This is a genomic window from Gemmobacter nectariphilus DSM 15620, from assembly GCF_000429765.1.
Lineage (GTDB): Bacteria > Pseudomonadota > Alphaproteobacteria > Rhodobacterales > Rhodobacteraceae > Wagnerdoeblera > Wagnerdoeblera nectariphila.
Window position 1 is genome coordinate 223,704 of the sequence record NZ_AUCM01000005.1, and the last position, 57,091, is coordinate 280,794.

47 protein-coding genes and 1 pseudogene (1 of these 48 running past the window's edge) are annotated in these 57,091 nt (G+C 67.7%); 23 read left to right on the forward strand and 25 right to left on the reverse strand.

The window, feature by feature from the left end:
• Together G481_RS0106105 and G481_RS0106110 are read left to right on the forward strand one after the other, a co-directional pair.
• A protein-coding gene (locus G481_RS0106105) for an aspartate dehydrogenase (RefSeq protein WP_028029238.1) crosses the window boundary here: on the forward strand, positions 1–418 show its 3' portion. It extends 371 nt beyond the left edge of the window; the window shows 418 of its 789 coding nt (coding positions 372–789); its start codon lies beyond the left edge, outside the window; the stop codon is at positions 416–418.
• Positions 418–1,269, forward strand: coding sequence for an alpha/beta hydrolase (locus G481_RS0106110; RefSeq protein WP_051294334.1), 852 nt, complete (start codon positions 418–420; stop codon positions 1,267–1,269). Before G481_RS0106105 ends, G481_RS0106110 begins: the two co-directional genes overlap by 1 nt.
• Position 1,270: 1 nt before the next feature.
• On the opposite strand, the gene G481_RS0106115 is transcribed toward G481_RS0106110, so the two are convergent.
• The 3 genes from G481_RS0106115 to G481_RS0106125 all read right to left on the reverse strand — a co-directional run bounded on the left by G481_RS0106115 (position 1,271) and on the right by G481_RS0106125 (position 3,783).
• Entirely contained in the window at positions 1,271–2,038 is a 768-nt protein-coding gene (locus G481_RS0106115) for a FadR/GntR family transcriptional regulator (protein ID WP_028029240.1), read from the reverse strand.
• Between the two features lie 69 nt (positions 2,039–2,107).
• A complete protein-coding gene (locus G481_RS26860) occupies positions 2,108–2,758 on the reverse strand; it encodes a YiaD family glycine zipper/OmpA-like lipoprotein (RefSeq protein ID WP_028029241.1) in 651 nt (216 codons plus the stop codon).
• A 191-nt stretch (positions 2,759–2,949) separates the two neighbouring features.
• Entirely contained in the window at positions 2,950–3,783 is an 834-nt protein-coding gene (locus G481_RS0106125; RefSeq protein ID WP_028029242.1) for a methylated-DNA--[protein]-cysteine S-methyltransferase, read from the reverse strand.
• 176 nt (positions 3,784–3,959) lie between these two features.
• Between G481_RS0106125 and nth the strand changes: the two genes are divergently transcribed.
• The gene (nth, locus tag G481_RS0106130; RefSeq protein ID WP_028029243.1) at positions 3,960–4,604 is read left to right on the forward strand and encodes an endonuclease III; all 645 of its coding nucleotides are present in this window, start codon (positions 3,960–3,962) and stop codon (positions 4,602–4,604) included.
• Positions 4,601–5,584 (forward strand): adenosine kinase, encoded by a 984-nt coding sequence (locus G481_RS0106135; protein WP_028029244.1) that lies wholly within the window; start codon positions 4,601–4,603, stop codon positions 5,582–5,584. The genes nth and G481_RS0106135 overlap by 4 nt, the downstream gene beginning before the upstream one ends.
• A gap of 204 nt (positions 5,585–5,788) precedes the next feature.
• On the opposite strand, the gene G481_RS0106140 is transcribed toward G481_RS0106135, so the two are convergent.
• From G481_RS0106140 to G481_RS0106180, 8 genes and pseudogenes are all read right to left on the reverse strand, one after another.
• Positions 5,789–6,778, reverse strand: coding sequence for an ABC transporter substrate-binding protein (locus tag G481_RS0106140; RefSeq protein WP_028029245.1), 990 nt, complete (start codon positions 6,776–6,778; stop codon positions 5,789–5,791).
• A 42-nt stretch (positions 6,779–6,820) separates the two neighbouring features.
• Positions 6,821–7,660, reverse strand: a complete 840-nt coding sequence (locus G481_RS0106145) for an ABC transporter permease (RefSeq protein ID WP_028029246.1) — start codon at positions 7,658–7,660, stop codon at positions 6,821–6,823.
• On the reverse strand, positions 7,657–8,541 hold the full coding sequence (locus tag G481_RS0106150) for an ABC transporter permease (protein ID WP_028029247.1): 885 nt from the start codon (positions 8,539–8,541) through the stop codon (positions 7,657–7,659). Before G481_RS0106150 ends, G481_RS0106145 begins: the two co-directional genes overlap by 4 nt.
• Positions 8,542–8,649: 108 nt before the next feature.
• Positions 8,650–9,436 (reverse strand): annotated as a pseudogene (locus G481_RS23000) (ABC transporter ATP-binding protein).
• The gene (locus G481_RS0106160) at positions 9,433–9,855 is read right to left on the reverse strand and encodes a VOC family protein (RefSeq protein WP_028029248.1); all 423 of its coding nucleotides are present in this window, start codon (positions 9,853–9,855) and stop codon (positions 9,433–9,435) included. The pseudogene G481_RS23000 and the gene G481_RS0106160 overlap by 4 nt, the downstream one beginning before the upstream one ends.
• Complete coding sequence (locus tag G481_RS0106165) at positions 9,855–10,550, reverse strand: SDR family oxidoreductase (protein WP_035025263.1); 696 nt, start codon at positions 10,548–10,550, stop codon at positions 9,855–9,857. The genes G481_RS0106160 and G481_RS0106165 overlap by 1 nt, the downstream gene beginning before the upstream one ends.
• 93 nt (positions 10,551–10,643) lie before the next feature.
• Complete coding sequence (gene hydA, locus G481_RS0106170; RefSeq protein ID WP_028029250.1) at positions 10,644–12,098, reverse strand: dihydropyrimidinase; 1,455 nt, start codon at positions 12,096–12,098, stop codon at positions 10,644–10,646.
• Positions 12,099–12,264: 166 nt separating this feature from the next.
• Positions 12,265–13,515: a Zn-dependent hydrolase gene (locus G481_RS0106180; protein WP_028029251.1), complete on the reverse strand. Its 1,251-nt coding sequence runs from the start codon at positions 13,513–13,515 to the stop codon at positions 12,265–12,267.
• 126 nt (positions 13,516–13,641) lie between these two features.
• Here G481_RS0106180 and G481_RS0106185 point away from each other — a divergent pair, with 126 nt between their 5' ends.
• The 9 genes from G481_RS0106185 (at position 13,642) to G481_RS0106225 (ending at position 24,066) form a co-directional block, all read left to right on the forward strand.
• Complete coding sequence (locus G481_RS0106185; protein WP_028029252.1) at positions 13,642–14,274, forward strand: TetR/AcrR family transcriptional regulator; 633 nt, start codon at positions 13,642–13,644, stop codon at positions 14,272–14,274.
• 94 nt (positions 14,275–14,368) lie between these two features.
• Positions 14,369–15,439 (forward strand): patatin-like phospholipase family protein, encoded by a 1,071-nt coding sequence (locus G481_RS0106190; RefSeq protein WP_028029253.1) that lies wholly within the window; start codon positions 14,369–14,371, stop codon positions 15,437–15,439.
• Between the two features lie 108 nt (positions 15,440–15,547).
• A complete protein-coding gene (gene maiA / locus G481_RS0106195; RefSeq protein ID WP_028029254.1) occupies positions 15,548–16,183 on the forward strand; it encodes a maleylacetoacetate isomerase in 636 nt (211 codons plus the stop codon).
• 3 nt (positions 16,184–16,186) lie between these two features.
• Positions 16,187–17,362 carry an acetyl-CoA C-acyltransferase family protein gene (locus tag G481_RS0106200; protein ID WP_028029255.1) on the forward strand — a complete coding sequence of 392 codons (1,176 nt, stop codon included), beginning with the start codon at positions 16,187–16,189 and terminating at the stop codon, positions 17,360–17,362.
• 157 nt (positions 17,363–17,519) lie between these two features.
• The gene (locus G481_RS0106205; protein WP_028029256.1) at positions 17,520–19,106 is read left to right on the forward strand and encodes a gamma-glutamyltransferase family protein; all 1,587 of its coding nucleotides are present in this window, start codon (positions 17,520–17,522) and stop codon (positions 19,104–19,106) included.
• A gap of 208 nt (positions 19,107–19,314) precedes the next feature.
• Positions 19,315–20,748 (forward strand): FAD-linked oxidase C-terminal domain-containing protein, encoded by a 1,434-nt coding sequence (locus G481_RS0106210; RefSeq protein ID WP_028029257.1) that lies wholly within the window; start codon positions 19,315–19,317, stop codon positions 20,746–20,748.
• Positions 20,749–20,823: 75 nt separating this feature from the next.
• Positions 20,824–21,891, forward strand: coding sequence for an FAD-binding protein (locus G481_RS0106215; protein WP_028029258.1), 1,068 nt, complete (start codon positions 20,824–20,826; stop codon positions 21,889–21,891).
• A gap of 4 nt (positions 21,892–21,895) precedes the next feature.
• Positions 21,896–23,188 carry a glycolate oxidase subunit GlcF gene (gene glcF, locus G481_RS0106220; protein WP_028029259.1) on the forward strand — a complete coding sequence of 431 codons (1,293 nt, stop codon included), beginning with the start codon at positions 21,896–21,898 and terminating at the stop codon, positions 23,186–23,188.
• A 59-nt stretch (positions 23,189–23,247) separates the two neighbouring features.
• Positions 23,248–24,066, forward strand: coding sequence for a trypsin-like serine peptidase (locus tag G481_RS0106225; protein WP_245594933.1), 819 nt, complete (start codon positions 23,248–23,250; stop codon positions 24,064–24,066).
• A gap of 114 nt (positions 24,067–24,180) precedes the next feature.
• Here G481_RS0106225 and G481_RS0106230 read toward each other — a convergent pair whose 3' ends face one another.
• The 5 genes from G481_RS0106230 to G481_RS25015 form a co-directional block, all read right to left on the reverse strand.
• Positions 24,181–24,558 (reverse strand): hypothetical protein, encoded by a 378-nt coding sequence (locus tag G481_RS0106230; protein ID WP_028029261.1) that lies wholly within the window; start codon positions 24,556–24,558, stop codon positions 24,181–24,183.
• A gap of 10 nt (positions 24,559–24,568) precedes the next feature.
• Positions 24,569–25,342: a DUF6478 family protein gene (locus tag G481_RS0106235; RefSeq protein ID WP_028029262.1), complete on the reverse strand. Its 774-nt coding sequence runs from the start codon at positions 25,340–25,342 to the stop codon at positions 24,569–24,571.
• A gap of 92 nt (positions 25,343–25,434) precedes the next feature.
• Positions 25,435–26,106 carry a cation transport ATPase gene (locus G481_RS23005; RefSeq protein ID WP_154664534.1) on the reverse strand — a complete coding sequence of 224 codons (672 nt, stop codon included), beginning with the start codon at positions 26,104–26,106 and terminating at the stop codon, positions 25,435–25,437.
• A complete protein-coding gene (gene ilvD, locus G481_RS0106245) occupies positions 26,087–27,823 on the reverse strand; it encodes a dihydroxy-acid dehydratase (RefSeq protein ID WP_028029263.1) in 1,737 nt (578 codons plus the stop codon). The genes G481_RS23005 and ilvD overlap by 20 nt, the downstream gene beginning before the upstream one ends.
• Positions 27,824–27,907: 84 nt before the next feature.
• The gene (locus G481_RS25015) at positions 27,908–28,636 is read right to left on the reverse strand and encodes a hypothetical protein (protein WP_051294336.1); all 729 of its coding nucleotides are present in this window, start codon (positions 28,634–28,636) and stop codon (positions 27,908–27,910) included.
• Positions 28,637–28,760: 124 nt separating this feature from the next.
• Between G481_RS25015 and G481_RS23015 the strand changes: the two genes are divergently transcribed.
• Positions 28,761–29,624, forward strand: coding sequence for a peptidoglycan DD-metalloendopeptidase family protein (locus G481_RS23015; protein WP_051294337.1), 864 nt, complete (start codon positions 28,761–28,763; stop codon positions 29,622–29,624).
• A 91-nt stretch (positions 29,625–29,715) separates the two neighbouring features.
• Here the strand turns inward: G481_RS23015 and G481_RS0106265 are convergent, their stop codons facing one another.
• The 4 genes from G481_RS0106265 to G481_RS0106280 are packed head-to-tail and all read right to left on the reverse strand — an operon-like array spanning position 29,716 to position 36,402.
• On the reverse strand, positions 29,716–31,785 hold the full coding sequence (locus G481_RS0106265; RefSeq protein WP_028029265.1) for a membrane protein: 2,070 nt from the start codon (positions 31,783–31,785) through the stop codon (positions 29,716–29,718).
• Positions 31,782–34,535: a DUF4159 domain-containing protein gene (locus G481_RS0106270; protein ID WP_028029266.1), complete on the reverse strand. Its 2,754-nt coding sequence runs from the start codon at positions 34,533–34,535 to the stop codon at positions 31,782–31,784. Before G481_RS0106270 ends, G481_RS0106265 begins: the two co-directional genes overlap by 4 nt.
• Complete coding sequence (locus G481_RS0106275) at positions 34,535–35,404, reverse strand: DUF58 domain-containing protein (protein ID WP_028029267.1); 870 nt, start codon at positions 35,402–35,404, stop codon at positions 34,535–34,537. The genes G481_RS0106270 and G481_RS0106275 overlap by 1 nt, the downstream gene beginning before the upstream one ends.
• Positions 35,401–36,402, reverse strand: coding sequence for an AAA family ATPase (locus G481_RS0106280; RefSeq protein ID WP_028029268.1), 1,002 nt, complete (start codon positions 36,400–36,402; stop codon positions 35,401–35,403). The genes G481_RS0106275 and G481_RS0106280 overlap by 4 nt, the downstream gene beginning before the upstream one ends.
• 70 nt (positions 36,403–36,472) lie before the next feature.
• Between G481_RS0106280 and G481_RS0106285 the strand changes: the two genes are divergently transcribed.
• Both G481_RS0106285 and G481_RS0106290 read left to right on the forward strand, forming a co-directional pair.
• Complete coding sequence (locus G481_RS0106285; protein ID WP_028029269.1) at positions 36,473–37,060, forward strand: DUF1285 domain-containing protein; 588 nt, start codon at positions 36,473–36,475, stop codon at positions 37,058–37,060.
• Positions 37,061–37,359: 299 nt separating this feature from the next.
• Positions 37,360–37,587: a DUF2798 domain-containing protein gene (locus G481_RS0106290; RefSeq protein ID WP_028029270.1), complete on the forward strand. Its 228-nt coding sequence runs from the start codon at positions 37,360–37,362 to the stop codon at positions 37,585–37,587.
• A 4-nt stretch (positions 37,588–37,591) separates the two neighbouring features.
• Here the strand turns inward: G481_RS0106290 and G481_RS25020 are convergent, their stop codons facing one another.
• From G481_RS25020 to G481_RS0106305, 3 genes are all read right to left on the reverse strand, one after another.
• Positions 37,592–37,984: a cupredoxin domain-containing protein gene (locus tag G481_RS25020; protein WP_051294338.1), complete on the reverse strand. Its 393-nt coding sequence runs from the start codon at positions 37,982–37,984 to the stop codon at positions 37,592–37,594.
• A gap of 67 nt (positions 37,985–38,051) precedes the next feature.
• The gene (locus tag G481_RS0106300; RefSeq protein ID WP_028029272.1) at positions 38,052–38,705 is read right to left on the reverse strand and encodes a YggS family pyridoxal phosphate-dependent enzyme; all 654 of its coding nucleotides are present in this window, start codon (positions 38,703–38,705) and stop codon (positions 38,052–38,054) included.
• Positions 38,706–38,786: 81 nt separating this feature from the next.
• Complete coding sequence (locus G481_RS0106305) at positions 38,787–39,743, reverse strand: porin (RefSeq protein ID WP_028029273.1); 957 nt, start codon at positions 39,741–39,743, stop codon at positions 38,787–38,789.
• Positions 39,744–40,015: 272 nt separating this feature from the next.
• On the opposite strand from G481_RS0106305, the gene G481_RS0106310 reads away from it, so the two are divergent.
• From G481_RS0106310 to G481_RS0106330, 5 genes are all read left to right on the forward strand, one after another.
• Entirely contained in the window at positions 40,016–40,582 is a 567-nt protein-coding gene (locus tag G481_RS0106310) for a DUF3576 domain-containing protein (RefSeq protein WP_028029274.1), read from the forward strand.
• Positions 40,583–40,664: 82 nt separating this feature from the next.
• Positions 40,665–43,220, forward strand: coding sequence for a leucine--tRNA ligase (gene leuS / locus G481_RS0106315; RefSeq protein ID WP_028029275.1), 2,556 nt, complete (start codon positions 40,665–40,667; stop codon positions 43,218–43,220).
• Positions 43,207–43,692, forward strand: coding sequence for an LPS assembly lipoprotein LptE (gene lptE / locus G481_RS0106320; RefSeq protein WP_028029276.1), 486 nt, complete (start codon positions 43,207–43,209; stop codon positions 43,690–43,692). Before leuS ends, lptE begins: the two co-directional genes overlap by 14 nt.
• Positions 43,689–44,717 (forward strand): DNA polymerase III subunit delta, encoded by a 1,029-nt coding sequence (locus tag G481_RS0106325; protein WP_028029277.1) that lies wholly within the window; start codon positions 43,689–43,691, stop codon positions 44,715–44,717. Before lptE ends, G481_RS0106325 begins: the two co-directional genes overlap by 4 nt.
• A gap of 65 nt (positions 44,718–44,782) precedes the next feature.
• The gene (locus G481_RS0106330) at positions 44,783–45,370 is read left to right on the forward strand and encodes a glutathione S-transferase family protein (RefSeq protein WP_028029278.1); all 588 of its coding nucleotides are present in this window, start codon (positions 44,783–44,785) and stop codon (positions 45,368–45,370) included.
• Between the two features lie 327 nt (positions 45,371–45,697).
• Here G481_RS0106330 and G481_RS0106335 read toward each other — a convergent pair whose 3' ends face one another.
• Positions 45,698–48,250: a hybrid sensor histidine kinase/response regulator gene (locus tag G481_RS0106335; protein WP_028029279.1), complete on the reverse strand. Its 2,553-nt coding sequence runs from the start codon at positions 48,248–48,250 to the stop codon at positions 45,698–45,700.
• 137 nt (positions 48,251–48,387) lie between these two features.
• Between G481_RS0106335 and G481_RS0106340 the strand changes: the two genes are divergently transcribed.
• Both G481_RS0106340 and pbpC read left to right on the forward strand, forming a co-directional pair.
• A complete protein-coding gene (locus G481_RS0106340) occupies positions 48,388–53,811 on the forward strand; it encodes an alpha-2-macroglobulin family protein (RefSeq protein ID WP_028029280.1) in 5,424 nt (1,807 codons plus the stop codon).
• A complete protein-coding gene (gene pbpC, locus G481_RS0106345) occupies positions 53,808–55,841 on the forward strand; it encodes a penicillin-binding protein 1C (protein ID WP_028029281.1) in 2,034 nt (677 codons plus the stop codon). The genes G481_RS0106340 and pbpC overlap by 4 nt, the downstream gene beginning before the upstream one ends.
• A gap of 233 nt (positions 55,842–56,074) precedes the next feature.
• Here pbpC and trhO read toward each other — a convergent pair whose 3' ends face one another.
• Positions 56,075–56,995, reverse strand: a complete 921-nt coding sequence (gene trhO, locus G481_RS0106350; RefSeq protein ID WP_028029282.1) for an oxygen-dependent tRNA uridine(34) hydroxylase TrhO — start codon at positions 56,993–56,995, stop codon at positions 56,075–56,077.
• Positions 56,996–57,091: the final 96 nt, after the last annotated feature.

A 57,091-nucleotide genomic window follows, 5' to 3' on the forward strand; every position in this document is an offset into this window, starting at 1 on the left:
CGCGCTGGCCGCGGCTGCGGTTCTGGGGCTGAGCGAGGTGCGGCACGAGATCGTCAAGCCGCCTGCCGCCTGGAAGGGGACCGAGGCGGAGAGCCTGTGCGATCTGTTCCACCTGACCGCGCCGGCCGTGTTCTTTGAGGGCAGCGCGGATCAGGCGGCGGCGCGGTTTCCGCAAAATGCCAATGTGGCGGCGATCACCGCGCTGGCCGGCATGGGCATGGCGCGCACCACTGTCGCGCTGGTCGCCGATCCGGGCGCTGCGCGCAATGCGCATCGCGTCACCGCCTCAGGCGATTTCGGTCGCATGGCCATTCAACTGGAAAACCGCCCGATGGCGAGCAACCCCAAGACGTCGGAACTGACGGCGCTGTCGCTGGTGCGGCTGCTGGCAAACCGCGTCAACCCCATGGTGATCTGATGGATATTGCGACCGAAGCCACCTGGCCCCGCGACCGGCTGGATGCCGACTATACCGCCCGTCTGACCTGTTCCGCCGAGGACTTCGCCCGGATCACCGAGGATTATGCCCGTCTGTCGCAGGCGGCGCTGGATCTGCCCGGCGCGCGCACCGGCATTGCCTATGACGATGCCAGCGCCGAGACCTATGACCTGTTCGGTACCGCACCGGGCGCGGCGCGGCCCTGTTTCGTCTTCATCCATGGCGGATACTGGCGGGCGCTGAGCAAGGGGCATTCGGCCTTCATGGCGCCCATGCTGGCGGCGCGCGGCATTGCCTGTGCGGTGCCCGACTATACCCTGGCCCCGACTGTCAACCTGACCGAGATCGTGCGCCAGTGCCGCGCGATGCTGGCGCATCTTTGGCACAATGCCGAGGCGCTGGGGATCGACCGCACGCGGATCGTGGTGGGCGGATCGTCCGCAGGCGGGCATCTGACATCAGCCGTCGCGGCGGGGGGATGGCAAGCGGCCGCAGGCCTGCCCAGTCAGCCGCTGAAGGGGCAATTGCCCGTCTCGGGCCTGTTCGACCTGGCGCCGCTGGCCGCAAGCCATGTCAACGACTGGATGCAGTTCACCCCCGAGGAGGTGCAGGCCCTGAGCCCCCTGCGCAATCTGCCGGCCGCCCCCCTGCCCGCCGTGGTCGCATCGGCCGAGCGCGAGACGCCCGGTTTCCACCGCCAGAGCGCGGCCTATGGCCAGGCTGTGGGCGCCCCGGTGCTGACGGTGCCGGACCGCAACCATTTCGATGTGGTGCTGGATCTGACAGACCCTGAAACCGCACTGTCCAGGGCGTTGCTGGGGTTGTTCTGACCTAGCGCTGGGTTTCGCTTTCCAGCCTTTGGCGGGCCACGGCCTCGTACCGTTCGGCCTGCCGCTCGTTCGCCAGCAGACGGCGGACGTAATCGAGATGCCCCTCGACCGCCGCGCGCGCGGCCGTGCCATCGCGGGCCTGAAGCGCGGCATTGATCGTGCGGTGCTGGTCCAGCAGTTCATCGCGCGTGGCGCGCTGACGGAACATGGCCTGGCGGTTGTAGAACACGCCTTCGCGCAGCAGTTCATACATCGACCGCATCATGTGAAGCATGACCACATTGTGCCCCGCCTCGATGATCGCCATGTGGAAATCGGCATCCAGAGCCGCCTCGTCTGCGGGGTCGCGCTTGCTATGGGCGGCTTCCATCTTGGCCAGGATCGCCGCGATCACCATAAGATCGGTGTCCGAGCCCATGAGCGCCGCCCGCTCGGCCGCCAGCCCCTCCATGTCGCGGCGAAAATCGACGTAGTCGAAAAACGCATCGTCATGGGCGCGGAACAGGCTGACCAGTGCCGGCGAAAAGGCCGAGCCCAGATCGTCGGAAACAAAAATCCCTGCCCCGGCGCGGGTGACCAGCAGCCCCCGTTCCTGCAACTCGGCCACTGCCTCGCGCAGACTGGGGCGCGAGACGCCCAGGCGGTCGGACAGCTCGCGTTCGCCGGGCAGGCGTTCTCCCGGGCGCAGGACACCGTGCAGGATCAGACTTTCGATCTGCCGCACCACCGCCCGGGACAGTTTTTCTGACTGGATCTTCTCGAAGGGCATCGCCGGCTCCGCTAGGTCTGGTCAAGTCATATGACCAGCTGTGCAGCCCTGCAACGCCCTTCGGCCCGATCAGCGGTTCGGGCGAATGATGATTTCCACCCGGCGGTTCTGGGCGCGGCCTTCGGGCGTCAGGTTGCTGGCAATCGGCGCATCCTCGCCCCGGCCCACGGTAACGATCCGCGACGAGGGCACACCCGCGCCGATCAGCACCGAAGCCACCGAACCGGCACGCCGCGCCGAAAGGCTGCGGTTATAGGCAGCATCGCCCGTGCTGTCGGTGTGGCCGATCACCTCGATCCGGCTGTCGGGATATTGCAGCAGGTTGCCCGCAACAGCGCGCAAATCGGCCTGAAGGTCGGGACGCACGGCCGAGCTGTCGGTCGAGAACAAGAGATCCTGCGGCATGGTCACGACCAGATAGTCGCCCGCATTCACCACGCCCACATTGCCCGAGGTCTGGGCCCGCAGATCGGCGGCCTGCCGGTCAAGCGACTGGCCGATGGCGCCGCCAATGGCCGCGCCGACCGCAGCGCCCGCGACAGTTGCCAGCGGCCTGGTGCTGCTGTTCGACGTCGCCCCGATGGCGCCGCCAATCAGCGCGCCGGTCAGCGCCCCGGTGCGGGTGCGGGTGTTGTTGGGATCGCCCTGGGGATAGGGGTCGCAGGCGGCAAGCCCGATCAGGGCCACACAACCGATCAGAACAGGGGTTTTGAATTTCATGTCTGTCTCTCGCTCCGATGGCCCAAACCGGCGGCCATTGTCCTATGCTACCATCCGGCACGCAGGCCCTTGAACCCCCGTCGCCGCAGTGTGCAGATTTCCGCCCATCACCCTTGCGTGTCCGCAGGGATGCGCCGGACGGGCCGCACGCTCTGTCAAGGCAACGCACCGGCAGGCAATCGGTTCCCGGCTCAGACCGCCTCGGCGCGTGCGGCCTCCCAGGCCAGCATGGCGCGCTTGACCGGCAGCCCCCAGTGATAGCCGCCAAGCCCGCCCGACATGCGCAGCGCGCGGTGACAGGGGATCAGGAAGCTGACCGGATTCTTGCCAACCGCCGTGCCCACGGCCCGCACCGCGGCCGGCTTGCCGATGGCCCTGGCGATTTCCGAATAGGTCGTGACCTGACCTGACGGGATGCGCAGCAAGGCCTCCCACACCTTGATCTGGAACGGCGCGCCGATCAGATGCAGCCGCGCGCCCTGCCCGCCAAAGGCCGCATCGACCAGCGGCACGACATGGGCGGCATCTTCCACGAACTCTGCCTCGGGCCAGCGGGCACGCAGATCGGCCATGGTGGCGGCGCGGCCCATCTCTTCGGCAAAGCCCAGGCCGCACAGCCCGCGCGAGGTCGCCATCGCCAAAGCCTCGCCAAAAGGAGTATCGAGCCAGGCCCAGCGGATCTCCAGCCCGGCCCCGCCCCGCGCATAATCGCCCGGCGCCATCGCCTCCCAGCGCAGGAACAGATCGTGCAGCCGGCCGGTGCCCGACAGGCCCACCTCTTGCGCGGTGTCCAGCAACGTCATGCGCTCCCGCAGCAAGGCGCGCGCATGATCCAGCACCAGATACTGCTGATACCGCTTGGGGCTGACCCCGACCCAGGCCGAAAACAGCCGCTGAAAATGCGCCACGCTCATGCCCATCCGGCCAGCCAGCTCCTCCAGCGTCAGCCCCGGCCCCGCCGCATCCAGCTCGCGCAGCGCCCTGGCCATGACGCGGTAATGATAGGCCCCTTCCTGATCGTCCATCTGCTTTGCCTTTTCCGAAATACCCTCGGGGGTTTCTCAAGGGGGTGGAAAACCCCCTTGAGCGGGGGTCGGGGGGCTGGCCCCCCGCATCCCTTCAATCTACCCGCACCGCCCTGCCCCCGCGACCCGGATTTTGCGCATTGCCGCACCTGCATCACGCGGCTAGAACCGCCGATATGGCCGCACAGCTTCCCTATGCCACGATGCATGACATCTTCACCCGGTTCCACGCCGCCGAGCCGGAACCGAAAGGAGAGCTGCATCATACCAACGCCTTCACCTTGCTGGTCGCCGTGGCGCTCTCGGCCCAGGCGACGGACAAGGGCGTCAACCGGGCGACCGCCGGCCTCTTCGCCATCGCCGACACCCCGGAAAAGATGCTGGCACTTGGCGAGGAAGGTCTGATCGAACATATCAAGACCATCGGCCTTTACCGCAACAAGGCGAAGAACGTCATCCGCCTGTCCCAGATTCTGGTGCGCGATTATGGCGGTCAGGTGCCATCGTCCCGCGCCGCGCTGCAATCGCTGCCCGGCGTCGGGCGCAAGACGGCGAATGTCGTGCTGAACATGTGGTGGCACATCCCGGCCCAGGCCGTCGACACCCATATCTTCCGCATCGGCAACCGCACCGGCATCTGCCCCGGCAAGGATGTCGACACCGTCGAGCGCGCGATCGAGGACAATGTTCCCGCCGAATTCCAGCAGCACGCCCATCACTGGCTGATCCTGCATGGCCGCTATATCTGCACCGCCCGCAAACCGCGCTGCGCGGATTGCCTGATCAACGATCTTTGCCCATTCGAGGATAAAACCGCATGAAACGCTATCAGGTGGTCGGCATCGGCAACGCCATTGTCGATGTGCTGTCCCAGACCGATGAGACCTTCCTCGATCACATGGGGATCACCAAGGGCATCATGCAGCTGATCGAGCGGGAACGCGCCGAGGTGCTATATGCCGCGATGAAGGACCGCACCGAGGCGCCGGGCGGGTCGGTCGGCAACACGCTGGCGGGCTGCGGCAATCTGGGGCTCAAGACCGCTTTCATCGGCCGGGTGCGCGACGATGCGCTGGGGCGCTTCTACGCCAGGGCCCTGCAGGCCGAGGGCACCGATTTCCCGAATCCGCCGGTCGCGGGGGCCGAACTTCCCAGCTCGCGCAGCATGATCTTCGTCACCCCCGATGGCGAGCGCTCGATGAACACCTATCTGGGCATCTCGGCCGATCTGGGGCCGCAGGACGTGGCCGAGGACGTGACGGGCGACACCGAATTCCTGTTCCTCGAAGGCTATCTCTTCGACAAGGCGCCGGGCAAGGAGGCCTTCCTCAAGGCCGCCCGAACCTGCCGCGCCGCAGGTGGCAAGGCCGGGATCGCCCTGTCGGACCCGTTCTGCGTTGACCGGCACCGCAGCGATTTCCGCCGTCTGGTGACCGAGCTTGATTATGTGATCGGCAACGAACACGAATGGGCCTCGCTTTACGAGACCGATCTGGAGGCCGCGCTTGACATGGCGGCGGCCGATTGCCCGCTGGTGGTCTGCACCCGCTCGGGGTCCGATGTGGTGATCCGGGCGCGCGACCAGGTGATCAGCGTGCCGGTGCACCGCGTGGTGCCGGTGGATGCGACGGGGGCGGGCGATCAGTTCGCGGCCGGGTTCCTGTATGGCCTTGCCACGGGTCAGGATCTGCTGACAGCCGGCAAGATGGGCTGTGTCGCGGCGGCCGAGGTGATCTCGCATTTCGGGGCGCGGCCGGAAAAGGACGTCAAGGCGCTGTTCCGGGCGCAGGGGCTGGTCTGAGCGGCACTGGCTGCGTCAGCGCATGGGCCCGGCCGGGTAGGGGGCCTTCTGCCCCCTCTGCGGCTAGTGCCGCATTCACCCCCGAGGATATTTGGATCAAGGCGAAATAAGGGCGCCGCGCGCCGCCCGGGGCCGGGATCGCAACGGCCACCAGGACCAAGGTGCGCCGGGGCGGGCCGATGATGGCCCCGCCCCGGCCTTGGCTTATTTCAGCGCGATATCGGTGACCGCGTGGGTCCAGCCGCCTTCGGGCTTCTTGGTGATCGCCGGGTTTTCCGCCGATACGGCCGACAGCAGCGCCGCAACGGTGGCGTCGAAATCGGCCGGGTCCAGCGCGCCGTTGCTGCCGGCGGTCAGTTTGGCGACCTCGCTCATCATGTATTTCTGATGGTCCAGCGTTTGCAGGCCGGTCTGGTCGGCATCGACGACGATGGCGGCGGCTTCGTCCGGGTTGGCCTCGGCATATTTCCAGCCCTTCATCGAGGCGCGCACGAAGCGGGCCATCTTTTCGACGAAGGCCGGATCCTTGAGCTTGTCCTCCATGACGTAAAGGCCGTCTTCCATGACCTTCACGCCCTGGTCGGCATAGCTGAAGGTCGCCAGCTGGTCCGGCTTGTAGCCCGCATCCAGCACTTGACCGTATTCGTTATAGGTCATGACCGAGATGCACTGTGCCTCGCCCTTGAGCAGCGCCTCGACGTCGAAGGCCTGTTTCAGCACGGTGACGCCATCGGCGCTGCCATCGGTTTTCAGGCCCAGCTTGGCCATCCAGGCGTAGAACGGATATTCGTTGCCAAAGAACCAGACGCCCAGGGTCTTGCCCTTGAAATCAGCGGTCGAGCTGACGCCCAGATCCTTGCGGCAGGTGAATTCCAGCCCCTGGCTTTTGAACGGCTGGGCAATGTTGACCAGCGGAACGCCGCGTTCGCGGGCGGCAAGGCCCGCGGCCATCCAGGTGGTGATCACATCGGCGCCGCCGCCGGCGATCACCTGTTCAGGGGCGATGTCCGGGCCGCCGGGCAGGATGGTGACATCCAGGTTTTCATCGCTGTAGTAACCCTTGGCCGCCGCGACGTAATAGCCGGCGAACTGCGCCTGGGTCACCCATTTCAGCTGCAGCTTGACCGAGTCGGCCGCCGAGGCCGCCCCCGCGCCCAATGCGGCAAACATTGCCGCCAACATCAACCGCTTCATTCCCGTAACCTCCTTGTTGGTATCGTTATCGTCGTTCAGAACCTAGCGCCCCCGATGCGAGGCGTGCCAGAACGTGACCCGCCGTTCGGCAAAGGACACGATCCCGTAGAACAGCGTGCCGGCCAGCGCCGCTGCGGCAATTTCCGCCCAGACCAGCGGCAGCTGCAAGGCCCCCACTGCCGTCGAGATGCGAAACCCCATCCCGCGCGTCGGACTGCCGAAATATTCGGCAACGATAGCGCCGATCACCGCCAGGGTGGTGGCAATCTTGAGCCCGTTGAACACGAAGGGCATGGCCGCCGGCAGGCGCAGACCGAACAGCGATTGCCAGTAGCTCGCGCTCCAGGTGCGCATCAGGTCGCGCTGCATCCGGTCGGCGGTGGCAAGGCCGGCCACGGTGTTGACCAGCACCGGGAAGAACACCATGGCAAAGACCACCGCCGCCTTGGATTGCCAGCCAAAGCCGAACCACATCACCATGATCGGGGCTACCCCGACAATGGGCAGGGCGGCGACGAAATTGCCGATGGGCAGCAACCCGCGCGACAGAAAGGGCGAGCGGTCGACCAGCACCGCCACCACGGCCGCCGCCGCGCAGCCCAGCGCCCAGCCCGTCACCGCCCCCTTGAGGATCGTCTGCACGAAGTCCGACCAGATCAGCCCAAGGTTCGCGCCAATGGCCACCGCGACCGAACTGGGGGGCGGCAAGATCACCTCGGGCACGGCAAAGGCGCGCACGACCCCTTCCCACAGCGCCAGAAGGCCCAGGCCAAAGATCACCGGCGCCGCCACCCGCGCCGCGCGCCCACCGCGCGCCGCCAGCCACAGGTTCAGCCCCCAGCCCAGCAGGCAGACGGCAAGGGCGATCCACAATGCGCTCATGCCCGTGCCCCCATCATGCGGTCGGCCAGGCGTTGCACCACGCCCAGCGCGACGATCAGCACCCCCGCCAGCAATGTCGCGGCAAACAGCGAGGCCCACATCAGCAGCGGCTGGCCGAACTGGCTGGCCACCAGCATCCGCGCGCCCAAGCCTTCGACCGCGCCGGTCGGCAATTCGCCCACGATGGCCCCGACCAGCGCCGCCGCGATCGACACCTTGAGCGAGGCAAAGAAGAACGGCAGCGACGAGGGCAGGCGCAGTTTCAGGAACTCCTGCGCGCCACTGGCGCTATAGGTGCGCAGCAGATCAAGCTGCATCGGATCTGGGCTGCGCAGGCCCTTGACCATGCTGACCAGCACGGGGAAAAAGCTCAGATAGGCCGCGATCAGCGTTTTCGACACCAGCCGGTTTTCCACCCCCAGCCGGTCGCCCAGCCCCAGCGAGTTGGACAGCACCACGATCATGGGGGCCAGCGCGACAATGGGAATGGTCTGGCTGATGATCGCCCAGGGCATGACCGACAGGTCAATCACCCGGAAATAGACGATCCCCACCGCCAGCAGCACCCCGATCACCACGCCCAGACCAAAGCCGGTCATCGTGGCCTGCAAGGTGATCAGCGCATGATAGACCAGACTGCGCTTCGAGGTGATCTTTTCGCTGACGATCCCCTTCCAAAGTTCGGCCGCCACCTGATGGGGCGCCGCCAGCATCGGGCGCTTCTCGCTCATCGTGGCGGCGATGGTTTGCCCCAGCGTCAGCTCCACATTGCCCCGCCGCGCGGCATCGCGCACCTGCGGGGCGTTCATGAACACCGTCGCGGCATACCAGATGCCAAGGATCACCAGCAGCACGCTCAGCACGGGACCTGCGGTCTTCATGCCCTGCCCCCTTTGCCTTTTTCAAAATACCCTCGGGGGGTTCCAAGGGGGGCAGACAGCCCCCCTTGGCGGGGAGCGCGAGGGGCTGGCCCCTCGCCGGCGCAGGGATCAGTCATCGACATGCCCGGCCCTCAGCCCTTCGCGCACCCGGTGCGCGATCTCGATGAATTCCCGGCTGTCACGGATCTCCAGCGGCCGGTCCTTCGGCAGCGGGCTGTCGATCACATCGGTGATCCGTCCGGGGCGCGGCGACATCACCACGATCTTGGTCGACAGATAGACCGCCTCGGGGATCGAATGGGTGACGAATCCTACCGTCTTGCCGGTGGCAGCCCACAGCTTCAGCACCTCTTCATTCAGCCGGTCGCGGACAATCTCGTCCAGCGCCAAAGGGCTCGTCCATCAGCAGGATGTCGGCGTCAAAGGCCAGCGCCCGGGCGATGCTGGCGCGCTGCTGCATCCCGCCCGACAGCTGCCAGGGGTATTTCTTGCCAAAGCCCGACAGCTCGACCAGCTCCAGCACCCGCTCGACCCGGCGGTCCTGTTCGGCCTTGTCAAAACCCATGATCTCCAGCGGCAGCTTGATGTTCCCCGCGATGGTCCGCCACGGGTAAAGCCCCGCCGCCTGGAACACATAGCCATAGGCGCGCTTCTTGCGCGCCTCGTCAGGCGACATGCCATTCACCGTCAGGCTGCCGCCCGTCGCATGTTCCAGCGCCGCGACACAGCGCAGGAACGTCGTCTTGCCACAGCCCGACGGGCCGATGAACGACACGAACTCGCCCTTGCGGATCGTCAGGTCCACATCCTTCAGCGCGTGGACCGGACCATCGGCGGTCTGGAACACCAGGTTGAGGCCCCTAGCCTCGATCACTGGCGGGGCAGTCGTCGTCATTCAGGTATCTCCCACAGCCTCGGAGAGGCGAATTCCACGGAATTGCCCGCAGGATCGCGGACATAGATCGAGCGCACGCCCGAAGGCCAGCGCAGGTCGCGCTCAATGGCGATTCCCGCAGCGGTCAAATGGGCCGCCATGGCCTCCATCTGGTCCTCGGGCACCGAAAAGCAGACATGTCCGGGCCCCACCGCCCCATGGGTCGGCACCGGCAGGGCACCGGGTGGGTGGGGCACCTGCGTCGCCTCGGCCCGGAACACCAGCAGCACCCCCGGCCCGGTGCGAAAGAACACATGCCGCCCGGCCAGCGCCATGATCTCGGCCAGCCCCAGCACGCCGCCGTAGAACCCGCGCGCCGCGTCCAGATCGTCCGCGTAAAGCGCAGTTTCCAGCACGCCGGTGATCGGGGCCGCCGCCATCATACCCCCCGCATCAATCCGCCATCGACACGGATGTTCTGCCCGGTGATATAGCCCGCCCCGTCCGAGGCCAGAAAGGCCACCGTCCGCCCGATTTCCTCGGCCGTCCCATAGCGTTTCATCGGCACGGCAGCGGCGCGTTCGTCCTTTTTCGGCAGGCTGTCGATCCAGCCGGGCAGGACGTTGTTCATGCGGATGTTCTTGGCCCCATAGGTGTCGGTGAAGATCTTGGTAAAGCTGGCCAGCCCCGCCCGCGCAAAGGCCGAGGTCGGGAACATCTCGCTGGGTTCGAACGCCCAGGCGGTCGAGATGTTGATGATCGACCCGCCGCCTTGCCATTCCATCACCGGCGTGACCGCCCGCACCGCCCGCACGACATTGAGGAAATAGACCTCGACCCCCTCGTGCCAGTCGGCATCGGTCAGATCCAGCAAGGGCCCCTTGGGGCCATGGCCGGCACTGTTCACCAGGGCGTCGACGCGGCCCCAATTCTCCTGCATCGCCTCGATCAATCGCTTGATGTCGGCCTCGGATCGGTTGGTGCCGGTCATGCCGATGCCGCCCAGTTCCTCGGCCAGCGCAGCCCCCTTGCCCGAGGATGACAGGATGCCGACCGCGAACCCGTCCGCCGCCAGCGCGCGGGCCGAAGCCGCGCCCATCCCGGATCCGCCACCAATGATCAATGCCGTTTTCATGCTGCCCTCCTGGTCTTGCAGGGTATAGCATGGCATTGGTCCCGGTGGCTCGGCCAGTCTGAAACGTGGCTTGGCTGGCAGAACATCCTGGCCCTAGACTCCCGTCGCCGGAATACCGCTGCGCTGCACGGGGCGCGGGGCGGTCAGATCCTTCCATGCCGTCAGCGCACGGTTCACCGCCGGGCGCGGCGCGCGCGGGGTGAACTGGCCCCAGCCCTCTTGCGGCTTGATCGTGCCATCTTCCACGGCCACGCGGCCCCGGGTCAGGGTGTAGCGCGGCATCCCCTTCAGCTTCTGCCCCTCGAACACGTTATAGTCGATGCTGGATTGCTGGGTCTTGGCCGAAACCACGCCCTCTTTGGCCGGATCCCAAACCACCAGATCGGCATCGGCCCCGACCAGAACCGCGCCCTTCTTCGGATACATGTTCAGGATCTTGGCGATATTGGTGCTGGTGACGGCGACGAATTCGTTCGGCGTCAGCCGCCCGGTGTTCACGCCCTGCGCCCACAGCACCGGAAGCCGATCCTCCAGCCCGCCGGTCCCGTTCGGGATCTTGGAAAAATCGCCCACGCCATAGCGCTTCTGATCGGTGGTAAAGGCGCAATGGTCGGTCGCCACACAGGACAACGAGCCCGATTGCAACCCGGCCCACAGGCTATCCTGGTGCGTCTTGTTGCGGAACGGCGGGCTCATCACGCGGCGGGCAGCATGGTCCCAGTCGGTGTGGAAATATTCCGACTCGTCCAGCACCAGATGCTGGATCAGCGGCTCGCCCCAGACCCGCTTGCCGGCCTGCCGCGCACGGCGGATCGCCTCGTGGCTTTCCTCGCAGCTGGTGTGGACCACATAAAGCGGCACGCCCGCCATGTCGGCAATCATGATGGCGCGGTTGGTCGCCTCGCCCTCGACCTGCGGCGGGCGGGAATAGGCGTGACCTTCGGGGCCATTGTTGCCTTCGGCCAGCAGGCGCGCGGTCAGCTCGGCCACCACATCGCCGTTTTCGGCATGCACCATCGCCAGCCCGCCCAGATCGCCCACCCGGCGGAACGACTGGAACATCTCGTCGTCATTCACCATCAGGGCGCCCTTGTAGGCCATGAAGTGCTTGAAGCTGGTCATGCCGGCCTTGACGCTGGCCTCCATGTCTTCCCAGACCTTCTCGCCCCACCAGGTGATCGCCATGTGGAAACTATAGTCACAATGCGCGCGGGTGGATTTGTTGTGCCACATCTGCGCGGCATCCATCAGGCCCTGGCCCTGACCCGGCAGCACGAAATCCACCACCATCGTGGTCCCGCCCGCCAGCGCGGCGCGGGTGCCGGATTCGAAATCGTCCGCCGAATAGGTGCCCATGAAGGGCATTTCCAGATGGGTATGCGGGTCAATCCCGCCCGGCATGATGTAGCAGCCCGAGGCGTCGAGCACCCTGTCGCCGCTCAGCCCCTTGCCGATCTCGACGATCACGCCCCCCTCGATCTTGACGTCGGCCTCATAGGAAAGGTCCGCCGTGACAACCGTTCCGCCCTTGATGACAGTGCTGGTCATCCCATGCTCCCGATTTCTGTGTTTCGCCTTGTCGAAGTATCCCACGGGGGTCCGGGGGTGTGAAACCCCCGGCCTCTCCGTCAGTCGATGCAGTCGTGATGCTGGCTGCGCCACACCTGGCCAGCCGCAAGGTGCGACATGGCTGAATTGTCGGCCCCCAGCCAGATCACGCCACAACCCCGGCTGCATCCAGCACCGCGTGCAACAGCACATCGGTGCCCGCCGCCGCCCATTCGGGGCTGATCTTCTCGGCCTCGTTGTGGCTCAGACCATCCACGCAGGGGCACATGATCATCGTGGTCGGCGCCACCCGCGCCGCCCAGCAGGCATCATGGCCAGCGCCGGAAACGATATCCATATGGCTATAGCCCAGCTGCTCGGCCGCGCTGCGCACCTTGGCCACCAGATCGGGGGTAAAGGTCACCGGGTCGAAATGCCCCACCGCTTCGACCGCGCAGCCAACGCCCAGCTCGGCGCAGATCGCGGCGGCCTTCGATTCGATCTGGGCGCGCATGGAATCCAGCTTGGCCTGATCGACGGTGCGGATATCGACCGTGAACACCACCTTGCCCGGCAGCACGTTGCGGCTGTTGGGGGTGAATTTCATCTGCCCCACACCGCCCACGGCATTCGGCTGATGATCCATCGCCACCGCCTGCACCATTTCCAGGATCCGCGCCATGGCCAGACCCGCATTCACCCGCATCGCCATCGGGGTGGATCCGGTATGCGCCTCGCGCCCGGTCAGGGTGAATTCCAGCCACCACAGCCCCTGGCAATGGGTGACAACGCCGATGTCCTTGCCCTCGGCCTCAAGGATCGGGCCCTGTTCGATATGCAGCTCGAAATAGGCGTGCATCTTGCGCGCGCCGGGAACCTCGTCCCCGACCCAGCCGATGCGCTTCAGCTCGTCGCCAAAGCGCAGCCCCTCCATGTCGGTGCGGGCATAGGCGTAGTCCTGATCGATCGTCCCGGCGAACACGCCCGAGGCCAGCATCGCCGGGGCAAACCGCGCACCTTCCTCGTTCGTCCAGTTGACGATCACGATCGGGTGTTTCGTGCGGATGCCGGCATCGTTCATCGTGCGCACGGCTTCCAGCGCGCCAAGGACGCCCAGAACACCATCGTATTTCCCGCCGGTCGGCTGGGTATCCAGATGGCTGCCCATATAGACCGGCAGGGCATCCGGGTCTGTGCCAGGGCGGGTGAAATACATCGTGCCCATGGTATCGACGCCCATGGTCATGCCTGCTGCCTCGGCCCAGGATTTGAACAGGTGCCGCCCTTCGTTGTCGGCGTCGGTCAGGGTCTGGCGGTTGCAGCCCCCCGCGATGCCGGGGCCGACCTTGGCCATCTCTTCAAGGCTGTCCCACAGCCGCGCGGAATCGATCCGCAGGTTCTGCCCCGCTGGCGCCATCGCTTGCTCCCTGACGGCAGGGGTCTTGTGCCCCTTGCCTCGAATCTTAACCTGACCGTATGGTCAAGGTTGAGGCTACACTCCCTGACCATCCGGTCAACGATTTTCTCGACGCATGGGGGCCAGATGACCGAAACCGCACGTCCGATGCGTCGGCAAGAGATACGCGAACAGAACGAACGGCTTATTTTGCAGGCAGCCGAAAAAGTCTTTGCCGAGGCAGGCTTTGGCGGGGCCACCATGCAGCTGATCGCCGATGTGGCCGGGCTGCCCAAGGCAAATCTGCACTATTATTTTGCAACCAAGGAAGACCTCTATCGCCGCGTGGTGCAGGAGATCTTTGAAATCTGGCTGCGCGCCGCCGATGCGATGGACGATGCCGAAGGCCCGGCCCAAGGGATCGCCGCCTATATCGACGCCAAGATGGAAATCAGCCGCCGCCACCCGCACGGGTCCAAGGTCTGGGCCTCCGAGGTGATGCACGGCGCGCCGGTGATCCAGGACTATCTGGAAACCACCCTGCGCAACTGGACCGAAGGGCGCATCGCGGTGATCAACCGCTGGATCGCTGACGGACGCATGGCCCCCGTGGACCCGCGCCATCTGCTTTACATGCTGTGGGCAACCACCCAGCATTATGCCGATTTCAGCCACCAGATCGAGACGCTGAACGGCGGCGCGCCGCTGACCGATCGCCAGTGGGCCGAGGCGAAAGCCAGCGTCAAGACGATCATCCTGCGCGGGATCGGTGTGATCTGACCAAGGGTTGCGGTCGCTGCAACGCAGCGTTCCCTTGCTGCGGTTGTGGTTTTCCGTCATGCTGCGCCGCAGTATGGCCGTCCAGGAGAATGCGATGACCCCGTCTGAAACATCGCGGCCGATCAGACTTGCCTTGCAGGGGGGCGGATCGCACGGGGCATTGGCCTGGGGGGTGCTGGATCGCCTGCTGCAAGATCCCCGGCTGCACATCGACCAGATCAGCGGCACCAGCGCCGGGGCGATGAACGCCGTCGTTCTGGCCGCCGCCTACGAATCCGGTGGCCCCGAAGGCGCCCGCGCCGCGCTGGCGCGCTTTTGGGAAGCGATCAGCGAGGCTGCGCGCTTTTCCCCGATGCAGCCTGCACCCTGGGATCGGCTGCTAGGCAACGATTCGCTGGACAATTCGCCCGCCTATCTGATGCTGGATGGCCTGAGCCGCATGTTCTCGCCCTATGAGCTGAACCCGCTGGGGCTGAACCCCTTGCAGGATCTGGTCGCGGAACATGTCGATTTCGCCGCGCTGAACCGCTGCAAGGCGATCCGGGTGCATGTCACCGCCACCAGCGTGCGCACCGGCCAGGCGCGCACCTTTTCCACGGGCGAGCTGTCCGCCGATGCCGTCATGGCCTCGGCCTGCCTGCCGCAGATGTACAAGGCCGTCGAAATCGACGGCGAGGCCTATTGGGACGGCGGCTTTTCCGCCAATCCGGCGATCTTTCCGCTGGTGGGCGACGGAGGCAGCAACGATGTGCTGATCGTGCAGCTGAACCCGATGATCCGCGACGAAATCCCCCGCACCGCGCGCGAGATCATCAACCGGATGAACGAGATCAGCTTCAACACCAGCCTTCTCAAGGAGTTGCGTACGCTCGATCTGCTGCGGCAGCTGTCCGAACAGGGCCGCGTCGATCTGCGCGGCGAGGTGCGGCTGCACATGATCCACTGCGGCGAGGATCTGCGCGAGCTGGCAGCCTCGAGCAAGATGAACGCCGACTGGGCCTATCTGCAAAAGCTGTTCGAGCGCGGCCGCGCCTGGGCGGATGACTGGCTGGAACGCCATTTCGCCGATGTCGGACAGCGGTCCTCGTTCAGCCTCGAGCGGCTGTTCAGCCCGCATCATCGGCCGGGCGGTCTCGCCCCGCTGACGCCGCGCGACCTGGCCTGACACCCGGCCGGGCAAGAAAGTTGCGTAACGTCGCGCCCAAATGACGCATTGCAGCACTTGACGCCACGGTAGCAGGTGCCAATGATCCCGCCCGAGCGAGGGGGAGCCATGCAGACGGTACTTTATGACTACTGGCGGTCATCGGCCAGCTACCGTGTGCGTATTGCGCTGGGGCTTGCCGGGCTGGACTGGCGGGCCGTCTCGGTCGATCTGCTGACGGGGGAAAACCGCGGGGCCGACAATCTGGCGCGCAACCCGCAAGGGCTTGTTCCGACGCTGGAGATTGACGGGCTGCGCCTGACGCAATCGCTGGCGATCATTGAATATCTGGATGAAACGCGCGGCCTTGGCCTGCTGCCGGCCGATGCGGCCGGCAAGGCGCGGGTGCGCGCGCTTGCTTATGCCATTGCCATGGAAATCCACCCGGTCTGCAACCTGTCGGTTGCGCGCCATGCCGTTCAGGCCTCGGGCGGTGCGATCACCATGGAAAGCTGGATGGCCCGGTTCATCGGCCCCGGCCTTGCCGCCTTTGACCAGATGCTCGACAGCCCCGCCACCGGCCGGTTCTGCCATGGCGACAGACCGACGCTGGCCGACCTGTGCCTTGTGCCGCAGATGTATAATGCCGCCCGCTGGGGGATCGACACCGCGGGCCTGACCCGCATCGGCGCCATCATGGCCGCCATGAACGACATTCCGGCCGTCCAGGCGGCCCATCCCGACCACTTCAAACCAGAAAGCTGACACATGTCCGATATCGTCATCCTCTCCGGCGCGCGCACCGCCATTGGCACCTTCGGGGGTAGCCTGTCGTCGCTGCCGCCGACCGAAACCGCCACCATCGTCACCAAGGCGGCGATGGAGCGGGCCGGGATCGACCCCGCGCAGATCGGCCATGTGGTCTTTGGCCATGTCATCAACACCGAACCGCGCGACATGTATCTGTCGCGCGTCGCCGCCATTCAGGCCGGCATCCCCGAGGCAACGCCGGCGATGAACGTCAACCGCCTGTGCGGGTCGGGCGCGCAGGCCATCGTGTCGGCGGCGCAGGCCCTGATGCTGGGCGATGCCGATTTCGCCCTGGCCGGCGGCGCCGAGGCGATGAGCCGCGCGCCCTATTCGATGCCCGCCGTCCGCTTTGGCCAGAAGATGGGCGACACCAAGGCGGTGGACATGCTGACCGCGACCCTGTCCTGCCCCTTTGGCACCGGCCACATGGGCGTGACGGCGGAAAACGTCGCCGCGGATACCGGCATCACCCGCGCCGATCAGGATGCCTTTGCGCTGGAAAGCCAGAAGCGTGCGGCTGCGGCCATCGCGGCGGGCTATTTCGCCGACCAGATCGTTCCGGTCGAGCTGAAGACCCGCAAGGGCGTTGAAGAGTTCAAGGTCGACGAACACCCCAAGGCCACCAGCCCCGAGGCGCTGGCCGGTCTCAAGGCCGTGTTCCAGAAGGATGGCACCGTGACCGCCGGCAATGCCAGCGGCATCAATGACGGTGCTGCCGCGCTGGTGCTGGCCCGCGCCGATGCCGCCGAAAAGGCTGGCCTCAAGCCGCGCGCGCGGATCATCGGCTATGCCCATGCCGGGGTTGCCCCGCGCGTGATGGGCATCGGCCCGATCCCGGCGGTGCAGAACCTGCTGGCGCGCACCGGCCTGACGGTTGCCGATTTCGACGTGATCGAATCGAACGAGGCCTTTGCGGCCCAGGCCATTGCGGTCAACCGCGCGCTGGGGCTGGATGCGGCCAAGGTCAACCCGAACGGCGGCGCCATCGCGCTTGGCCACCCGGTCGGCGCCACCGGCGCGATCATCACCATCAAGGCGCTGCATGAGCTGGAGCGCACCGGCGGCAAGCGCGCGCTGATCACCATGTGCATCGGCGGCGGTCAGGGCATTGCCCTGGCGATCGAGCGGATCTGAGGGCGCAGGGGGGCCTTCTGCCCCCCTCGGGCCGGCAAGCCGGCCCTCACCCCCCGAGGATATTTGGATCAAGGCGAAAGGGCAGGTCGGTTTACCGATCTGCCCTTTTCCGTTGCCGGGACGCGCACTAGGCTGGCCGCGCAACACGGAGGGCAGGATGCGCGATTTCCAGAAGCCGGGGCGCTCGGCGGTCTATGCGATGAACGGGATGTGTGCGACGTCGCATCCGCTGGCGGCGCGGGTCGCGGTGGATGTGCTGCGCGAGGGTGGCAATGCGGCCGATGCGGCGATCGCGGCGGGCGTGCTGCTGGGGATTTGCGAGCCGCAGATGACCGGGTTGGGCGGCGATTGCTTTGTGCTGCTGAAACCGGCCGGAGAAGAGCGGATCGTTGCGCTGAACGGATCGGGCCGGGCGCCGGGGGCTTTGTCGGCGGCCGAGATGCGCGGGCGCGGGCTGGCCACCGTGCCGCTGTATGGCGTCGAGGCTGTGACGGTGCCGGGCGCGGTCGACGCCTTTTGCCGCCTGAACGCCGACTGGGGCCGGGTGGATCTGGCGCGGCTGTTGCAGCCCGCGATCGAGGCGGCCGAACAGGGCGTGCCCGTCGCCCCGCGCACCGCGCGCGACTGGGGCGAGGCGGCGCATCTGCAAGGCGATGCCAGGCGGCATTACCTGCCTTGGGGCCGGGCGCCGCAGGTGGGCGAGCCCTTCCGCGCCCCCGGTCAGGCCGAGGTGCTGCGCCGCATCGCGCGCGAGGGCCGCGCCGGGTTCTATGAGGGTGAGGTGGCCGAGGACATGGTCGCCAGCCTGCGCGCGCTTGGCGGCTGCCACACGCTGGAGGATTTCGCCGCCACCGCCTGCGATTACACCGATCCGGTCAGCGGCCCCTATCAGGGGTCCGAGGTGGTCGAGCATCCGCCGAATGGCCAGGGCGCGACGGCGCTGTTGATGCTGAACATTCTGGCGCAGTTCGATCTGGCCTCGATGGATCCGTTCGGCGCCGACCGCGCGCATCTGGAGGCCGAGGCGACCAAGCTGGCCTATGACGCCCGCAACCGATTCATCGCCGATGCCGGGCATACGACGCGGCTGGCGCATATGCTGGCGCCGGAAACGGCGGCGCGGCTGGCCGCGCTGATCGACATGCGCCGCGCGATGCCCGCCGCCGCGCCGCTGACCGAGGCGGTGCACAAGGATACGGTCTATCTGACGGTGGTGGACCGCGACGGCATGGCGGTGTCGCTGATCTATTCGGTGTTCCATGCCTTTGGGTCCGGGCTGGCCTCGGACCGGTTCGGGATCGGGTTCCAGAACCGCGGCGCCGGCTTCGTGCTGACCGAGGGGCACCCGAACGAGGCCGCCGGTGGCAAGCGGCCGATGCACACGATCATTCCCGGGATGCTGCGGCAGAACGGCCGGCTGGTGATGCCGTTCGGCGTGATGGGCGGGGCCTATCAGCCGGCCGGCCATGCGCGGCTGGTGTCGAACCTGCTGGATTACGGGATGGACCCGCAAACCGCCATCGACGCGCCGCGCAGCTTTACCGGGCCGTTTTCGGGACGCGATGGGCTGCGGCTGGAAACCGGCTATTCCCAGGCGGTGTTCGACGATCTGGCGGCGCGGGGCCATGCGGTTTCGTGGTCAGAAGAGCCGCTGGGCGGCGCGCAGGCGATCTGGCTGCATGGGTCGGGCGTGCTGGAAGGTGCCTCGGACCCGCGCAAGGATGGCTGCGCGCTGGGGTATTGACTGTCGGCAAGCCCTGTCCGGCGCGGGCAGGGCTTTCAGCAGGATGCGCCGGACAGCGCGACAGGGACGGGGCGGACAGACCGCACGATGTGGCCGGCCGGGGCCTTGGGCAGGGATATTTGGATCAAGGCGAAAGCCGGGGCCGGTTTGCGCTTGCCCGGCGGTGGAAACTGGTTATTTTACCTGACCAGTTGTCAGGGAGCCCGCCATGGACATGCCAGCCCCGAATGCCGCCGTTCTGGCGCGCAAGGACCGGATCGTCACGCGGCTGCGCAGCGTGTTGCCCGCCGATGCCGTGATCTCGGACGGGGCAGAGCTGCGCGTCTATGAATGCGATGCGCTGACCGCCTATCGCTGCCCGCCGCTGGCGGCCGTGCTGCCCCGGTCCACCGCCGAGGTTTCCGCCGTGCTGCGCATCTGCCATGAGGAAGGCGTGCCGGTGGTGCCGCGGGGGTCGGGAACCTCGCTGGCCGGGGGGGCGATGCCGACGGCGGATGCGGTGATCCTGGGGGTCGCGCGCATGAATGCGGTGCTGGAGGTGGATTACCCCAACCGCTTCATCCGGGTCGAGGCCGGGCGGACCAACCTGTCGGTGACCGGCGCGGTCGAGGCGGACGGGTTCTTTTACGCCCCCGACCCGTCGAGCCAGCTGGCCTGCGCGATTGCCGGCAATATCGCGATGAACTCGGGCGGGGCGCATTGTCTGAAATACGGGGTGACGACCAACAACCTGCTGGGCGTCACGCTGGTGCAGATGGATGGCACGGTGGTCGAGATTGGCGGGCCGTTCATGGATGCGGGGGGGATCGACCTGCTGGGTGTGATCTGCGGGTCCGAAGGTCAGCTGGGCGTGGTGACCGAGGCGACCTTGCGCATCCTGCCCAAGCCCGAAGGCGCGCGGCCGGTGCTGATTGCCTTTGACTCGAACGAGGTGGCCGGGGCCTGCGTGTCGGACATCATCAAGGCGGGCGTCTTGCCGGTGGCGATAGAATTCATGGACCGCCCTTGCATCGAGGCCTGCGAGGCCTTTGCCAAGGCGGGCTATCCGATGACCGAGGCGCTGCTGATCGTCGAGGTCGAAGGATCGGACGCCGAAATCGCCGAGCAACTTGGCCTGATCGCCCAGATCGCACGGCGCCATGACCCGGTGGAGTTCCGCGAGGCGCAGACCGAGGACGAGGCGCGGCGCATCTGGCTGGGGCGCAAGTCGGCCTTTGGCGCCATGGGGCAGATCAACGATTACATCTGCCTGGACGGCACGATCCCGGTGTCGGAGCTGCCGCGCGTCTTGCGCCGGATTGGCGAATTGAGCCGCGAGTTCGGGCTGGATGTGGCGAATGTGTTCCATGCCGGGGATGGCAACATGCATCCGCTGATCCTGTTCGACGCCAACAAGCCCGGCGATCTGGAGCTGTGCGAGGCCTTGGGGGCCGAAATCCTGAAGCTGTGTGTCGAGGTGGGCGGCTGTCTGACCGGCGAGCATGGCGTGGGGATTGAAAAGCGCGATCTGATGGCGGTGCAATATGCGCCGCAGGATCTGGAAGCGCAGATGCGGGTCAAGGATGTGTTCGATCCGGGCTGGTTGCTGAACCCCGCCAAGGTGTTTCCGCTGGGCGCCTCGGCCGGGCGGCGGGCGGGTTGAGACTGCGGGCCAAAGGGGCTGTCTGCCCCTTTGGAAACCCCGAGGATATTTTCGGACAGATGAAGGGGCAGCAGGATGCGGCCTGAGACGGAAAGCGAAATGGCCGAGGCGGTGCGCGGGGCGGCCGGGCCTTTGGTCGTGCGCGGAGGGGGCACGCGGGGGCTGGGCGCGCCGGCAGGCGAGGTGCTGGAGACGGGCGGGCTGTCGGGGGTGACCCTGTATGAGCCGGGCGCGCTGACGCTGGTGGCGCGGGCTGGCACGCCGCTCGTCGAGATCGAGGCCCTGCTGGCGGCCGAGGGGCAGCGGCTGGCCTTTGAGGTGCCGGATATGCGGGGCCTGTTGGGGCGTCAGGGGCACAGCACCATTGGCGGGGTGATGGCGGCCAATGCCAGCGGGCCGCGCCGGGTTCAGGCCGGGGCGGCGCGGGATTTCCTGCTGGGGGTGCGGTTCGTCGACGGGCGCGGCACCATCGTCAAGAATGGCGGGCGGGTGATGAAGAATGTCACCGGCTATGATCTGGTCAAGCTGCTGGCGGGCAGTCATGGCACGCTTGGGGTGTTGAGCGAGGTCAGCCTGAAGGTGCTGCCCGCGCCGGCGGCGCAGGCAACGCTGGTGCTGGACGGGCTGTCCGACGCCGAGGCGGTGACGGCGATGGCCCGGGCGCTGGGATCGCCCTATGACGTGACGGGGGCCGCGCATTGGCCAGGGCGCGGGACGTTCCTGCGGATCGAGGGTCTGGCGGCGCAGGTCGCCTATCGCGCGGGGCGGTTGCAGGCGCTGCTGGGCGGGCGGATCGAGGAGCAGGGCCCGTGGGAGCAGATCCGCGATGTCGCGCCGTTCCATGGCCAGCCGGGCGATGTGTGGCGGCTGTCGGTCAAGCCTTCGGACGCGCCGGGATTGGTGGCGAAGGCCGGGGCCATCGGGGTGCTGTATGACTGGGGGGGCGGGCTGGTCTGGCTGCTGGTGGCGCCTGGCACCGATCTGAGGGCACGGCTGGGGGCGTTTCAGGGCCATGCAACCTTGATCCGGGGCACGGGCCAGCCGGTGTTCCAGCCCGAACCTGCGCCGGTGGCGGCGCTGACGGCCGGGCTGCGGGCCGAATTCGACCCGCGCGGGATCTTCAACGCCGGACTGATGGGGTAGAGCGATGCAGACCACTTTCACCCCCGAACAGCTGGCCGACCCCGGCATCGCCCGCGCCAACGAGATCCTGCGCGCCTGCGTGCATTGCGGGTTCTGCACCGCGACTTGCCCGACCTATCAGGTGCTGGGGGACGAGCTGGACAGCCCGCGCGGCCGGATCTACCTGATCAAGGACATGCTGGAACAGGGTCGCCCGGCCGATGAAAAGACGGTCAAGCATGTCGACCGCTGCCTGTCGTGCCTGGCCTGCATGACGACCTGCCCGAGCGGGGTGCATTACATGCATCTGGTCGACCATGCGCGCGAGCATATCGAACGGACCTACAAGCGCCCGTTCATGGACCGCGCGTTGCGCGCGGTTCTGGCGCGGATCATTCCCTATCCGGGGCGGTTCCGGCTGGCGCTGGGGCTGGCGAAACTGGGGCGGCCCTTTGCCGCGCTGCTGCCTGATGCGCGGCTGCGGGCGATGATTGCCATGGCACCAAAGACCATCCCCCCGGTCAGCCGCAATGACGATCCGCAAAGCTTTCCGGCGCAAGGCACGCCGCGGATGCGCGTCGCGCTGATGACCGGCTGCGCACAAAAGGCGCTGAACACCGACATCAACGATGCCACCATCCGCCTGCTGCGCCGGCTGGGATGTGAGGTGGTGGTCGCCAAGGGCGCCGGCTGCTGCGGGGCACTGACCCATCATATGGGCAAGGCCGATCTGTCGCACGCCAGCGCGGCGCAGAACATCAACGCCTGGATGGCGGAAAAGCGGGCGGCGGGGCTGGACCATATCGTCATCAACACCAGTGGCTGCGGCACGACGGTCAAGGATTACGGCCACATGTTCCGCACCGATCCAGAGCTGGCCCAGGATGCGGCGACGGTGGCGGGCATGGCGCTGGATATTTCCGAGCTGCTGGTCAAGCTGGGCATCCCCGAAGGCGCCGCCAAGGGGCTGCGGGTTGCCTACCACGCCGCCTGTTCGCTGCAACATGGCCAGCAGGTCAAGACGGCGCCCAAGGATCTGCTGAAACGGGCCGGTTTCGAGGTGGTGGAGCCCGCCGACAGCCACCTGTGCTGTGGCAGCGCGGGCACCTATAACCTGCTTCAGCCCGAGATTTCGGCCCAGCTCAAGGCGCGCAAGGTGGCAACGCTGGAGGCGCGGCAGCCCGATATCATCGCGGCCGGGAATATCGGCTGCATGATGCAGATCGGGTCGGGCACCGGGGTGCCGGTGGTGCATACGGTCGAATTGCTGGACTGGGCCACGGGGGGGCCGAAACCGCGCGCCTTGACGCCGGGCTGAACCTGCCCAACTTTCGCCATGCCGAGCCGCTACGCAGGCCCGCGAACCCGGAGACTGCCATGCGTCCCTTGATGCGCCCTGCCCTGCTTGCCGCCGCCCTGATCGCCCTTGGACTGCCGGTTCAGGCCGATGGGCTGAAACGGCTGGATACTGGCGCCGACAGCAAGGGCTGGGAGGCGGTCGGCCGGCTGAACCTGGATGGCAAGGGCTTTTGCACCGGGGCGCTGATCTCGCCCAATCTGGTGCTGACGGCCGCGCATTGCCTGTGGGATCGCAAGACGGGCGAGCGGGTGAATGCCGGCAAGATCGAATTCCTGGCCGGCTGGCGCAATGGCCGCGCCGCGGCCTATCGCGACATTCGCCGCGCGGTGCCGCACCCCGACTATGTGTTCTCCAGCGACGAAAGCATCGACCGGGTGCAATACGATCTGGCGCTGCTGGAACTGGCAACGCCGATCCGGCTGCCCTCGATCAAGCCCTATGAAACCGCCCGCCTGCCGCAAAAGGGCGATGAGGTGGGCGTGGTTTCCTATGCCCGCGACCGGGCCGAGGCGCCGTCGTTGCAAGAGGTCTGCCATGTGCTGGGCCATCAGACCGGCGTGATGGTGCTGACCTGCGATGTCGATTTCGGATCGTCTGGCGCGCCGGTGTTCAGCATGGCCGGGGGCGTGCCGCGCATTGTCTCGGTCGTGGCGGCCAAGGCGGAAATGACCGGCCAGAAGGTCGCGCTGGCCTCCGATATGGAGGGCGTGTTGCAAGTGCTTCGCAATGCGCTGGAAACCACCCCGGCGATGCGGCTGAACGGCACGGCGCTGCCGCAGATCGGCGGCGGAACACGGCCGCGCGATGGCGCCAAATTCGTGAAGCCAGGCCCCTGACCGCGGACCGGATCGCCCTTGTTTGACCGGCGCCCCCGGCACTGGCGCCGTGCATGGGCATTTGGAAAAAGGCAAAGACAACGGGCCGGGGCGGTTTTCGCGGGCAGGGCCTTGCTACATCGTTTCCAGACAATGGCGGCGGAAGGCGCGCTTGAGCATGTCGAGTTCGGCGCGCAGCAGATCGATCTCGGCGCGCAGATCGTCGGTGGCCGCCGCGCCGGTGACGATGGTGAAATGCCCCAGCGTCGCATCGCTGGCGGTCGAGCGGATGACAAAGGTCTGCACCCCGTCCGATAGCGCCTGCACCGGGACCGGCACCCGCAGCGCCCAGTGACCGGGCCGATCGGGCACCGAGGCCAGCGTTGCCCCTTCGACCCGGCGATCGAGGTGGCGCACCTCGATTTCGGGGGCTGCGTCGCCAGGCGCGGCGCGCAGCACACCTTCCCAGACGCCGGCGCGGATGCGGGTTTCGGTCAGCACGGGTTCGGCCATGTCGGTTCCCCTAAAGCTCGGCGCGCGGGCGGCGGCTGAGCGTGACATCGCGCAGCACGATCTGGTTGAGTTGCGGCCCTTCGAAGATCACGTCGATCCAGGCCTGTTCCACCCGCTTTTCATTGAGCTTGGTATAGAACAGGTCGAATTCGACCATCACGTCGGACTCGTGCAAGGGCAGCTCGCGCACGATCTGTTCGACGTTGGGGCCATGCTTGATGTTGAGCCGCGCGAAAATCTCCAGCGGCTTTTCCATCTCGACGATGGTGTCCAGCCGGATCAGATGTTTGGTGCGCAGGCCCTGCACGGCATCGGGCGGCAGATCCAGAACGATCGACAGGAAGCTGCCGTCGAAATGGAACACATCCATCCGCAGGCCAAAGGGCGCCAGGTCCTCTTCGCGGGTGTTGCGGATCTGGCGGGTGGTGATTTCCGACACCCGGCAATCGTGAAACAGCGTGGCACCGTCACACAGCTGGGTGCGGCTTTCGATGGCAGCATGGCCCGCCACCGGCACCGGGCCGCGCCACAGATCCGGCCGCCAGGCCCAGTCCGACCCCGGAGGGCGGCGGATCGGGTTCGGGCCGATGACAGGCAGGGCCAGCCGCCCCTCGGCCACATGCAGCACGCGGTCGATCTGGCGGCGGTGCTGGCGCGCGACCCCGCGCAGGCCGCGCAGCGTTTCCAGATCCAGCGCATTGGCCGCATCGGCCGCCCTGCGCCAGCGCCGCAAGGCGCGCCGCATCACGACACGATCCAGAAACCCGTCAAGCCTGCCCGACATACGCTTTACCCGTCTGCCCCGTTTGTATCTGCATCGGGGACACTGCCAAAGTTATTATAGAACAGGCAGTTCTGAGGAAACAGTAAACGAGGTCACGCCCCGGGTTTTGCCGCCTTGGCTGTCGCATTCCGCAACGAGGCGATGAATTCGCGCAACAGGGCCAGCCCTTCATCGCGGTCCAGAGGCGCATCGGGCAGCGACAGCACCGAAACCGTCACCATCCGCCCACCGGCCTGCAACAGCGCCCGCCAATAGTCCGGCTCGACCGCCCCCCAGGAAAACGGCGCCCGGTCGGACAGATGCAGCAGGAAGGCGCCATCCTCGGCAAAGCTTTCCTGCACGGCGACGGTCTCGGCCTTGCCGGACCGGCTGAGCGCGGCGCGCCCGCGGGCCGAAGCGAAATAGGCGGTCAGGGCCGGTGCCGCCCCCTCGACCTCGATCAGCCGCCCCTTCGAGGCGACGGCGGCGGTCAGCACGGCAGGATGGGCCGGCATCGGGGTGAACATGCCCGCACCAAGGCCACGGCAGGCCGACAGCACTGTCAGCGCGGTCGCGCCGCCGGTATCCTGGCTGACATCACGGTCGATGCAGAACCCCTTGGGGCCGGCAACGATCACGCTGCCCTGCGCCACGCCCATGCGGGCGGGCGGCGGGTCGGTGAAGCGCGACAGCATGGCCGCGCCTGCGCCGCCATCCGACATCTGACAGGCCGCCAGCGCGAGGCTGGCGGCCATCAGCGCGATCTTACTGGTCCATGTAGACATGGGTCTCGGCTTTGGCGCCCGGATGGGTGGTGGCGCCATAGCGGGCCTTGCCGACCAGCTGGGCATATTTCCACAGCGCGCCCGAGGCGTAATCGGTCTTGCGCGGCCCTTTCCATTCGGCCTTGCGCTTGGCGAATTCCTCGTCCGACACATCGGCCGAGATTTCGCCGGTCAGGGCGTTGATGGTGATCATGTCGCCGTTCTTGAGCAGCGCAATGGGGCCGCAATGCGCGGCCTCGGGGCCGACGTGACCCACGCAGAACCCGCGGGTTGCGCCCGAGAAGCGGCCATCGGTGATCAGCGCGACCTTCTTGCCCATGCCCTGCCCCGACAGGGCGGCGGTGGTGGCCAGCATCTCGCGCATGCCGGGGCCGCCGGCGGGGCCCTCGTTGCGGATGACGATGACCTCGCCTTCCTTGTAGGTGCGGGCCTTGACGGCATCGAAGGCCTCTTCCTCGCATTCAAAGACGCGGGCCGGGCCGGTGAAGACCTGTTCCGCCTCGGACATGCCGGCAACCTTCACGATGGCACCGTCAGGCGCCACATTGCCCTTGAGGCCGACGACGCCGCCGGTCTTGGTCAGCGGGGTTTCGATCGGATAGATCACGCGGCCATCGGCCTCGCCCTGGATCAACTCCAGCTCTTCGCCGATGCTGCGGCCGCTGGCGGTGATGCAGTCAAGGTGCATCAGACCGGCCTTGGCCAGTTCCTTCATGACGACCGGAATGCCGCCGACTTCATAAAGATCCTTGGCGACATATTTGCCGCCCGGGCGCAGATCGACGAAATAGGGCGTGTCGCGCATGATGTCGGCCACGTCGAACAGGTCAAAGTCGATCCCCGCCTCGTGTGCGATGGCCGGCAGGTGCAGCGCGCCGTTGGTCGACCCGCCGGTGCAGGCCACCACGCGGGCGGCATTTTCCAGCGATTTGCGGGTGACGATGTCACGGGCGCGGATGTTCTTTTCGATCAGTGTCATCACCGCCTGACCCGAGAAATCGCAATACTGGTCGCGGCTTTCATAAGGCGCAGGCGCCCCCGAGGAATTCAGCAGCGCCAGCCCGATGGCCTCGGACACGCAGGCCATGGTGTTGGCGGTATATTGCGCGCCGCAAGCCCCCGACGACGGGCAGGCGATGCGTTCCATCACGTCCAGCTCGGCCTCGGAGAGGGTGCCGGCCTGGTTCTGGCCCACGGCCTCGAACAGATCCTGCACGGTCAGGTCTCGGCCCTTGTAGCGGCCCGGCAGGATCGACCCGCCATAGATGAAGACCGACGGCACGTTCAGCCGCACCATGGCCATCATCATGCCCGGCAGCGACTTGTCGCAGCCGGCAAGACCGACGATCGCGTCATAGCAATGGCCGCGCATGGTCAGTTCCACGGTATCCGCGATGGCATCGCGCGAGGCCAGCGACGAGCGCATCCCCTCGTGGCCCATGGCGATACCGTCGGTCACGGTGATGGTGGTGAATTCGCGCGGCGTGCCGCCACCCTTCTTGACACCCATCTTCACGACCTGCGCCTGACGGTTCAGGGCGATGTTGCAGGGCGCGGCCTCGTTCCAGCAGGTGGCGACACCCACCAGCGGCTGGTGGATTTCCTCTTCGGACAGGCCCATGGCGTAAAGATAGCTGCGATGCGGGGCGCGCGCCGGGCCCTCGGTCACATGGCGGCTGGGAAGTTTCGATTTGTCGAAACGCTGGTTCGTGCTCATGGGCTGTTCCTCCGCGACTGGCTGCCCATGGGATAATGGGCGCAATCCGTCACGGCAAGGCGCAAGCGCATCTGACGCGCGCGATCATGGGCAGGGTTGCCGCAACGCCTCGGCCAGGGGCGGGCAGCTGGTGGCCAGCGCGCCCAATCCGGCAGCAAGGCCCGGCACCGGCACGTTGCGCGCACCGGGAAGGCGGGCCTGCGCCTCGGCCCCCGAAGCAACCGGCACCTCGCCCGCGGGCAAGGTCAGGCCATAGCCCAGACCGCGCCCCTTGGGCACGACCGGCGCATCGACCAGCACCAGCGCGGTGGCGGCCGCAAGACCCGGCACCCCCAGCGCGCAGGCCGGGCCGCTGACCTCGGAATAGATCGCGCCGGGGGTCAGCTGGATCGTGCCCCCGGCGCTGCCGGTATCGGTGATCCAGCCCAGCGCGGGCGCGCGAAACAGCCCGTTGGTTGCCCGGATGGCCACGCCTTCGGGCGCGCAGGCGATGCCGATCACGCCCTCGTCGGTCTGGACATGCACCGAGACACCCAGCGCCTCGCTGCTGCCAAGCGCCCAGGTGCCCTGCGGGGGGGCCGGGGCTGCGGCGGATTGCCTGGGTGCCGGGGCTGTGCGGCGCACGGCGGGCTGCCCCATGCAGCGGGTGCGCACGCAGGATTTGTAGCGCGGATCATCGGCATCGCGGGCCCCGGACATGCATTGCTGGCGGCAGATTTCCATGTCGCGGGCATCCATCTGGGCCTGGGCTGCGGGGGTCACTGCGACCAGGGTCAGCAGAACGGGAATGGTCGCAAGACTGCGGCGCAACATCACGGACTCCGGGTAAATTCATCGCTCAACCCTTGCATCGTGCCCGAAACCCTGACGCCTGCCAAGGCTTGAGGTCCGCCCGCCCCCGCGCCATGCTGGCCGCGACAGTCGCCATAGGTGCCCCATGATCCGCCCGCTTCCCGACCAGACCGACCTTTACGCCGCCCTGCGCGCCAGCGGCGCCGCGCCCGAAGACCTGGGGGCGCTGCTTGCCGCCTCGCCCGCCGCCGTGCAGGAACGGCTGGCCGGGATCGACCAGTCACTGCTGCGCGCGGTGCTGCGGGCGGGGCAAGGCAAGGAAGCGATCGCAGGCGCCAGCGTGATCTGCGCCGCCCTGAAGACGGCCGAGATCGCGCCCTTGATGCGCCCGGTACCCACGCGGCAGAACAGCATCGTGCTGCGCGCCGATGGCAGCGATCCGGCAATGCCGGCCTATTCCGACCCGGCCTTTGACAGCTGGTTCGAGGCGACGGGGGCAAGCTATGGCCTTGGCGCCTATGGCGAAAAGCGCAGCGTCTATGCCAGCGCGCAATTCGCCGACACGGCCAGCCCCGAGCGGCGCACGATCCACATGGGCATCGACATCTTTGCCCCGGCGATGAGCCCGCTGTATGCCCCGCTCCCCGGTGTGGTGCGGTTGGTTCACTATAATGCCGACCCGCTGGATTATGGCCATACGCTGATCCTGGAGCACGAGGTCGGCAGCCTGCCGCTGTTCACGCTGTATGGCCACCTGGCCGGAACGCTGCCCAGCCTGCTGCAACCGGGCGACCGGGTGGCGGCAGGCGCGCCGATCGCCCATCTGGGCCATTGGCATGAAAATGGCGGTTGGGCGCCGCATGTGCATTTCCAGATCATGACCGACATGCTGGATCAGACGACGAATTTCTTTGGCGTCGCGCATGAAAGCCTGTGGGATGTCTGGCAGGCGATCTGCCCGGACCCCGACCTGATCTTGCGGCTGCCGGCAGGCATGTTCGACCGTTAGGGGGAAGGCGGGGGCTGCCGCCCCCGACCCCGCCCAAAGGGGGGCACGCCCCCCTTTGGAAACCCCGTGGATATTTGGGGACAGATGAAGGTCAGGCCTTGCGCGGGGGCTGGCGGCCTTCCCACAGCCAGGCGGCCAGGGCAAGGCCGGCCGCCAGCAAGAGGAACGCCCAGGGCGGCAGCAGGGGGCGGATGCGGATGTCGAGGGTCAGGAACGCCTCGCGCGGGGTGATGCCCAGCCAGCCGCGGCCGGCGGCGATGCGCCCCTCGGCCACGCGGCGGATATCGGGCACACCGTCCGACAGGCGCTGCGCGCCGCCACCCGTGGCGGACAGCACCGGCTGCATCGGATCGGGCGAGGCGATGGTCTGCTCGAACTCGCGCGGGGCGGCGGGACCAAGGGCGGCGACCGCCGTCTTGTCGCCCTGCGACAGGCGATAGAGGCCCATGCCCGGCGCATCCCAGCTGCCTTGCCACAGGCCGGGCCGGGTTTCCTGCAAGGCAAGGCCGGTTTCCGTGCCATCGGGTGCAGTGATCGTGACCTCTCCGGGTGCATCGCCCAAGGTGCGACGGGTCACGGTCAGTTCCAGCCCCTGCCCGTCGGCGGTCAGGGTTTCTTCCTCGAGTTCGGGCTCCTTCATGGTCCAGTGCGCCAGGCGGCGCAGCAGTTCCAGCTGCGGGCCACCGCCTTCGAACCCGCGGCCCCAAAGCCAGATGTGATCCGAGGCCAGCATGGCAACGCGCCCTTCGCCTTCGCGGTCCAGGACCAGAAGCGGGCGGGCGCCGATCCCTTCCATCACCACCTGACCGCGGGTGGCCGTCATGTCGATCTGGCGGAACCAGCGGCCCCAGCCGCCTTCGGGGGCCTGTGCGTCCAGCCCTTCGGTCACCGGATGCTTGCGGCCAAGATCGGTCAGGGCGGGGCGGAAGCCTTCTTCAAGGACGCGGCTGCTGGGTTCCACCGGCAGGATGTCCGCCAGCGGCGAGCGCCACAGGCTGTCGGCCGAGCCGAATTCCGGCCCCGCCGCGATCAGCACCGCGCCGCCCTTGCGGACGTAATCGCGCACGCTTTCCAGATAGGACATCGGCAGGATGCCCCGGCGGCGATAGCGGTCGAAGATGATCAGGTCGAATTCGTCCACCTTGTCGACGAACAGCTCGCGCGTGGGAAAGGCGATCAGCGACAGTTCGGTCACCGGCACGCCATCCTGCTTTTCGGGAGGGCGCAGGATGGTGAAATGCACCAGATCGACCGAGGCATCCGATTTGAGCAGGTTGCGCCAGACCCGTTCCCCGGCATGGGGCTCGCCCGAGACCAGCAGCACGCGCAGCCGGTCGCGCACCCCGTTGATGCGCAGAACCGCGGTATTGTTGACAGCTGTCAACTCGCCTGTCTGGGGGGCCACAGACAGTTGCAGCACGTTGATCCCGCCATGCGGCAGATTGACCGGCAGCTCCAGATCCTCGCCCACCGGCACGGCGAAATGCATCGGCGCCTCGGCCCCGATGGTCACGGTCAGATCGGCAACACCGGCCAGCTCGGGCGGCACCGCGCCCTGATCCTCGATCCGCAGGATCAGCGAGACCGGCTCTCCCATGATGGCGAAGGCGGGGGCGGTCTTGACCACAAGGCGGCGGTCCCAGTCGGTCGGCTGGCCGGTCAGCAGCACATGCAGCGGGGCGGGCAGATCGGGGGCCTGCGCGGCATCGTGGACCTGGCCGTCAGAGATCAGGAAGGCCCCGGCAAGGCGCGCGCGGGGCACATCGGCCAGCGCCTCGGCCAGACGCGCCATGGCCAGCGTGCCGCCATCGCCCTCGGCATCGGGCACGCGAACGACGCGCGCCTCGGTCGCGGGCAGGCGGGCGATGCGGGACAAGAGGCCCTGCAAGGCCGCCTCGGTCTGGGCAGGGCGGTCCGCGATGCGCTGGCTGGCGCTGTCGTCCACCACCACGACCACGATGTCCGAGAGCGGCGTGCGATCCTCTTGCTGCCACGAAGGGTTGGCAAGCGCCGCCAGCACCGCCACCGCCGCCAGCGCGCGCAGCAGCGCGCCCGTCATCCGTTGCCACAAAGCCAGCACCAGCAGCAGCGCGGCAAGCCCCGCCAGCGCCCAGATCACCGGCCAGGACAGCAGCGGATCGAACACCACGGCGCCGGTCATTGGCCCAGCCTTTCCAGAAGCGCAGGCACATGGACCTGATCGGATTTGTAGTTGCCGGTCAGCACATGCATGATCAGGTTGACACCGAACCGCCAGGCGTATTCGCGCTGGCGTTCCCCGGCAAAGCCGCGGCCCACCGGAAACATCGGCACGCCCCGGTCATCCACCGCCCAGGCCGAGGCCCAGTCATTGCCGCCGATCACCACCGGGGTCACCCCATCATTCAGGTTGCGAAACGGCATGCCTTCGGCCTGTTCGGCATCGGGGGGCGCGGCCTCGACCCAGACGGGGCGGCCGACGTGGCGGCCGGGGAAATCCTGCAACAGGTAAAAGGTGCGGGTCAGGACATGATCGGCGGGCACGGGTTCCAGCGGCGGGATGTCCAGGGGCGCGGCCAGCATCTGCAGCTTGCGCCCCTCGGGCGTGGCGCTGCCATAACCGGCCACGTCGGCATCGCGGGTGTCGAACAGGATCATGCCGCCACTGCGCAGATACTGGTTCAGCTTGCGATAGGCCGCAGGCGAGGGCATCGGCTGATCCGCCGTCACCGGCCAATACAGAAAGGGGAAGAACGCCAGCTCGTCGGTTTCGAGGTTCACGCCCATAGGCTCGGCGGGTTCGATGGTGGTGCGACCATAGAGGATGTCGCCCAGGCCCTTGAGCCCCGCCTGCGCCACCTGATCAATCCGGGCATCGCCCGTGATGACATGGGCCAGCACCACATCCACCGTGGCGCGCAGCGCAAGGGCATCATCGGCGCGGGCCTGCGGCGCGGCCAGCATCAGCACCGCCAGCATCGCCACCACCCCGCGCCGCAACCGGCCAGTCAGCGCAAGAGTTGCCAGAATGTCAGCCATCAGCACCAGCAGGGCTGCGGCCAGCAGCGCGCCTTTGAGGCTGCGTTCATGGGCAAGGGCGATCCCCTCGACCGGAATGCGGGCAGGCCAGACGCTGGGGCCCAGCAGGCGGTCAGGGCCGATCACGTTCAGCGCGATGCGCCGGTCGCCATCGGCGTAAAGCCCGGGGGGAAGCCGGGGGGACGTCTCGCCGGTTTGCAGCGCAGCGCCAAGGGTTGCCCCTTCAACCGCCGCCAGACGGCCGCCATCGCCCAACCGGCCAAAGGCATCCAGCAGCTGCGCCGCCTGCCAGACCGTGCCATCCAGATCGGCAGCGCCCGGTTGCGCAGTGCGGGCGGAAACCGCCAGCCGCTCCAGCATCTGCACGAACAGACCCGACAGCGGCAGGCTGGACCATTCGGCATTTGCGGTGACGTGGAACAGCACCACCTGCCCCTCGCCCACCGGCTTGCGCGTGACAAGGGGGGTGCCATCGGCCAGCGTGGCAATGGTGCGCTCGCCCAGGTCGGGATCGGGCTGGGCCAGAACCTGCGCCTTGACCGTCACCTCTTCGGGCACCGGCAGGCCAAAGAACGGCGAGCCTTCGGCAAAGGGCGCAAGGCGGCGCGGCTCGCCCCAGCTCATGGCGCCGCCGACGGTGCGGCCGCCTTCGCGCAGGCGCACGGGCAGCAGCGGGTCATCCTCGGCCCGGCCCAGATCGCTGGCAGCAAGGCGGGGGCCGGCAAAGCGCAACAGCAGCCCGCCCTTGGCCAGCCAGTCTGCCACCCGCTCTTCCTCGTCCACGGTCAGGCGGGCGACATCGGCCAGAACCACCACATCGGGGCTGGCCAGCAGCACATCGGTCAGCGTGCCGTCGATCAGGTCGGCCACCGGGGCCAGCGCCTGACGCAGGTAATGCGTGGGGGACAGCAGTTGCAGCCCCTCGCGGTCCTCGCGGCCCGAGAGCAGCGCAACCTTGCGCCGGCGCAGGCTGTCATCGGCCAGCGCGACAGCCCCGGCGCTGCGAATGCCCTCCAGCTCGAACCGGGTCACACGGTTGCGAATTTCGGGGGGCAGGTCAAAGGTGACGGTGGTTTCGGTATCGCCAGCGGCAAAACTTACCGGCGCGCGGGCCAGTTCGCGTTCGGTGCCCGAGGGGTCGGGGCCAATGGCCAGAACATTTGTGTCCGCCAACGCCCCTGCCCCGGCGCGGCGCGCGGTGATCTGCAAGGTGCCGTCCTGATGCGCGGGGGCCGTCAGCCCCAGCACCGGGCGCCCGGTTTCGAACACCCGGACCGGCCCGCGCGACTCCAGCGCCGCCAGAACCCCCGCACGGGATGGGCGGTCCAGGCCATCCGAGATCCACAGGGTTTCGAACCCGCCGGTCAGACCTTGTGCCCAGGTCACGGCGGCCGCGCCCGGCTCCCACGCAGTCGGCGTGACCGAGGGCAGACGCTGGCGCACCTCGGCCGCCGCCTGAAAGGCCAGCGGCCCGGCTGGCGGATCGGCCAGCAGCCCAACCGCGACGGGGCGGCCCTGCCGGCCGGCATCTTCGAGCGCGGCGGCGATTCGTTCGGCCCGGCGCGGCCAGTCGCGGGCGTCGGCCCAGCTGCCATCCAGCAGCACCAGCAAGGGGCCGCTGCCGGGCTGGCGCTGCACCGGGTTCAGGACCGGCCCGGCAAAGGCCAGGATCAGCCCGGCCATCGCCGCCATGCGCAGCAGCAGCAGCCACCACGGCGTGCGGTCGGTTTCGGCGTCGTCATCGCGCAGGCCCAGCAGCAGCGCCACACCGGGAAACCGCCGCCGCACCGGCGCGGGGGGCACGGCGCGCAGCAGCCACCACAGCACCGGCAACGCAGCCAGTGCCCACAGGATCAACGGGGCCGTGAACCCGATTGGACCGATCACCCACATCAGCGCCGACGCTCCATCGCGCGGTAAAGCCACAGCAGCGCAGCCTGAGCGCCCTGCCCGGTATGATGGCAGTCATACTGCCAGCCCGCCACGCGGGCGAGGGCCTGCACCTGTTCCTTGCGTTCTGCCAGACGGTCCAGATAGCGCTGGCGCAATTCGCCGGCGCGCAGGGTTTCATGGCGCAAACTGCCGCCCATGGATTCAAAGATCGTGCGGCCGTCAAAGGGAAATTCCTCTTCGGCCGGGTCCAGCACCTGAACCAGCGCGCCGGTGACGCCGCTGTCAGCCGCGCGGCCAAGGGCGATTTCCAGCGGCGCCAGATCGCCCAGGAAATCCGACAGGAACACGGCGCGGCCATGCGGCACCAGCCCTTCGGGCCTGGGCGCACCATAATCGGCAGCCTCGTCCAGCAGGCCTTCGGCAATGCGGTCGATCTGGGCGCGGCCCGAGCGGGGCGGAACATCCCCGCCCGACAGGCCCACCCGTTCACCCCCGCGCAAGAGCAAGATGGCCAGCGCCATCGCGATCAGACGCGCGCGGTCGGATTTCGGCGGGCGGGCCTTGGCCCCCGAGAAGCCCATCGAGCGAGCCCCGTCGACCCACAGGACGACCGACTGCGCCGCCTGCCATTCGGTTTCGCGCACATAGGGCACATCGCCCCGCGCCGACCGGCGCCAGTCGATGCGGCGCAGCGAATCGCCCGCCATCGCGGGGCGGAACTGCCAGAAGGCATCGCCCATGCCCGACTGCCGCCGACCATGTTCCCCCAGAATGATCGTCGCGGCCAGATGCTGCGCCTGAGCCAGCAGGGGCGGCAGCGTCGCTCCAAGCGTCTCGGCCAGGCCGCGCAGGGGGGGCAGCGTGGTCACGCTGCAGCCTCGGTCTGCAGGATCCGGGCGGTCACACGGGCGATCAGCGCGGGCAGATCCTCGCCCCGCTGGCGGGCGGCAAAGGTCAGCGCCATGCGGTGGACCAGCACGGGCTGCGCCATGGCCGCCACATCCTCGACGCTGGGGGCCAGCCGGCCATCCAGCAGCGCGCGGGCCCGCACCATCAGCATCAGCGCCTGCGCCGCGCGGGGGCCGGGGCCCCAGGCCAGGCTGCCGGCCAGATCCTTCAGGCCATCAGGCTCGGCCGGGCGGCAGGCGCGCACAAGGTTGAGGATATGTTCCACCACCTGATCGCCGACCGGCATGCGCCGCAGCACCGATTGCGCGGCCAGCAGGGTGTCGGTGGTAAAGACCTGTTCGGACTGCGCCTCTTCGGCGCCGGTGGTGGCCAGCAGCACGGCGCGTTCCGTTTCGCGGTCCGGGTAGGGCACGTCGATCTGGACAAGGAAGCGGTCCAGCTGCGCCTCGGGCAGCGGATAGGTGCCTTCCTGCTCGATGGGGTTCTGGGTGGCCAGCACATGGAACGGGCGGCCCAGCGGGCGGTGGATGCCGCCGACCGTGACCTCTTTTTCCTGCATCGCCTGAAGCAGCGCCGACTGGGTGCGGGGGCTGGCGCGGTTGATCTCGTCCGCCATCAGAAGCTGACAAAACACCGGCCCCTCGATGAAGCGGAAGGCGCGGCTGCCATCGGCGGCGGTGTCCAGCACCTCGGATCCCAGGATGTCGGCGGGCATCAGGTCGGGGGTGAACTGGATGCGGCTGCCCTTGAGGCCCATGACGGTCGACAGCGTGTCGACCAGCCGCGTCTTGCCAAGGCCCGGCAGACCCACCAGCAGCGCATGGCCGCCGCAGAGCATGGAGCCCAGCACCAGATCGACCACCTGCCCCTGCCCCAGAAAGCGCCGGTTGATCGAAGCGCGGGCCGCTGCAAGCCGTTCCCCAAGTGCCTCGATCTCTGCAACCAGCGTGTCGGCCATGACAAATCCCCTGAATGTCCTATATGCAGGAAAGCAAACTAATGCCTCGGGCACAAATGGCAAAAGAGTGATGGCACACAAACCGCAACCCGCCACCGCCGATACGCTGGCCGCAGCCGCCAAGGCGGCCGGGCGCAAGGGGCCGCCCCCTGTGCACCTGTGGAACCCGCCGTTTTGCGGCGATCTGGACATGCGGATCGCCCGGGACGGGACCTGGTTCTATCTGGGCAGCCCGATCGGGCGCCATGCGCTGGTCAAGCTGTTCTCGGGGATCCTCAAGCTGGAGGATGGCAAGTATTTCCTGGTGACGCCGGTCGAGAAGGTCGGGATCACGGTTGAAGATGCACCCTTTGTCGCGGTGGACTTTTCAGTGACCGGCAAGGGGCAGGATCAGGCGATCACCTTTGTGACCCATGTCGAGGATGAGGTGACAGCCGGGCCCGACCATCCGATCCGGGTGGAACGTGATGCGGCAACCGGCGAGCCGTCGCCCTATGTCATGGTGCGGCGGGGCCTGGAGGCCCGGATCGACCGCAAGAGTTTCTATCGACTGATCGAGATTGGCGACCATGCGCTGCACGAGGGCGCGCGATGGTTCGGGCTATGGTCGGGCGGGGCGTTCTTTCCGCTGATCCCCTCGGCCGAGTTGGACGGCTGAGGGTGCGCTCCCGCAGGGCGGCGGCCGCGCAAGCGCGGCCCCTTCCCTTGGGCCGGGCCGCGCGTTCCGCGCGGCTGCCTCCGGCGGGGGTGTTTTGAAAAAGGCAAAGCCGGGGTTTGCTGACGTGCGGGGTCGAGGGCGGGCATTGCGTCTTGGGCCGCCTGACCTGCGCGGGAATGACCTGACACGCGCCGTCTGGTGAGGGGCTGTCTGCGGTGCAGGTCTGCCTTGCGCGGGGCGGGATGGACAGGGCCATCCCCGGGGCCTAGGTCATGCGCGCGTCCGCATGGAGAGATCTGATGATTCCGAGCCGTTATGCCCATATCCTGTTCGGGTTCATCCTGTCCGGTCTGATGAGCCTGATGGTTTCCGGCATATCGACGGCGCTGGCATCCGGGCTGGATGCGGGCTTTCCGGGCCGCTGGATTGTCGGCGCGTGGTTGCCCAGCTGGACGGTGGCCTTTCCTGCCGTGCTGATCGTGGCCCCGATCACCCGACGGCTGGTCGGGGCGCTGACCCGGGCCTGAGCCGTCATTCGGGGTATTTGCGCTGCGCCTTGGCGCGGGCGAGAACCTTGCTGCCCTGCCGTGCCGTGGCCGTCCATTCGTAGGTGTGAACGCCATCGGGCGGGCAAGGGCTGGCATATTGGAACAGGCCGGGCGGCACCTTGCCATCGGCGGACATCTTCAGCTTGCCGCCGCCATGGTTGTAGGACGGCACGTTCAGATCGGTAAGGCGAAACTCGACGCTGTCGGTGCCCTTGGGCAGACCCTTGACCACAAAGGCCGGGTTGCCGACCCGATTCGGATTGCCCGTATTGCAGAGCTTCAGGCCGGACCAGTCAAAAGCGATGGTGAATTCCGCATGGGCGGCGCCCGTACCGATGGCGAAAAGAGTGGCTGCGGTGGCAAGGGTGATTTTCATGGCGAACTCCGAATCGTACGATTCAAGGCTTGCACATCGGGCGCCGGACTGACCAGCGCGCGGCGCCTCAGGCATAGACCCGGGCGCCGAAGATGGCCGAGCCGACCCGGACATGGGTGGCGCCGTGGGCGATTGCGGTCTCGAAATCGCTGCTCATGCCCATGGACAGGCCGGGCAACCCGTTGCGGGCCGCGATCTGTGCCAGCATGGCGAAATGCGGCGCGGGGTCGGCGTCTTCGGGCGGGATGCACATCAGGCCCTGCAGCGGCAGGTCCAGCGCCCGGCAGCTGGCGACAAAGGCATCGGCATCGGCGGGCAGGATGCCGGCCTTTTGCGGCTCGGCCCCGGTGTTGACCTGCACGAACAGCTCAGGCGCGGCGCCACGGGCCTGGATCAGGCGGGCGAGCTTGTCGGCCAGCGAGGGGCGGTCGACCGTGTGGATGGCATCGAACAGATCCAGCGCCTGCTTGGCCTTGTTGGTCTGCAAGGGGCCGATCATGTGGACGGAAACACCGGGGAACTGCGCGCGCAGCGCGGGCCATTTGCGGGCGGTTTCCTGCACATAATTCTCGCCAAAGACGCGATGACCGGCGGCGAGCACGGCCTGAACCCGGTCCAGCGGCTGCACCTTGGAAACCGCGATCAGCGTGACCGATCCGGCAGCGCGGCCATGCGCAGCCTCGGCGGCGCGGATGCGGGCGGTGATATCGTCAAGTGCCATGACCCCTCCTGCAAGGCAGTGCCAGAAAAGGAGAAGAGCGGGCTTTCGCCCGCTCTTTCCTGTCAACCGATCCGGGTAGGATCAGAAGTTGAACGCGACGCCGACGTCAGCGCGGGTGTCTTTGCGGGTGGTCCGCTCGATGCCGCCGACGATGCGAGCACCGCCGCCCATGTCGTACGAAGCGCCGATGCCGTACGAGGTTTTCGAGCCAGTGGCGACCGGCAGGACGTTCTGGGTAGCAACGTAGCCCGACAGGGTGGTCGCGCCCATGGTGTACGAGCCGTTGATGGCGTACTTGGTGACTTTGCCACCAACGCCTTTCGGGCCTTTGCCGTTCTGAGCAACGCCGAAGCCGACGCCGAAGTCACCGATTTTGCCCGAAGCGGTCAGGACGACTTTGTCCTGCACGTTACGAGCGGTGTCGGCATCCTGAACGCCCAGAGCAACGGTCCAGCCCGAGAAGGTGTAGGCACCGTAAGCGGCCAGACGCTTGGTCGCAGCAACGCCACCGTTCAGCTTCGACGACGAGTACGACACGTGGCCGGCGAAGTCGCCCATCGAGTAGATGACTTCGATGCCTTCGGCGCCGATGCCGCGCGAGTCGTACGCATCCCAGTCGAAGTAGTTCGAGTTGTGGGCAGCGCCAGCGCGGTCGATGTTGGTCACCAGACCCGACCAGCCGAGACCGGTCAGACCGACCGACGGGCCGTACAGGTTCGGCATCGATTCGATGGCGCCCAGGATGTTGCCGACGGCAACGGTCAGGCCGCCCGAACGAGCGTAGACGCGGGCGCCGTTGACGGCCGAGCCAGCGACTTCGTCCGAACGCAGACGAACGCGAGCGCCGAAGGTCACGCCGTTGTCAGCAGTGGTCGAACCATCGATGTTCAGCGTCATACGCTTTTCCAGCGAGGTCTTGGTGGCGTTGGCGCCGTTGTACTGCAGACCGAAGCGAGCCGAGCCGCTGACTTTCACGTCAGCAGCGGCGATGCCGGCCGACAGGGTGAGCGCGGTGGTCGCGATCAGAACCTTTTTCATCGTTTTCCCTCGTTGTGTCAAAGGTGCGCCCAACTCAGGGGAATCCGAATTGGGTATGCCCCCTTGTTTCGTTCCAGCCGCCCCGGATTGCAACGTAAAGGCGCGAATTGGCAAAACGCGCCCTTCAGCATGGTGCAGACATGCCACACTGGCACCATCCCGCCGGGCTTGCCCTGGCGCCGCGCACCTGCCCGGCAGGCCTGCACGCACAAGGACTTGCCGGGCGCGACCCCCTCGGATAGAGAGGTTCGCATCGGATCGGAGGCCCAAGCATGACTATCCAGAGCCGCATTCGCCTGGTGATTTCCGGCGCCCTTATTCTGGCAGTGGCCGGATGCGGCGGCGCAGGTGGCGGTCTGTTCGGCGGCAGCCGTGCGCCTGCCGCGCCCATGTCCGAGGACGAACAGATCCGGCTCGAGAATCTGAACGATCCCATTTCGCGCGAGGACCGCGGCGAGCGGGCCCGCGGCTTTACCCCGCTGACCGAGCGTCGGGGCGTGCTGGGCGATCTGTTCCGCGCCCGCCGCGAAAGCGATGTGGGCACGAACGTCAACCGCTATCTGTGGAATGCCTCGCTGGACGCGCTGTCGTTCCTGCCGGTGGAAACGGTCGATCCGTTCACCGGCGTGATCTCGACCGGATACGGCACCCCGCCCGGCGGCGGGCGCGCCTATCGCGCGACGATCTATGTCTCGGACCCGGCGCTGGATGCCCGCTCGCTCAAGGTTGCGCTGCAAACGCGCGGCGGCGGGCCGGTGTCGCCGGCAATCGTGCGCCAGGTCGAAGATGCCATCCTGACCCGCGCCCGCGAGCTTCGGGTCCGCGATTCGCGGCTGTAACCCGGCACTGGCATTCGCCGCGATGAACGATATAACCACGCCGGGCCCCTGTGCCCGGCGTTTTCACTGACAGGAATCCCGCATGTCCCGCTACACGCCCTCTGACATCGAAGCCAAATGGCAGGCCGCCTGGGACGAGGCCGGGGCCTTCACGGCCAAGGCGGACCCCGCGAAGCCGAAATATTATGTGCTCGAGATGTTCCCCTATCCGTCGGGGCGCATCCACATGGGGCATGTGCGCAACTATACCATGGGCGATGTGGTCGCCCGCACCAAGCTGGCGCAGGGCTATTCGGTGCTGCACCCGATGGGCTGGGACGCCTTCGGGATGCCGGCGGAAAACGCCGCGATGGAACAGGGCGGACATCCGGGCACCTGGACCTATAACAACATCGCGGTGATGAAGGGGCAGATGAAGCCCCTGGGCCTGTCGATCGACTGGAGCCGCGAATTCGCCACCTGCGATCCGGAATATTACGGCCAGCAACAGGCCATGTTCCTCGACATGCTGGAGGCCGGGCTGGTCTATCGCAAGGCCGCCGTGGTCAACTGGGATCCGGTCGACATGACCGTTCTGGCCAACGAGCAGGTGATCGACGGCAAGGGCTGGCGGTCCGGCGCCCCGGTCGAACGGCGCGAGCTGGTGCAGTGGTTCTTCAAGATCTCGGACTATTCCGAGGAACTGCTCTCGGCGCTGGACGGGCTGACCCACTGGCCGGAAAAGGTGCGCCTGATGCAGGCGAACTGGATCGGCAAGTCGCAGGGCCTGCAATTCGCCTTTGACACCGTGAACGCCCCCGAGGGCTTCGAGCGGATCGAGGTTTATACCACCCGCCCCGACACCCTGCTGGGCGCCAGCTTTGCCGCCATCGCCGCCGATCACCCGCTGGCCAAGGCGCTGGAATCGCAAAGCCCTGAAATCGCTGGCTTCATCGCCGAATGCCGCAAGGGCGGCACCACCGCCGAGGAAATCGAGACGGCGGAGAAGATCGGCTTTGACACCGGCATCCGGGTGCGCCACCCGCTGAACCCCGATTGGGAACTGCCGGTCTGGATCGCGAACTTCATCCTGATGGATTACGGCACCGGCGCAATCTTCGGCTGCCCGGCGCATGATGCGCGCGACTTTGAATTCGCCACGAAATACGGCCTGCCGATTCCCCCGGTCTTTGTGGCCGAAGGCGCCGAGGAAGCCCCGCTGACCGAGCCCTTCGTCCCCATGAAGTCCGAGCGCGTGCGCTATGTGCGCAACGTGGCAGGCGACGCGGTCAAGACGGGCGAGCAGGGCATTCTGGACGCCATCGCGCTGGCCGAGGACAAGGGTTTCGGCAAGGGCGTGACCAAGTTCCGCCTGCGCGACTGGGGCCTGTCGCGGCAACGCTACTGGGGCTGCCCGATTCCGGTCGTGCATTGCACCGATTGCGGCGTGGTGCCCGAGCGCAAGGAAAACCTGCCGGTCCGCCTGCCCGACGATGTGACCTTCGATCTGCCTGGCAACCCGCTGGACCGTCACCCGACCTGGCGCGATTGTGCCTGCCCCGCCTGCGGCAAGCCTGCCAAGCGCGAGACGGACACGATGGATACCTTCGTCGATTCGTCCTGGTATTATGCCCGCTTCACCGCGCCGCGCGCCACCACGCCGACCGATCCGGCCGAAGTCGATTACTGGATGAACGTCGATCAGTATATCGGCGGCATCGAACATGCGATTCTGCACCTGCTGTATTCGCGCTTCTTCGCCCGGGCGATGCATAAGACCGGCCATCTGCCCGCCAAGGCGATCGAGCCGTTCAACGCCCTGTTCACCCAAGGCATGGTCACGCACGAGATTTATCTGACCCGCGATGCCAACGGCCGGCCCGTGTATCACCTGCCGGAGGACGTGATCCGTTCCGAATCCGGTGCGACGCTGCAAGACGGCACGGCGGTCGAGATCATCCCCTCGGCCAAGATGTCGAAATCCAAGAAGAACGTCGTCGATCCGATGAACATCATCGCGGAATATGGCGCTGATACCGCGCGCTGGTTCGTGATGTCGGACTCGCCCCCGGAGCGCGACGTGGAATGGACCGCCGCGGGCGCCGACGCCACCTTCAAGCATCTGAACCGGGTATGGAACCTGTGCTCGCGCGTGCTGGAAATGGACGCTGCCGCAACCGGCGACGACGATGGCCTGCGCCGTGCCATGCACAAGACCATCGACGAGGTGACGCGCAGCATCGAAGGCTTTGCCTTCAACAAGGCCATCGCGGCGCTTTACGCCTTTACCAACACCGTGCAAAAGGCCGAAGCGTCGAAACCCGCGATGCAGGACGCCATGCGCGTGCTGGCGAAACTGATGTCGCCGATGACGCCGCATATCTCCGAATCGATCTGGGCGGCCCAGGGCGGCGAAGGTCTGTGCGCGCTCGCGCCCTGGCCTGCGGCCGATCCGGCGCTTCTGGTCGACGATACGGTCGTCCTGCCGGTGCAGATCAACGGCAAACGGCGCGCGGAAATCAGCGTGCCCAAGGATATGCCCGCCGCCGAGGTTGAAAAGATCGCGCTGGCGAATGAAGATGTGATCCGTTTCATGGCCGGTCAGCCCATCAAGAAGCTGATCGTCGTTCCGGGGCGCATCGTCAATGTCGTGGTCTGACCGCCGCAAAGTTCTGGCCTTGCTGGCCGCCACACCGCTGGCGGCCTGCGGGTTTTCCCCCGCCTATGCGCCGGGCGGGGCAGCCCATGCGCTGCGCGAGGCCGTGGCGCTGACCGAACCCAAGGACCGCAACGGATTCGATTTCGCCAACCGGCTCGAGGATCGGCTGGGCCGCGCCTCGGCCGCGCGGTTCCGGCTGGACTGGTCCGTAGCGGCAGAGCCGGTCGGCGCCGGCATCACGCCGACCGGCGCGATCACGCGCTATACGCTGAAAGGCCAGGCCCGCTATGCGCTGGTGCGGCTGGACGGCGGACAGACCGTCACCTCGGGCAGGGTTGACAGCTTTACCAGCTGGTCCACCTCGGGCTCGACCGTCGCCACCCTGTCGGCAGAGCAGGATGCGCACCGCAGGCTGATGATCATTCTGGCCGATCAGGTGGTTGCCCGGCTGATCGCCGCCGCCCCGCAATGAAGCTGGCGGGGGCCGAGGCGAACAGGTTTCTGGCGAAACCTGCGCCGCAAGCGTCCGGGTTCCTGATCTATGGCGCCGATCCGATGCGGGTCGCCATGAAGCGGCAACAGGCGGTTGCCGCCATCGTGGGCCCGCAGGGCGAGGCGGAAATGCGCCTGACCCGGATTTCAGCTGCCGATCTGCGCCGCGATCCGGCGCTGCTGATGGATGCGGTCAAGGCGCAGGGGTTCTTTCCCGGCCCTCGTGTCGCGCTGGTCGAAGACGTCGGCGACGGGCTGGCCCCGGTGATCGGCGCGGCGCTGGCCGACTGGCGGGCTGGCGATGCACAGATCATCGTCACCGCCGGGCTGCTGGCTGCGAAATCGGCGCTGCGCAAGCTGTTCGAAACGCATCCGAACGCCCCGGCCATTGCCCTTTACGACGACCCGCCCAGCCAGTCCGAGATCGAGGACGAATTGCGCCGCGCGGGGCTGGCCGCCATTGACCCCGGTGCGATGAAGGATCTGGTGGCGCTGTCGCGCGATCTCGACCCGGGCGATTTCCGCCAGACGGTGGAAAAGATCGGGCTTTACAAATGGGGCGATCCGTCCCCGCTGACCGGGGAAGAGGTCGCCGCCTGCGCCCCCGCCACGGTCGAGGCCGAGGTGGACGACGTGCTGCACGCCACTGCCGAGGGGCGGCGCCGCGATGTCGGCGCGCTGATGCGGCGGCTGGAAGGTCAGGGGGTGACGCCCGTCACCCTGGCCATCCGCGCGCTTCAGCATTTCCGCGCATTGCACGCGGCCGCCTCGGACCCAGGCGGCCCGGCGGCCGGCATCGCGCGGATGCGCCCGCCCGTGTTCGGGCCGCGGCGCGACCGGATGCTGCGCCAGGCCCAAGGCTTGGGCAGCGACCGACTGGAGCAGGCGCTTGCGCTGATCGTGGAAACCGACCTGACCCTGCGGTCGACCAGCAAGGCCCCCGGGATGGCGCTGGTGGAACGGATGTTGCTGCGGCTGGCCGGCCTTGCGGATGCGCGGCGCTGACGCAACGTGCGGCTTGCCTGCGGCCTTGACCTGACGTCAGATGCGCCAACCAAGGGAGGGACGTCATGTACAAGGTCATCGGAACCGCAAAGAGCCGCGCTGCACGGGTGCTGTGGATGCTGGAAGAGCTGGGTCAAGGCTACGACCACGACCCGGCAGGTCCGCGCAGCGATTCGGTCATCGCCCATAACCCGGCGGGCAAGGTGCCGGTGCTGTTGGTCGATGGCACGCCGATCACCGATTCGGCCGCGATCATGCAGTTCCTGGCCGACCGCCACGGCGCGCTGACCTATCCTGCCGGCACCATCGAGCGGGCACAGCAGGACAGCCTTTTGCATTTCCTGCTCGACGAATTCGATGCCGTGCTGTGGATGGCCGCGCGGCACAGCTTCATCCTGCCCGAGGACAAGCGCTGCCCCGAGGTGAAATCCTCGCTGAAATGGGAATTCGAGCGCAGCCAGAAGGCGCTGGTGGCCCGCATGGGGCCGGGGCCCTTCCTGATGGGCGACAAGATCACGGTGCCCGACATCTTGCTGGCGCATTGCCTGATCTGGGCGCAGGGCGCGAAATTCCCGATCACCGAACCCGCGCTCGAGGAATTCCTGACCCGGATGCGCGAGCGCCCGGCCTTTCAGCGCGCAATGGCGCGCTGACACGGGGAAGTCAGGGGCGGAACGATCGCTGGCGACAGACGTTTTGGAGGGCGGTCGGCAGGCTCGCCCCCCCGACAAGCAACGCGCGGCTGCGCCGCCCAGGCAATGCGGCTTTGCCATCGGACCCGGGGCACTGACACCAGCCGAGGCCCCCGTTCACCTTGCTCCAAATACCCATCCGCCGCCCGCAGCCAGCACACCGGCCGGGGAGATAGCTGACAAGGCGCTCCCGCCCCCTTGCGCAGCGCCGTTCCGGCGCGGCACAAGGCGTTGGGCCGCGCACCGCGCCAAGGGCGCGGTGCGGGCGCGTTAATCGGTGCGGGCGCGCTAATCCTCGGCCGTTGCGCCGATCTGGCGGGCCATGGGGGGCGCCATTTCGGCGATCATCCGCACGATCGCGCTTTTGCGCAGAGGTTTGGTCATGTAGCGGTCGATGCCGGCCGCCAGAACCGCAGCCTCGTCCCCGTCCATCGCATGGGCCGTCAGGGCCACGATGGGGACATGGGCGCCGCTGGAGGCCTCGGCGGCGCGGATGGCGCGGGCGGCCTCTTTGCCGTCCATTTCCGGCATGGAAATATCCATGAAGATCAGGTCGGGGTGGAAACTGTGCCACAGATCCACCGCCTCGCGCCCGTTTGCGGCGAATTCCAGTTCGATGTCCAGATCGCGCACCATCTTGCCGAACACCAGCTGGTTGGTGCGGTTGTCTTCGGCCGCCAGCACCCGCATGGCGCGTCCGGCAAGGGGCGCGGAAACCGGCGCCGGCGGGGGGGCCGGTGCCTCGGTCACCGAAAGTGCGCGCAGGCGCCCGAAAAGTTCAGATCGCAGGATAGGCTTTTGCAGCGTCGCCGCCAGATATTGCGCGCCCGTTCCGGCCCTTGCCGCAGCCGGGTTGGACGATAGCAGCACGATCGGCTGGCGATGCCCCGCCGCCCGGATCGCCGCAGCCAGGGCCAGGCCGTCCATCTCGGGCATGTCGTGATCTGTCAGCACGACATCGACCGCGCTGCCCTGTGCCAAAGCCTCCAGCGCCTCGGCGCCGGAACGGCAGACCACGGTTTCCACCCCGGCGGTTTCCAGCTGGCGCTGCAAGATGGTGCGGTTGATGAACTGATCGTCCACGATCAGCGCCCGGCGCAGGGTGATCGGCACCCCCGGCATGGGCGGCGCGCCTTCGGCCACCGGCAGCGCAAGACGGAAGCCAAAGCACGAGCCGCGCCCGGGATCGGATTCCACCCAGACCGCGCCGCCCATCCGCTCGATCAGGCGCCGCGTGATGGCCAGCCCCAGCCCGGTCCCTTCGAACTTGCGGTTCGCCGCATCCTCGACCTGATTGAATTCGCCAAAGATGTGGTCAAGGTGCTGGGGCGCGATGCCGATGCCGGTATCCTCGACCGTGACATGCAGCTGCTGCAGGCCGTCTTCCGCCTCGATCCCGACGATGCGGATCAGCACATGTCCGCTGTCGGTGAACTTCACCGCATTGCCGACCAGATTGGTCAGCACCTGCCGCAGCCGGCCCGGATCGCCAATGAAACGGGTGGGCAGGAACATGTCATAGTCGATCAGGATGTCGATGCCCTTGCCGCGTGCCCTGGGCTGCAACAACATCGCAACCTCGTGGATCACCCGTTCCAGATCAAAGGGTTCCGGATAGAGCGTCAGTTTTTCCGCCTCGATCTTGGAATAGTCCAGGATGTCGTTGATGATGACCAGCAGCGCCTCGCCCGAGGATTTGATCGTCTCGGCGAACAGGCGCTGTTCTTCGGTCAGGGCGGTATCGCACAACAATTCGGCCATTCCGACGACTCCATTCATGGGGGTGCGAATTTCGTGGCTCATATTGGCAAGAAAGGCCGATTTGGCGCGGTTGGCGGCCTCGGCCGCGGCGCGGGCGGCTTCCAGTTCGGCCTCGCGGCGCTTTTGTTCGGTGATGTCGATGCGCAGGCCGACGCGGCCGCCATCGGGGGTGCGGCGTTCAAGTATGCGCAAGGACCGGCCATCGGCGAAATGCTGTTCGGTGTCGATTTCAGGCATGGACTGCCAGGACAGGCGTTCGGCCAGCCATTCCTCCTCGCGGCCTTCGGCTTCGGCATAGACGCCGCGCGACAGGCCATCGCGGATCAGGTCCTCGAATGTGGCGCCAGGGCGCGTGACCTCTTCGGCGCCTGGATAGCGGGTGCGGAAGCGGTCGTTGCACATGACCACGCGGTCCTGGCTGTCGAACAGCACAAAGCCATCCTGCAAGGCCTCGATCCCGGCGACGACGCGCATCTGTTCGGTGATGTCGATGGCCAGGGTGACCATGCCCCCATCGCGGGACCGGCGGTCGATCAGGCGCACCCAGGAGCCGTCCGAAAACTGCGTATCCTGCGGGGGAATCGGGTCAAGATCCCACCTTGCGCACATGCGCGCCGCCCAGTCGTCCGGCGGTTCGTCCCCGATCCGCATCACGCCGCGATGGGCGCATAGCTGCGCAAGGTCGGCATAGACGATGCCGGGACGCACCTCGGGGTGGCCTTCGAACGGGCGCAGATAGGCCTTGTTCGCCATGACCAGCCGATGCTGGGCATCGAACACCGCAAAGCCGTCGCGGATGGTGTTGATCGAATCCCACAGCCGCCGTTCGGCCATGACCGCGGCGGTATGGGCGCGTTCCAGATCCGACAGGAAGCGCGAGTTCTGGCCGCGCAGCACCTCGGCCTGCGATCGGGCCGAGGCGGCGGCATGGCGCTGTTCGACGATCTGTTCGGTCAGCGCGCGGGCATGCAGGGCCAGCTTTTCATTGGCGGCGTGCAATTCGCGGCTTTTCAGGTCCAGCAGCCGTTCCGCCGCCAGCCGTGCCCGCCGTTCCTGTGCCAGCCGCTCTGCAATATCCATGCCTGTTCCGGCCCCGTCGTTTCCGCGCCTCACATTGCGCAGCTTGAGGTGAACAGCCGGTTAACCGCGAACCGCCCCGGCTTGCTTTGCGGGCCCCATGCTGGCAGCATTCGCCCGCCTGCCGAGGGAGATTTGAGATGCGTATTCGTGCCCTGTCCATTGCCGTTCTGGCATTTGCCGCCCTGTCCGCCCCGCTTCATGCCCAATCGCTGCTGCCAGAGCGGCGCAGCGTGCTGGCCGAGGGGTTCGACCTGCCGGGCGGCGATCTGCGGACGATTCTCGATACCTCGCTGGAAGCGTGCGAGCGGGCCTGTCTGAGCGACCGGCGCTGCACGGCCTTTACCTACAATGCCCGCAACGGATCGTGCTTTCCCAAGTCGCAGCCGGGGCAGGCCGCGCCCTATGCCCGCGCGATTTCCGGCACGGTGATCGCCACCGCGCCTCAGGCGCAGGCCACGGCCAAGGCGCGGGCCGAAGACCTGGGCTTTCTGCCCGGCTGGGTGAAGACGCGCGCCACCGATCAAGCCGCCGCGCTAGGGCGGGCGCATGTTGCCGGGGCCTTTGACCTTGCCGCGCTGCGGCAGGCGGCGGTCGAGGCCGGGTCGGGCGGCGATCCGGCCCGCGCCATGCGGCTGTGGGGGGCGGCGGCGAATGTGTCGGACATCGCCTCGGACTGGGAAGAATATGCCCGCCTGTCGTTGACGGCTGCGAATGCCGATGGAAACCAGGCGCGGACCTTGCGCGAAACCGCCGTTCTGGCGGCGACCAATGCCTATCTGCGCTCGGGCACGGCGGCCCAGCGCCACACCATCCTGACCGTTCTGGCCGAGGCGCTGGAGGCAAATGGCATGGGGCGCAATGCCGTCGGTGCGCTGCGCCGGGCGCAGGAAATCCAGTTCCGCGACGATACCGAGACAGCCCTGGACCGGGTGGCGGGGCTTTACGGCCTGCGGATCGAGGAACACGAGGTTCAGGCCGATCTGGCCAGTCCCCGCCTGTGCGCGACCTTCACCGAGGATCTGGTCGAAAAGGGTCTCGACTATACCCCCTATGTCCAGCTGCCCGAGGCGGGCATGACCGTGGAACCCGGCGGCTGGCGCCAATTGTGCGTGGCCGGCATGAAACATGGCCAGCGCGTGAGCGTGACCTTCCGCGAGGGGCTGCCCGCCGCCGATGGTCAGACCCTGGCCAAGTCGGTCACGATCACCGCCTATGTGCGCGACCGCGCCCCGCAGGTGCGTTTTCCGGGCACCGGCTTCGTGCTGCCGCGCGGCGGGGCGCCTGCCTTGCCCGTCCAGACGGTCAACACGCCCCGGCTGGAGCTGGAGCTGTATCGCATTTCCGACCGCAACCTGATCCGCACCATGCAGGCCGACTGGCTGGCCCGCCCGATGGATGCGTGGGACGCCGAGCGGTTCTCGGATTCGGTGGGCGAGCGGATCTGGCAAGGCCGCGCCGAGGTTCCTGTCGAGGTGAATCGCGACATGACCACCCGCCTGCCGATGGCCGAGGCGCTGGCAGGCCAGCCTGCCGGGATCTACGCCCTGAAGGCCAGGGTGCCGGGCGCCGAGGATTATGACAACGCACCGGCGTGGCAATGGTTCGTCGTGTCGGATCTGGGGCTGACCACGCTGTCGGGCACCGACGGGCTGACGGTCGTCGTGCGCTCGCTGGCCGATGCGGGGGCCAAGGCGGGGGTGCGGGTCGAGCTGATCGCGCGCTCCAACCGGGTGCTGGGAACGGCGGTGACCGACGATCAGGGCGTGGCCCGCTTTGACGCCGCCCTAAGCCGAGGCACCGGCACGGCGCAACCCGCGCTGGTCACGGTGGCCGAGGGCGATAGCGACATGGCCTTCCTGTCGCTGACCGATCCCGAATTCGACCTGTCCGACCGCGGCGTTGCGGGGCGCGAGCCCAGCCCGCCGATCGATCTGTTCCTTGCGACCGATCGCGGCGCCTATCGCGCGGGCGAGACCCTGTTCGCCACCGCGCTGGCCCGCGATGGTCAGGCGCGCGCGCTGCCCGGCCTGCCGCTGACCGCCCGGCTGCGCCGCCCCGACGGGGTGGAATATTCCCGCCAGCGGATCACCGATGTGGCGGGCGGCTTTGCCTTTGCCATGCCGATTGCCGGCAATGCCCCGCGCGGGTCGTGGAAGCTGGACGTTCTGGCCGATCCCGACGCCCCGCCGCTGGCCACCGCCAGCTTTGTCGTCGAGGATTTCCTGCCCGAACGGATCGACTTTGCCCTGTCGCTGCCCGATGGCCCGGTGGCCTTGGGCGCCAGCTATGATCTGGGGATCGACGCGCGCTATCTGTTTGGCGCCCCCGGTGCTGGCCTGAGCGGCGAAGGCGAGGTGATCCTGCGCGAGGCCAAGGCGCTGGACGGCTTTCCCGGCTACCGCTTTGGCATGGCCGATGCCCCCTTCCGGCCCGAGCGCTTTGTCTTTGCCGATGGCGTGACCACGGGCGACGATGGCACCGGCATGCTGGCCGCCACCCTGCCCGATCTGCCAAACCCCGGCCGCCCGCTGGAGGCCGTGCTGCAGGTGCGTCTGGCCGAAGGCTCGGGCCGTCCGGTCGAACGCTCGCTCACCCGGCCGGTCACGCCGCCTGCGCCGCTGGTCGGCATCAAACCCGGCTTTGACGGTGTGGTGCCCGAACGTGGCGAGGCACGGTTCGATGCAATCGCGGTCGGGGCGGACGGCATGGCCGCCACCTGGCGGCTGGACCGGATCGAGACGCGCTATCAATGGTATCAGATGTATGGCGAGTGGAACTGGGAACCCATGACCACCCGCAGCCGCATTGCCGAGGCCAAGGTCACGCTGGGCCGCACGCCCGCCGCCATCGCCTCGGCGGTGGAATGGGGCGAATACGAACTGACGGTCAGCGCCGCCGATGGCAGCGCGGCAAGCTCGGTCCGGTTCAGCGCGGGCTGGTATGCGCCTGCCGACACCACCCGCAGCCCCGACACGCTGGAACTCTCGCTCGACAAGCCGGCCTATGCGCCGGGGGATACGGCGCGCCTGCGCATCGTGCCACGCGCCGCGGGAACGGCGCTGGTCTCGGTGCTGTCGAACCGTGTCGTTGCGCTGAAGGCGGTTGCCGTGACCGAGGGTGAGAACCTGATCGACCTTCCTGTCACCGACGACTGGGGCGCGGGGGTCTATGTCACGGCGTCCGTCCTGCGGCCGATGGATGCGGCGGCGGGCCGCCTGCCCGCCCGCGCCATGGGTCTGGCCCATGCCGCCATCGCACCGGGCGATCGCAAGCTGACCGCCACGCTGGAAACCCCGGCCGAGGCCGCCCCGCGCGGCCCGCTGGAGGTCGCGCTGAAGGTTCAGGGCGTGAAACCGGGCGAAACCGCCTGGGCCACCATCGCGGCGGTCGATGTCGGCATCCTGAACCTGACCGCGACCAAGGCGCCCGATCCCGAAGCCCATTACTTTGGCCAGCGCAAGCTGGGGGTCGGCATCCGCGATCTTTACGGGCGGCTGATCGACGGGCTGAACGGGGCCGAAGGCATCGTGCGCTCGGGCGGCGATGCGGCGATGCCGCGCCTGCTGGCCCCGCCGCCGACCGAGGATCTGGTCGCCTTTTTCGACGGGCCGGTCGAGGTTGGCACCGATGGCTATGCCCGCGCGGCGTTTGACCTGCCCTCGTTCAACGGCACGGTCCGGGTGATGGCGGTGGTCTGGTCGGACAGCGGCATCGGGCAGGCACAATCGGATGTACTGGTGCGCGATCCGGTGGTGGTCACGGCCAGCCTGCCGCGGTTTGTGCAACCGGGCGATGCCAGCCGCCTGCTGCTTGAAATCGTCCACGCGACCGGCCCTGCGGGGCGGATGGGGGTGGATGTCACCGCAGCGGGTGCCACGCTGGGCCCCGTTCCGTCCGGCGTCGATCTGGCGCAAGGCGGCAAGGCGGTGGTGCAGATTCCCGTGACCGCCGACACCGAAGGGCTGGCCCGCATCGAGGTGCGGCTGACCACCCCCGATGGCAAGGTTCTGGTCAAGCCGCTGAACCTGCCGGTGCAGGCGGGCGATCCCGAAACCCAGCGCCTGACCCGGCTGGAGCTGGCTCCCGGCCAGTCCGTCACGCTGGACAGTGCGCTGTTTGCCGATTTCCGTCCCGGCACCGCCCGCGCCATGGTCAGCGCCGGTAACCTCGCACGCTTCGATGCCCCCGGCCTGCTGGCCGCGCTGGACGCCTATCCCTATGGCTGCACGGAACAGATCACCTCGCGCGCGCTGCCGCTGATCTACTTCGATCAGGTGGCGCAGGCGATGGCCCTGCCCGGCGCCGCAACGGCGCGCGAGCGGATCGGTCAGGCGATTTCCGAGGTGCTGCTGAACCAGACCTCGGAAGGCGGGTTCGGGCTGTGGTCGGCGACCTCGGGCGGCGAGATGTGGCTGGACGCCTATGTCACCGATTTCCTGTCGCGCGCCCGTGCGCAGGGGTTCGAAGTGCCGGACCGTGCCTTCCGCGCCGCGCTCGACAACCTGCGCACGCGGGTGAACTATGCGGGTGACTTTGAACAGGGCGGCGAGGATCTGGCCTATGCGCTGATGGTCCTGGCCCGCGAAGGTGCGGCGGCCATCGGCGATCTGCGCTATTATGCCGATGTGAAGGCGGGCGATTTCGCCACCCCGCTGGCGGTCGCACAACTGGGCACGGCGCTGGCCTATTATGGCGATCAGCCCCGCGCCGATGCGCTGTTCCGCCGGGCGGCCGAACAGTCGATGAACCGCAAGGGGCGCGAGGCCGAACAGGTCTGGCGCGCCGATTTCGGGTCGAACCTGCGCGATGCGGCGGGGGTTCTGGCGCTGGCGCTGGAAACCGGCAGCACTGCGGTGAACCGCGAGGACTTTGCCACCCGCATCGCCGCCAGCGCCGGGGACCGCGCGCTGTCGACGCAGGAACAGGCCTGGATCCTGCTGGCCGCGAACGGCATGGTCGGCGGCCTGGGGGGCGAGGGGCTGACCGTGGACGGCACCGCCGTTTCCGGCCCGCTGGTTCGCCGCTTTGACGGCGGCGCACCGATGGTGATCGCCAACACCGGCGCGGCCCCGGCAACGCTGACCATCGCCGCCTTTGGCCAGCCGCAGGGCCGCGAAGATGAAGGCGGCAACGGCTATGCCATCGCCCGCAGCTACTACACCCTTGAGGGCGAAGAGGCTGATCCGACCCGCGTGAAATCCGGCACCCGGCTGGTCACCGTGCTGGAAGTCACGCCGCTGGGGTCGGGCGAGGCGCGGCTGATGGTGGCCGACCCGCTGCCCGCCGGGTTCGAGATCGACAACCCGAACCTTCTGCGCGGCGGCCAGATCGGCGCGCTGGACTGGCTGGAGACCGAAAGCGACGTCGCCCATTCCGAATTCCGGCAGGACCGCTTCCTGACCGCCATCGACCGGCGCGACGATCAGCCCTTCCGGCTGGCCTATATCGTCCGGGCGGTCAGCCCAGGCACCTTCCACCACCCGGCGGCCTCGGTCGAGGATATGTACCGCCCGACCTTCCGCGCCCGCACGGCCAGTGGCACGGTGACGGTCACGGAATGATCGCGCGGGCGGCCTTTGCACTGGCGGCCGGCCTGTGGCTGGCCGCCGCGGCGCGCGACGGGGCAGAGGCCTGGATCGACGCCACCACCCTGCCGCCCCTGACCATCGAAACCGGGGCCGAGGTGGTGGCCCGCGATGGCCGCCTGCTGCGCGCCTGGACGGTGGCGGACGGGCGCTGGCGGCTGGCGGCCGACAGCACGCAGGTCGATCCGCTGTTCCTGTCAATGCTGATCGCCTACGAGGACCGGCGCTTTGCCACCCACTTCGGGGTGGACGCGCGCGCCATGGTCCGGGCGGTGGCGCAGGCGGTCTGGAACGGCCGCGTGGTCTCGGGGGGGTCGACCCTGACCATGCAGGTCGCCCGGCTGCTCGAGGAAAGCGGCACGGGCAAGCTGTCAGGCAAGCTGCGCCAGATGCGCGTCGCGCTGGCGCTGGAGCGGCGGCTGACCAAGCCGCAGATCCTGAACCTGTATCTGCGGCTTGCCCCCTATGGCGGCAATCTGGAAGGGCTGCGCGCGGCCAGCCTGTCGTGGTTCGGGCGCGAGCCTGCGCGGCTGACACCCGCCCAGGCCGCCCTTCTGGTCGCCCTGCCGCAATCGCCTCAGGCGCGGCGCCCCGATCGCGGCGCCCGCGCAGCGGCCGACGGGCGTAGCCGTGTGCTGGACCGCGCCCTTTCCGCCGGGCTGATCAGCGCGGAAACCGCCGCCGCTGCCCGGACCGAACCCCTGCCATCGGCCCGGCGCGATTTTCCCCGGCTGGCCCCGCATCTGACCGACCGCCTGCGCCTTGCCGATCCTGCCCGCCTGCACATCGCCACCACGCTCGATGCCAGCTTGCAGGAACGGCTGGAGGGTCTGGCCACCGAAGCCGTCGCCCGCCAAGGCGAGCGGTTGCAGGTAGCCATGATCGTGGCCGACCACACATCGGGCGAGCTCCTCGCCTCGGTCGGCTCGGCGGCTTATGAAAACGACGCCCGCGAAGGCTTTGTCGACATGACGCAGGCGCTGCGCTCGCCCGGTTCCACCTTGAAACCGCTGGTCTATGCATTGGCCTTTGACCAGGGCCTTGCCCATCCCGAAACGCTGATCGAGGATCGCCCCGTCGCCTTTGGCCGCTATCAGCCGCAGAATTTCGACCGCCAGTTCCGCGGTACCGTCCGCGTGCGCGAGGCGCTGCAACTGTCGCTGAACATCCCCGTCGTCACGCTGACCGAGGCGATCGGCCCCGAACGGCTCATGCAGGGCCTGCGCCGCGCCGGGGTGCGGGCGGTGCTGCCGGGGGACGGCCCGCCAGGGCTTGCGGTCTCGCTGGGCGGGCTGGGTGTGACGCTGGAGGATCTGACCGGCCTTTACGCCGCGCTTGCCCGTGGCGGGGTCGCCCGCCCGCTTTCCCCCCTGCCCGACGGCAGAAGCGAAGGGGAACGCCTCGTCTCGCAGGTCGCGGCCTGGCAGGTGGGCAACATCCTGGCCGGGCTGCAGCCGCCCGATGGCTCTGCGCCGGGGCGCATCGCCTGGAAGACCGGCACCAGCTATGGCCACCGCGATGCCTGGGCCGTGGGCTGGGACGGGCGCCATGTCGCGGGCGTCTGGATGGGACGCGCCGATGGAACGCCGGTGCCCGGCGCCTTTGGCGGCGATCTGGCAGCGCCGATCCTGTTCGCCGCGTTGGCCCGCATCCAGCCCCAACCGCTGCCCCCGCCGCCCGCCGCCACCCTTCAGGTCGAGAACGCCCGCCTGCCGCTGCCCCTGCAACGATTCCGCCCGCGCGGCACCATTGCCGCCCCCGGATCGCTGCCGGAAATCGCCTTTCCCCCCGACGGGGCCGAGGTCGCGCTGGACGGCGCCCCCCTGCTGGCCCGCGTGCGCGGCGGCACCCCGCCCTTTACCTGGATGGCCGATGGCCAGCCGCTGGACATTGCCACCACCACCCGCGAAAGCCACCTGCCCTTGCCCCATCTGGGTCCGCTGACGCTCTCGGTGATCGACGCCAACGGCCAGGCCGCACGGGTCACGCTGACCCTCGCGCCCTGACGGGCTGCTTTGCCTTTTTCCAAATACCCATCCACGACCGGGTCCGGGAGCGAGTTGTCCACTAAGGCGCGAAGCGGGGCCGATCGACAGTCTGTCTGCTGACGCGCCTGGCTCTGGCGTTGGATGGGTATTTGGAAAAAGGCAAAAGCTGCAAACCGGGCGCGGGGCCGGCGGCTTTTGCGCAGGGGGCACGGCGGACAGGCAAGTGCCCGGCGCGGCGGAATGTCGGCACCCTATGCCTCGGGCATCGCCCCATCGCCCAGATGCACACCGCCGCGTGCCTCGGCCAGCCGCATCTGGCGCATCCGCTCGCGGAACCGCTCGCGCCGGGCGGTATCGTATTCGCCGATGCAGGCGTGGCAGCTGACACCTTCTTCATAGTCGGGGTGCCTGCGGTCTTCGGGGGTCACCGGGCGGCGGCAGGCATGGCACATGCCATTGTCGCCTTGCACCAGCCCATGCCCGACCGAGACCCGCTGATCGAAGACGAAGCATTCGCCCTGCCACAGGCTGTCCGACGCGGGCACTTCTTCCAGATACTTGAGGATCCCGCCTTTCAGGTGGAACACGTCCTGAACCCCCTGCCCCAGAAGGTAGTTGGTCGATTTCTCGCAGCGAATCCCGCCGGTGCAGAACATCGCGATGCGCTTGTTGTGAAAACGGTCGGCATTCTTGGCCCACCAGTCCGGAAACTCGCCAAAGCTGCGGGTGCCAGGATCGACCGCGCCCTGAAAGGTGCCGATGGCCACCTCATAGTCGTTGCGGGTGTCGATCACCACGACATCGGGGGCGCTGATCAGCGCGTTCCAGTCCTGCGGCTGGACGTAATGCCCCACACGGGCGCGAGGGTCGACATCGGGCTGACCCATGGTGACGATCTCGCGCTTGAGCCGCACCTTCATGCGGCCAAAGGGCATCCGGGCTGCCGGGCTTTCCTTCCACTCCAGATCGGCGCATCCCGGAAGCGCGCGGATATGCGCCAGCATGGCATCTATCCCGGCGCGCGAGCCGGCGATGGTGCCATTGATCCCCTCGGCCGCCAGCAGCAGCGATCCGCGCACACCCTGATCGCGCGCCAGCTGCAAGAGCGGTGCGCGCAGGGCGGCAGGGTCGGCAAAGCGGGTGAAATGATAGAGTGCGGCAACGGTGATCATGCCCATCCCCTGCGCCCGCCGCACAAAAAACGCAAGCCCCGCAACTGCCGCAGGCGATTGACGCGCCCGCCCTGGCCCCTTACGCAACGAAACTGT

Excerpts from the sequence above, each read along its gene's own strand:
- G481_RS0106230 (WP_028029261.1), bottom strand. The coding sequence starts at position 24,558 with ATGGCCGAACCCGTGCTGACCGAAACCCGCATCCGCGCCGGCGTCTGG.
- pbpC (WP_028029281.1), top strand. The coding sequence starts at position 53,808 with ATGATCGCGCGGGCGGCCTTTGCACTGGCGGCCGGCCTGTGGCTGGCC.
- G481_RS0106305 (WP_028029273.1), bottom strand. The coding sequence starts at position 39,743 with ATGAAAAAGGTTCTGATCGCGACCACCGCGCTCACCCTGTCGGCCGGC.
- G481_RS0106135 (WP_028029244.1), top strand. The coding sequence starts at position 4,601 with ATGAAACGCTATCAGGTGGTCGGCATCGGCAACGCCATTGTCGATGTG.
- G481_RS0106215 (WP_028029258.1), top strand. The coding sequence starts at position 20,824 with ATGCGGCCTGAGACGGAAAGCGAAATGGCCGAGGCGGTGCGCGGGGCG.
- G481_RS0106265 (WP_028029265.1), bottom strand. The coding sequence starts at position 31,785 with ATGACCGGCGCCGTGGTGTTCGATCCGCTGCTGTCCTGGCCGGTGATC.
- maiA (WP_028029254.1), top strand. The coding sequence starts at position 15,548 with ATGCAGACGGTACTTTATGACTACTGGCGGTCATCGGCCAGCTACCGT.
- G481_RS25020 (WP_051294338.1), bottom strand. The coding sequence starts at position 37,984 with ATGAAAATCACCCTTGCCACCGCAGCCACTCTTTTCGCCATCGGTACG.
- G481_RS0106110 (WP_051294334.1), top strand. The coding sequence starts at position 418 with ATGGATATTGCGACCGAAGCCACCTGGCCCCGCGACCGGCTGGATGCC.
- hydA (WP_028029250.1), bottom strand. The coding sequence starts at position 12,098 with ATGACCAGCACTGTCATCAAGGGCGGAACGGTTGTCACGGCGGACCTT.
- G481_RS0106210 (WP_028029257.1), top strand. The coding sequence starts at position 19,315 with ATGGACATGCCAGCCCCGAATGCCGCCGTTCTGGCGCGCAAGGACCGG.
- ilvD (WP_028029263.1), bottom strand. The coding sequence starts at position 27,823 with ATGAGCACGAACCAGCGTTTCGACAAATCGAAACTTCCCAGCCGCCAT.
- G481_RS0106205 (WP_028029256.1), top strand. The coding sequence starts at position 17,520 with ATGCGCGATTTCCAGAAGCCGGGGCGCTCGGCGGTCTATGCGATGAAC.
- G481_RS26860 (WP_028029241.1), bottom strand. The coding sequence starts at position 2,758 with ATGAAATTCAAAACCCCTGTTCTGATCGGTTGTGTGGCCCTGATCGGG.
- G481_RS0106290 (WP_028029270.1), top strand. The coding sequence starts at position 37,360 with ATGATTCCGAGCCGTTATGCCCATATCCTGTTCGGGTTCATCCTGTCC.
- G481_RS0106280 (WP_028029268.1), bottom strand. The coding sequence starts at position 36,402 with ATGGCCGACACGCTGGTTGCAGAGATCGAGGCACTTGGGGAACGGCTT.
- G481_RS0106190 (WP_028029253.1), top strand. The coding sequence starts at position 14,369 with ATGACCCCGTCTGAAACATCGCGGCCGATCAGACTTGCCTTGCAGGGG.
- G481_RS0106180 (WP_028029251.1), bottom strand. The coding sequence starts at position 13,515 with ATGGCGCCAGCGGGGCAGAACCTGCGGATCGATTCCGCGCGGCTGTGG.
- G481_RS0106185 (WP_028029252.1), top strand. The coding sequence starts at position 13,642 with ATGACCGAAACCGCACGTCCGATGCGTCGGCAAGAGATACGCGAACAG.
- G481_RS0106325 (WP_028029277.1), top strand. The coding sequence starts at position 43,689 with ATGAAGCTGGCGGGGGCCGAGGCGAACAGGTTTCTGGCGAAACCTGCG.
- G481_RS0106340 (WP_028029280.1), top strand. The coding sequence starts at position 48,388 with ATGCGTATTCGTGCCCTGTCCATTGCCGTTCTGGCATTTGCCGCCCTG.
- G481_RS0106285 (WP_028029269.1), top strand. The coding sequence starts at position 36,473 with ATGGCACACAAACCGCAACCCGCCACCGCCGATACGCTGGCCGCAGCC.
- G481_RS0106160 (WP_028029248.1), bottom strand. The coding sequence starts at position 9,855 with ATGGCGGCGGCCCCGATCACCGGCGTGCTGGAAACTGCGCTTTACGCG.
- G481_RS0106330 (WP_028029278.1), top strand. The coding sequence starts at position 44,783 with ATGTACAAGGTCATCGGAACCGCAAAGAGCCGCGCTGCACGGGTGCTG.
- G481_RS23005 (WP_154664534.1), bottom strand. The coding sequence starts at position 26,106 with ATGTCTACATGGACCAGTAAGATCGCGCTGATGGCCGCCAGCCTCGCG.
- G481_RS0106150 (WP_028029247.1), bottom strand. The coding sequence starts at position 8,541 with ATGAAGACCGCAGGTCCCGTGCTGAGCGTGCTGCTGGTGATCCTTGGC.
- glcF (WP_028029259.1), top strand. The coding sequence starts at position 21,896 with ATGCAGACCACTTTCACCCCCGAACAGCTGGCCGACCCCGGCATCGCC.
- nth (WP_028029243.1), top strand. The coding sequence starts at position 3,960 with ATGGCCGCACAGCTTCCCTATGCCACGATGCATGACATCTTCACCCGG.
- G481_RS0106145 (WP_028029246.1), bottom strand. The coding sequence starts at position 7,660 with ATGAGCGCATTGTGGATCGCCCTTGCCGTCTGCCTGCTGGGCTGGGGG.
- G481_RS0106235 (WP_028029262.1), bottom strand. The coding sequence starts at position 25,342 with ATGTCGGGCAGGCTTGACGGGTTTCTGGATCGTGTCGTGATGCGGCGC.
- G481_RS0106310 (WP_028029274.1), top strand. The coding sequence starts at position 40,016 with ATGACTATCCAGAGCCGCATTCGCCTGGTGATTTCCGGCGCCCTTATT.
- G481_RS25015 (WP_051294336.1), bottom strand. The coding sequence starts at position 28,636 with ATGTTGCGCCGCAGTCTTGCGACCATTCCCGTTCTGCTGACCCTGGTC.
- G481_RS0106225 (WP_245594933.1), top strand. The coding sequence starts at position 23,248 with ATGCGTCCCTTGATGCGCCCTGCCCTGCTTGCCGCCGCCCTGATCGCC.
- G481_RS0106115 (WP_028029240.1), bottom strand. The coding sequence starts at position 2,038 with ATGCCCTTCGAGAAGATCCAGTCAGAAAAACTGTCCCGGGCGGTGGTG.
- G481_RS23015 (WP_051294337.1), top strand. The coding sequence starts at position 28,761 with ATGATCCGCCCGCTTCCCGACCAGACCGACCTTTACGCCGCCCTGCGC.
- trhO (WP_028029282.1), bottom strand. The coding sequence starts at position 56,995 with ATGATCACCGTTGCCGCACTCTATCATTTCACCCGCTTTGCCGACCCT.
- G481_RS0106140 (WP_028029245.1), bottom strand. The coding sequence starts at position 6,778 with ATGAAGCGGTTGATGTTGGCGGCAATGTTTGCCGCATTGGGCGCGGGG.
- G481_RS0106200 (WP_028029255.1), top strand. The coding sequence starts at position 16,187 with ATGTCCGATATCGTCATCCTCTCCGGCGCGCGCACCGCCATTGGCACC.
- G481_RS0106300 (WP_028029272.1), bottom strand. The coding sequence starts at position 38,705 with ATGGCACTTGACGATATCACCGCCCGCATCCGCGCCGCCGAGGCTGCG.
- G481_RS0106125 (WP_028029242.1), bottom strand. The coding sequence starts at position 3,783 with ATGGACGATCAGGAAGGGGCCTATCATTACCGCGTCATGGCCAGGGCG.
- leuS (WP_028029275.1), top strand. The coding sequence starts at position 40,665 with ATGTCCCGCTACACGCCCTCTGACATCGAAGCCAAATGGCAGGCCGCC.
- G481_RS0106165 (WP_035025263.1), bottom strand. The coding sequence starts at position 10,550 with ATGAAAACGGCATTGATCATTGGTGGCGGATCCGGGATGGGCGCGGCT.
- lptE (WP_028029276.1), top strand. The coding sequence starts at position 43,207 with ATGTCGTGGTCTGACCGCCGCAAAGTTCTGGCCTTGCTGGCCGCCACA.
- G481_RS0106335 (WP_028029279.1), bottom strand. The coding sequence starts at position 48,250 with ATGGATATTGCAGAGCGGCTGGCACAGGAACGGCGGGCACGGCTGGCG.
- G481_RS0106270 (WP_028029266.1), bottom strand. The coding sequence starts at position 34,535 with ATGTGGGTGATCGGTCCAATCGGGTTCACGGCCCCGTTGATCCTGTGG.